Genomic DNA, 41,501 nt, shown 5'->3' with positions numbered 1-41,501 from the left:
ACCACGGGAATATATACGCAGGAAGTTATCGCAACCGTAAGAGAGAAAAGACGTCTGGATATATAGGGTCAAATCCAGCCAGTTGGATCAGGACTCTGACTTGTTGTGTTTTTAAAGATATGCCTGAAAAAGCTAACTGTATTGAGAAAGATCCTCTTTTGACTGTAGGTAACACCCGAAATGTACGGAGTTATTTCGAGTGAGTTATCTTTACATTTATATGTTATCTAACTTTTTTAAGAAGAATCATGAGAACTAAAGAAAGGCGGCGCACCCCTAATTAAGATTCGGACTACGCCGGACACACTCAAACCCGTTTACCACCAACAACGCCAATAAACTCCTGAATCTGCCTTTGCTTCCGGGCAGATAGCTTACAAACCTGCCTTAAAGACTTCATCAGCTCCGACTCTTCCGGCTCAGGCTGCCGGCTGGTGATAACCAGACAGCCATCCATCACCCGAACATCTACCTGAGTGCCAATCCCAAACCCAGCCATTGCCATCCATTTCCCTTTGAGATTCAGCGATGGGATCTTCTCATAATCTGGGAAGGTGCTCGCATAGCTCACTTTTATCCGGCGCGATGCATGGCTCGTCACTTCATTCGTTACTGCTTCTGCACTACAATCTCGCTCAGCCATAATAACTAGTCCTGTAGTTGTTGTGGTTAGCGGTGTGGATGTGTTCCCGCACATTCACATCGCGATTAAATAACCCTGTTAATATAACCAGTAACTAAAGTCATATCAGGCGTGAATTAATTCTAGTTCTAAAACTATTAAGCCGATCGCAAATTTAATGAAAAACATGAAAGGTTAAAATAACGATTTTTTCAGGTTTAAATATGTACTATTTCAGCGAGTCTTCTTCAACATTGCATTCAACCAGGATTCCGACCCCCGACCTGGCCGTAAATCTCCGGTCTTCCACATATCGATGATATTTAATTTATCATTCAATCCAGCAGTAATCTCTTGTAACCCAGCTTCATCCATATCAGTAAAAACTCTGCCGTCCTTTTCCCGCTCGCCATTCCCGTATTTAAACGACAAATACCACACGCCACCCGGTTTTAACGCTTTTGCCAGCGACGCCATAACTCCCGGCAACTCCTGCTCAGGAACATGCAGCAGGGAAGCGCAGCACCAAATCCCGTCATACCTCTCAACGGCGCTAACCTCCTGAAGCCGCATCAACTCCACAGGTTTCCCCGTTAACAATTTCGCCCGCTCAACCAGCTCCGCTGAAGTATCAAATGCCTCAACCTCAAAGCCTATTTCACTGAATGCTTTGGTATCGCGGCCAGAGCCACAGCCTGCATCCAGAATCCGCGCACCAGGTTGCAAATGAGCGAGAAAAGGCTGATACAACGCAGACATATCCACATCCACTGTATCCTCATAAAACCGCTGTGCGTTTTGCCGGTAGTAATCGTCATTCATCAGAAAATCCCGTCTCCTCGTACGGTGGGCTCCCACTCATGCAACAGCGTGTTTTTGGCCGTCTGCCAGCTTTGTTGCAGGAAATTATGCCTCAGCGTCGGCGTATTGCCTGTCTGCCGGATCAACGTTTCGCGCAGGGGCAAATGGCTGTTAATAAAATACTCGTTCCGATCATAAAGGCGTTCAAGCCATTTAATCTCAGGGACTTGGGCAAATTTTCCCTTAGCGCCACGATTACACTCCTGGCAGGCCAGCACCAGGTTCCAGACGCCGTCCAGGTTGCTGAGGCTGTCATTCAGGATAAAGGGCAGGAAGTGATCGACGTCAGCCATGCCTTCCTCTCCCGCTGCCACGCTGATTGGGCGGTAGCAGTAAAAGCAGTAGCCTTTCTGGTAGCCGTTCAGGCTGTTGCGGCAACTGGTGATCGTGATGCGCCGGTTGTTCCGCCGGCTGAAGAGCATCTTGCTCTCGCTATCGTATTCAACGGCGATCAGGTTACGCGATACGCCCATCGCCCAGGCCTCTTCCACCAGACGCCAGCGCGCATCGGTTTCCTGAATCAGGTTGGGGAACTGATCGTTTTCGGTAAGGTAGTAGTAATTGTCGGTCAGGCGAATGCCTTTTTCCGTTTTGCGCTCGTCCAGGAAAAAGCGCTTGCCGATCTCAGCCTGATTAACATTATGGAAAGCATCAATCACGTTGGCAAAGCCCCGTTTCACGGTAATGCCAGTCAGCTGTTCTTCGCTAATCTCACCGTTATTGAACTGCATGCAGGCGTCCAGAAACTGGCTTCGCTTGCTGGTGATTTGCTTTGGGGCCTGTTTCAGATGAGCACACAGATGGCGGGCAAAAGGGGCGGCCAGCGCCTCAAGGGTTATCAGGTCATTTCCCGGCTGCTTCAGGTCATACAGCGCATGGGCGAGGGCGAATTTATAGGAGGCGACATTCTTGCCGAAAAGGATCACCCCGCGCCAGTAGTGCTCGAGTTTGGGATCGGCCTGATAAAAACGCATGCAAGGTCCTGTTTTGTGAGGCTGCTCGTAAAAATCAACGTAACAGGATCACATAACAAAACTCGTCGGTTGTAAACCGAAAAGGCTCAAAGTCTGGCCAACTTTTATTGGCCATCACTATCACTGTAAAGCTATAGCCTCACTAAAATTTAGTCACCGGAACCTCGTATTATTTCGAAATCTGGCAATTCTGGATTGCAATCTTCTCTCGCCTCACAATCTCTGGCAGAGACGCTGGATAGCGTTTAGCCGCATCGCTAAGATAGCTTCGGAATTCTTCAAATGGACTTGATGAAAATGAAAATTTCTACCGCGCTTGTCATCATGCTGCTTCTTACAGGCTGTGAGCTGAACGATCCGCGGCCAAAGGTTTACCCGGCTCAGGTCTCGCTGATAAACAACAACGTTTGTATGTCAGTTCCTGCGGAAAAGGGGGAGTTTATCGTCTCGTTAAATATCGAGAGTCAGGAGAAAGAGAAGTCACTCCGTAAACACTTCACTGATGGCTCTCACCCTGTTTATATCTTGCCGGAACAATGTATCCCTCTCTATGGTTATCAGTTTGAGGCTGACCGCCCCTATGGCCTGTCCATACAGCTTGAAAAGAAAAGAGGACAGATTAACGGGGGGGCAGGCCGTACTTTTAGCGCCTCATTTATATTGGCAAAGGTAGAGGGTAACGCGCTAATATTGAGAGCAATTCAGTAATAAAAGGAAGTCAAGGTGCGTGTATTTTTATGTCATATGACGATGTATTGAGGCATGTAGACTCATTGCAGATTCGGCATTAATATTCATCAACATGGATAAAAGGAACCAGTAATGATGGAAAAGGATATCAAAGAAGGGACATTACGCCTCCTCACCCTGGGAGAGGTAGCTTTGGCGCGTGGGGTGTTTGGTCGTTCAATCATCTACCCCAAAGTCTGGATACACTGTGACAGCTATCTGCCACTTGGGCTTCAAGGGAAAAATGTAGGGATGTCGCCAAATGGTGAGATCTATTTCAGAAAAGAACAGTATTCCCCTGATTTTTCCTCGATGTCGGATTTTCGCAAACAACACTTCTTCATCCATGAAATGGCTCATGTCTGGCAGCATCAGAAGGGTATGTGGGTGAGAATGAGAGGGTTGTTTAGCTGGGCGGCCAATTATAGTTATAAACTGGATGTTAACCGGGGGATTAATAATTATTCTATGGAGCAGCAGGCGCAAATCATAGCTGACTACTTCATTCTGGAACGCTATGGCTATGAGCGTTGGCTTTCCGAAAGGAATTATACGATCTCCTATAATGGCCCCGCTGATAAAGATATAAAAGAAAAATACAGAGCCGTACTAAAATCTTTCTTCCAGCAGAGGTAAACGCCATGAAAAAATTAATAACAATCTTTTCAACCCTGTTGCTGGTTGGTTGCCCTGGAGCGGGTGATCGTTACTACCCACCGGAACATGCTGAAGTAGCAATCAGAAATAATGCCGTATGTGTTACGGTTTCGCCTGAAGGTGATGAAAAAGTTCAGAGCGTACTTATTCACAGAAATGAATCAAATCAACAGGTGAAAGATACGTATATTGATAAAAGTTATTTTCTTACCAAAGATGACTGTATCGGAACTAATGGCTATAAATTCTTAACCGGCGTTCCTTATACCGTATCAGTAAATTTAAACTCAAAGAAAAAAGCCGATAAGAAAATTTTCCCCTCAAGCCGTCTGTTTATCACCGAATTCTCCCTGGAAACAACCAGAGGGCAATTAAGCATTGAGAGGTAGGGGATAGCAACCAGGCGGCGACCCCAATTCATCGCCGTCCACGCAAATACCCCAGCTCCCGGACAGGCCAGCCGTTCTCCGGAAAAAGCCACAGCCTGATGCTGTATAAATGGATCAGCGGCGTGAAGATCTCTTCAGCCTCAGCTGCCAGAACTTCCATCTCCAGCAGCAATATATCCAGTTCATCCAGCAGGCCGGGATGCGGTGCTGCTTTCAGCGACTTCATCCGGCGTTTCAGAAACAGCGCCAGCTCGTGGAACATCTGCCCGTTATCGATGTGGTAGTTCCCCAGAACGTCCCGGTTGCGGGCGTAGTAGTCATAGCAGTTCACTCCCAGCCATACCTCTGTCACAAGGTTGCCCGACGGCAGCAGGTCAGGATGCGGATCGAGACGCATGCGCGGCAGAATGATGTTTACTCTCTCCAGCATACCGGTGATAAATTGCTGACGTGCCAGCAGGGAAGAGCCGTTGCGCTCCATCTCCTTCACAAAACGCAGCAGTTCGCGTAGCCCTGAACGTACCGCCCGTCGGGCCGTCCACGATGGCCGCTTGTTGCGGATCAACAGGGTAATCACCACGGCAAACAGTACGCCGGTCATTGAGGCGATAGCGTTATTAATCACTGCGGGCAGATCGGGCTTGAGGTCATGGCTCATGCCGATTAAGCCCGGGATCTGGATGGCGACGCTCAGGCCGATCATATTGGTGGCCGGATTCGCAATCACCAGCCCAAGCAGGATCAGCCCCGGCGTCAGGCAGATCATCAGGGCTTCAAAGGTGATGGCGCCAGGGATCAGCACCGCCACGTACAGCACGCTGATAACGACGGAAATCACCACGCCTTTAATAAACAGCTTCATTGAGTTGCCTGGTGTATCTGCGTTAGCGAAAAAGGAGCTGAGGATCGCCGCCATCATCGGCGCGGTGGCACCATTATTCATGGCACTCCCCATCCAGAACAGGCAGGCGCCAAATGTTGCCAGGAAAGAGGTCAACGCGGAGAGCAGGACGAGGCCGGTATCAATATGAGGGCTCGACCGTTCTTTGCGGGCGAGGCTGGTATCGCCGGAGAGATCGCTGACCAGGTCGCTGACGCTCTGGTAAGCCCCGGCGATGCGCACAACGTCAGCAAGGCGCTCAAGCAGCCCGGTCAGCAGCAGGCATTCTCCCGTTGGCAGTTCTCCCTGTTGCCAGGCATGTTTCAGCTCTGCCTGGCAGGCGGATAACGTGGCCTGGATGTCGGCGGTGTCCTTGATGTGTTCACCGTCGTTCAGCCACATTAAAAACTGCTGAAAGGCCTGAGCGACCGTCTCTGGAAAGTGGATCTGCAGCTGTGACATCTGGTGCAGACGCTGCTCAATGGCGGTCAGCGTGGGGATCAGGTACGACAGATGTTGATACTGCACGCTGACCAGGCGAATCAGCTTGCGCGCTGCGTTGCCCTCATAGACGCAGTGGGTGATCAGCACCTCGACCTGCTGCGGATATTGCGCCATGCGGATCAGGATCTCTTCCCGCTCCGGCGAGTTATCCTTCGTGATGCCGTTCAGCAGATCGCTGCACAGCTTGCGGCCGTTCTGATACCAGACGTTGACGCTCTGTTCCAGCAGGCTGCGCATCTTCACCGGGAATAACAGTCCGTGAATAAAGCTGCTGCAGGTCACGCCAAGTGTAATCTCCTCAATACGTGAAATCACTGTCCCGGTAATGGTCAGCGGCAGGGTTACGCCGGGAAAGCCCATAATTGCGGCGCTGTAGCCCGCCAGCATAAAGACATAGCTTTTCGGGGTACGATCGTGCAGCGAAAGATACAGGCAAACGCTGACCCACAGCGAAACACACAGGCTGAACAGCACCGGAGACTGCACGGTCTCGGGATAAATCAGAAAAACAAAGAGGCCACCCAGCAGAGTCCCCATCAGGCGAAAGACCGATTTGGAGAGGGTGGAAGCCGCGTAGAGTTGGGAAGAGACGTACACCGTGGTCAGTGCCCAGGCGGGTTTATCCAGATTGAGTTCAAGAGAAATATACAGAGCCAGAAAGGCGGCAAGGCAGGTCTTTACAGAAAAAAGAACGGCGTTTTTCGAAAACCACTGCATAACTGAATGGCTACCAGAGACGTGCGGAGTTGGCAGCATCCTGCCAGAATTAGCGGCCGGTTCATGGGGTTAACTACGTCAAATTGTTTCGTAATAAAAAAAGATATTCCCTGTCCGTTATTAATAGCAATATCAACTGTATAAACAATCTTAAGCAACGGTCTGCGCGGGTTCATTCAGGGGTATCAACCAGTTTGAACCCACTTGATTTATCAATGTTATTGACGTTACCCGTAACAATCTATCGATAAGGGTTGTCAATGATACAGATCAACTATGCGTTATTTAGTGGGCGAAAAACGGCGCTGAACCATAAAAAAGATTCGTAAAACAATCCCATGATTGTTTAAATCATCCTGACTGACCATTAAGGAGAGAGGGTGTGAAGAACAAATACAAAGCAGCACTGATCGTCACAGGCATACTGGCTGGCCCGGCGATGGCTGAGGACAAAGGCGTTTCTTTCTCCTATAAAGACTGGGAAGTGGCCTGTGACAACACGCTGACCTGCCGTGCCGCTGGCTATGATAAGGAGCAATGGCCTGAAGGGGCCGTTGTGCTCACCCGCCTTGCAGGTGCTGATACCCCGACGACTGTTGATGTCAGGGTCGATGAAACAGCGCAGCCTGTAAAAAAGCTGACGATGTGGCTCAATGATAAGTCTGTCGGGGATCTCACTGCTGCTGAAGACAGAGCCTGGCAATTATCTCAGACGCAAACACATGAGCTTATTCAGGCAGTTAAAGGCAAAGGTAAAGTCGAGTTCAGGGGAGGGCAGGCACCTTTTGTTCTTTCAAACCAGGGAGCCACGGCCGTGATGCTCAAAGCAGACGATGTACAGGGGCGAATCGGAACGCCGGGAGCGTGGGTCAAAACGGGAAATAAACCCGAAAGCAGCGTAAAGGACGCGATTCCCGCGCCCATTATTCAGGCTGCTAAAGTCAGTCACACCCAGCCCCGTGTTCTGGATAAAGCGGAAGTTGCTGCACTCAGACCCCGCCTGCTCGCCACGCAGAACGACGATATGGATTGCGAGCGTATGCAGTTTCCTGACGAACCCAGTGTTCATGGTCAGGTCGCCAAAGATGAGTTCATGTTAATTCCTCTCGATGATCAGCATTCGCTGATCTCCACGCTTTGCTGGCATGCCGCTTATAACCAGGGGCATGCTTACTGGGTAATCGACAAAGGCCTGGCAGGGAAGCCCGTGATAGTGACTAACCGTGGAACAAATTATCAGGAAGGCGTTATTTCGAATTATTTTTTGGGCAACAGTATGGGCAACATAGCGACGACAGAAGAGTGGGTATGGGATGGAAAAGCGTTCCGTAAAAGCCGCCTGGCGCTCTACCGGACTGTGAGTACAGAAGGTGGCTGGGAGATGCCGGAATGGGTGACAGAAGTGAAGCCTGCGCTTTAACGGTTCTCTTCTGGGATTGGCATGATGAGGTGAATCATGATTGTAAAAGTTAATGCAGCAAGACGCAGTGGGCTCTCATGTAATGTGCAGATATCGAGAGGCGAGCAACTCACTGCCCGTATCCTGGAAGAGTCTGAGTGGCTGACGGCCAGAGAGCTGTCAGAAAAAGCCAACTTCCAGAATTCGAATCCCAGCGCGGGTCCGAACCGCTGGAAGTCTGCCGGTAGCATCTTTGCGTTGCAGTTAAACGGGAAAGATAACTACCCGTTATATGCATTAGATGAAGGATTCCGGCCTGTTCCCGTCGTTAAACAGGTCATTTCACTGTTTGGTGAAAGGAAAACGCCGTGGGGGTTAGCCATCTGGTTTGGTTCTGCGAATAGCTGGCTGGGGGGCAGCAAACCAAAAGATATGCTGACCACTCAGCCGCAGCAGGTTCTGCAGGCAGCTCAGGCGGAGTTGGACGGCGGTTCTCATGGCTGAGCCAGACCAGCAATGAAGCGAGATTTGCTGAAGTGGTACCGGATCAGTTTTGAGTCGTATTTTCTGTTTGTGGGTCAGGCTCTGCAACGTTTCTGAACCCCCTGACGGGTTCTTCAGCTTGCAGTACAGGCTCTCTGGCAACAGATGTTGTAAGGGAGCTAACGGCAGGCCTGCCGCCAGGCGGAATCTAAATGGGATTCCATGCCGCATTCCTGCCCTTCAGTGCCCGAAAGGCCGTGGTCGATCACCGCTCGGGCCACCTGCTGTTTGTTGATGGTGGCATGCTGGCTGCGGTTTAAGCTGTTCCGGCAGCTCACGGCCGCCGGTTGTCATCCTCAGACTTCACTTCTGCCCATATATCTCTCCTTCGCCAGCGACAGCGAAATGGCAACATCCAGAACCGGTGACGGCGGCAGATAATTGGCCTCGCCCAGCGCCTGCATACTGGCGATCAGCGGATTATCGTGACCCAGCGCGTGGTCCGCCAGCAGCGATCCGGCAACGGTTTGCTTGGCGATCCCCGCCCCGTTGCAGCCGCTGGCAGTATAGATATTCTTGCCGAGTGCGCCCCAGACAGGCGCGCTATTCCTCGTCACGCTGATGGTGCCGGACCAGGTGCGGGTCAGCGGCACGTCGGTCAGTTGGGGGTAAATTTTGTTGAAGGTCTGCTGGTGTAGCCGGGTTGCCCGCCACGTCTGTTCTGCGGTGATCCTGCCGTTCAGCGCCGGAATAACATGCTGACGGATCAGGAAACGGCGATCCCGTGTGTAGCGGATTGTCGCTCCTGCTATCGCATTCACCGGCGTCAGTCCCCAACTGCTCATTTCAGGGAGTCTCTGACTCTGTTCGGCGGTTAATGGTGCGGTAAAACTGGCGAAGGTTGCCATGGCCGCCTGTCGGTTAGCCACCGGAGAAAGTGTTTTAGACAGGGCATTCGTCGCCAGCATCACCTGACCAGCCTTTACCGTGCCATAGGGGGTTATCACTCTGGCTGTCTTGCCGTACTCAATGTGCATCACCGGCGTGTAATCAAACAGAGTCACATTCTCTTGCAGGGAAGCTGCCAGACCGGCCACTAAACTGGCGGGATTAACCAGAGCGGCACCAGAGGTATAAATCCCTTTGGTATAGAAACGGCTCCCCAGTTTCTGGTACAGCCTCTCCCGGTCAAACAGGCGGTATGGCTCGTCCATTGCCTCAAGATTATTGATATATTCGCGCAGAATCCGATTGCTGGTGACATCAACCTGACAATGGAATTTCCCGGTATCCTCCCATTCACAGTCAATGCCGTGCAGGGCGGTCAGTGCAGCTAACTGGCGGCTTCCTTCCTGCAGCAGTGAACGATAGCTGTGGGCCTTTTTAAGCTCGGCGGTGGAGCTGCCTGTATTATGCGGCAGGCTGATAATAAAACCTGAATTCCTCGCCGAGGCGCTTTCTGCCGCGCAGGTGGCATCCAGCATAACAATCTTCAGGCTGGGATCGAGGCTGGCCAGCCTGCGGGCAAAGGAAAGCCCGGCAAAACCGGAGCCAATAATGACCCAGTCGGCATCGGTATTGCCAGCCAGTGAGGGGCGAAAAGCGGTGCAATGCTGGTCGTTCAGCCAGCCGTTCCTGTTCTGGTTGAAGGGCAGAGTTGCAAATTCCATTTTTTTATCATCCTTGTTAAATCATCTTTCCTTAAAAGCGTCCGCTCTGGCCGATTCTAAATATTTTGTCTCTGACAGGCCACAAAATAACCCCGAATTTGTCACGGACTCCACTTCCCTGTGGTGTCTCGCAGAATTAATAAGATCGACGCGATGGCCCCGCTGTCAGCCCCTCTCTGAACAAGGCCAGCCTGGCATCCAGCGCCTGAGTATAAAGCATCGTATCCACACCAACGGCGACAAAGTTAGCCCCCCATCGCAGGCATTTTTTTGCCATTTCAGGATCAACGGCAAGAAATCCAGCCGCTTTTCCCGCAGCCCGGATGCGGCGGATGCTCTGCTCAATAATACGCTGCACCTCCGGATGACCGGCATTGTCCGGATAGCCCAGCGAGGCAGAAAGATCGGCCGGGCCGATAAACACCCCGTCAATGCCGTCCACTTCCAGAATCTCATCCAGATTTTCCAGCGCGGTTTTGCTCTCTACTTGCACCAGCAGGCACAGCTCCTCATTAGCGCGCGCCATATAATTCTCCACCCGTCCCCAGCGGGCTGCTCTGGCGACGCTGGCTCCCACGCCGCGCTGTCCGAGCGGCGGATAGCGGGTGGCATCCACCACTTCTCTGGCCTGAGCAGCGGTATCCACCATCGGGATCAGCAGCGTGCGGGCGCCAATATCGAGGATCTGTTTGATCAGGCTGCGGCTCCCTTCCAGCGGACGGATCACCGGCTGGCTGGCATAGGGCGCTACGGCCTGCAGCTGGAGATAGAGATCCTGCACGGTATTCGGCGCATGTTCGCCGTCAATCAACAGCCAGTCATAACCGGAAGTAGCTGCAATCTCCGCCATATAGGAGGTGCTGCTGCTGAGCCACAGGCCAATCTGCGTTTCACCTTTGCGTAAACCGGTTTTAAAGGGGTTGGCTAAGACGTCATTCATAGGGATTCCTTTTTGCTTAACGATTCCTGGCTGCGGGCCGGTTGCGGGCTGGTCTGCAGGCTGAAGATGATCGCCGAGCCGACAATGGCGATTGCTGCCAGTGCCAGCAGACCGGCCGCGCCGCTGCTGAACTGAGCATCGGCATTAACGCGGATCAGCGGAGCGAGGAAGCCGCCAATCGCGCCAAACAGATTGATAAATCCAATTCCGGCGGCGAGGGCGGTGCCGGAAAGCAGCTGAGTCGGCATGGCCCAGAACACCGGCTGCACGGCAATCACACCAACGGCCGCAACGCACAGCGCGGCAATCGCCAGCACCGGACTGAGAAGGCCGGACAGCCCGACGGCGCACCCGGCAACCAGCAGCGTGACGGCGGCAATCTTGCGGCGTTCGCCGGTTTTATCGGAGTAGCGGGGGATGTACCAGGTGCCTGCCAGCGCAAAGATCCACGGAACGGCAGTGACCAGCGAGGCGGCAAAGCCGACTTTGGTGCCCATCAGCTCCGCAACCTGGGTCGGCAGGAAGAAGATCAGATCATACACGCCAATCTGGATGGTCATGTAGATCAGCGCCAGCTGCCAGACACGGCTGCTACGCAGGGCATCGCTGAAGCGTGAGGTGATTTTGGTTTGTTCCTCTGCGGCCAGCTCTTTGCTGAGTGCCTCTTTCTCTTCTGCATTCAGAAAGCGGGCGTTCTGCGGCGTGTCGTCCAGCCAGAAGAAGGTGAAGACACCGGCACCGACCGCCAGCCCCCCTTCAATGATAAACATCCAGTACCAGCCGGGATGACCGGCCACGCCGTGCATCTCCAGCAGCGCGCCGGAGAGCGGCGAGCCCAGCGTCAGGGCCAGCGGAGCACCCATATAGAACAGTCCCATGATGCCGGCCCGCTGACGCTGCGGGAACCACTGCGAAGTCAGGTAGATCATGCCGGGAAAGAAGCCCGCTTCGGCCGCGCCCAGCAGCGTTCTCACCAGCAGGAATTTTGCCTCTGTATCGGCATAAGCCATCGCGCTGGAGAGCAGCCCCCACAGCAGCGTGGTTACGCCGATCCATTTGCGGGCACCGAACTTGCGCATCAGCAGGTTGGCGGGGACGCCAAGCAGGGCATAAACCACAAAAAAGATCCCAGCGCCCAGCGCATAGGCTTCGTTGCTCAGGCCGGTGTCCATCTGATAAGTCTCTTTGGCGAAGCCGATATTGGAGCGATCCAGAAACGCCAGCACGTACAGCGCCAGCATAAAAGGGATCAGCCTGGCGCGGTTCTTCTTCACCACGCGATCGAGTGTAGTCATGGCAGTCAAAGCCTCGTTGTATGCCTTCAGGCGTCACGATCCGGCAGATCGCAACGCCCGTCTGGTCAGTGGCTGTAGGGCCGTTGCAGGTTGCAGTCGCGGTTCAGCTCCACGCCAAAGCCGGGCTCATCCAGCACCGATTTATGCAGGCGACCGTTCTCTGGTACCGGTTCATCCAGCAGGATCGGGTCGAACTGCGGGCGCAGCGAGGCGCAGTCCGGGCTGGTCATCAGGAACTCGCTGAACGGCGTGTTGGTGAAGGTGATCACCGCGTGATGGGAATAGACCGACGAGCCATGCGGCACAACCAGCTGTCCGCGAGCTTTGGCGATGGCGGCGATCTCGACCAGCGTGGTCAGGCCGCCGCACCAGCCAACGTCCGGCTGCATAATATCGATGCCGGTTTCCGACAGGGTCTGGAAGGATTGCAGCGTGCCGTGATGCTCGCCGCTGGTGATCATCATTCCGGGCGGGGCATTGCGTTTTAATTCACGATAGCCCTCAAATTGCTGCGGCGGCAGACACTCTTCCAGCCATTTCACGTTGTAAGGCGCACAGCCATGAGCCAGTTTAGTGGCAAAGTTAACGTCCTGGCTCATCCAGCAGTCCAGCATCAGCCAGAAGTCCGGGCCGCATTTTTCGCGGTAGTGCGCCACGCGCTCCACCTCTTTGCGGATACCGGCATCGCCATCGTGTGGCCCCCATTGCACCGCCATTTTTCCGCCGATAAAGCCCATCTCTTTCGCCAGGTCCGGACGCGCACCGGTGGCATAAAAACGGATTTCATCACGCACCGCGCCGCCCAGCAGTTTGTAAACCGGCAGCCCGACAACTTTGCCGAACAGATCCCACAGCGCCAGGTCGATGCAGGAAAGGGTGTTCATCACCAGCCCGCCAGATCCGGCGTAGTACATCGTGGCACCCAGCATCTGGTCGTGGATCAGTTTGATATCGCTGACGCACTTGCCCTCGATAAAGCGGTTGAGGTGTTTCTCGACAATAAAGCAGCCCATCTCTCCCGCCGTGGAGACGGCAAAGCCGGTCTGGCCGTTATCGGCTTCCACTTCCACCACCAGCGTGCCGAGCACGTTGATGCCAAACGACTGGCGGGACTGCTCATACTGTTTGTATTTGCTCATTGGCGTGGCGACATGGTCATCAATCCAGTGATGAGCGCCCTGATCGTGATAGTCACCGCCGCCGCTGCCTTTCTCCGCCGTTGCACCGCCGGTGAAGTAAGCACGCACGTGTTTTATTTTAGGTAGGGACATAGAGGTATTCCTTTCAGAGTGAGGAGGCTTTCAGATCGAACGGACTGTGCCAGCCAAGCAGGCGGGAGACATCTTTGGCACAACTGATGGTTTTGCCGGCAAAGAGTTCGCGATTGTCTTCGGTGATTTGCAGGCGGGTGCCGACGGCGGAAATGGCCGCGGTCAGCTCATTGCGGGCGTTAAAGACCGGCGCTGCCACGCAGCGGACATCGCTGTAGTCCTCGCCGTTGTCATAGCTCCAGCCCTGGCGACGGATTTTGTGTAACTCTTCACGCAATTTCTCCGGCGTGGCCAGCGTGGTGGGCGTGGCGGCTTCAAAACGCAGCTGCTGGATAATCTGCTCCTGCTGCACTTCGCTCTGCCAGGCCAGCAGGCACTTACCGATGCCGGAGCGATACAGCGACAGGCTTTTCCCCTCGTGCGAGCGCACGCTGATGGTGGAGGAGGACTCAACCTTGAGAATGTACCAGGCATTGTCATGATTAATGATGCCGAGGTGGCAGAGCAGGTTGGTCTCTTCCATCAATTGCGTCAGGCGATTTTTGGCGATATCGCGCAGGTCGAACTGGCTTAGGGCATGGCCAGCCAGCTCCACTAGTTTGGTCCACAGGCAATAATTGTCGCGGCTGTCGGTGGAAATAAGCCCCTGATTTTTCATTTCGCCCAGTAATAAATAGGCGGTGCTTTTCGGCAATCCTAAGGCCGCAATAATGTCGGCGGCGGGACTCGGGCCTTTACAGGCGAGAAAATTGAGAATATCCATCGCCCTGGTGAGCGCCGGAACCTTGGTTGTTTCCATTATGCTGGACTCCAGTCTTGTTCGCTGGAATGAGTGTTGTCGGACGGAGGGCTGTTTTATGTGACTGCTATCAAATAAAAAAGGCGAAGAGGAATTAGCGGAATTTTTCCGTGCAGAAGTGTGATCGCTGCCAGAGAATTTATTGCGGCGAGTACAACCGGTTGTACTAAATTGGGCTGCTCAGGGGAAGGCGGGCGGGAAAAAACAGGAAACTGACGCCCGATGCAGGCGTCAGTTTGAAGGTTGGTTGGCCTTTTAGAAGAGCTGGCGATAAAGCTCGGTAATATCGGCCAGCGAGGCGTCACGGGGATTGCCACCGGTGCAGACATCATCCAGCGCAGCCTGCGCCAGTGCCGGGATATCTTCCTCCTTCATCCCCACATCACGCAGCCGGGCAGGAATACCGACATCGGCCGAGAGTTTTTTCACTGCCTCAACGGCGGCGACTCTGACTTCGCTTAGCGTTTTACCACACACGCCCGGCACGCCCATCGCACGAGCGATATCGCGGTATTTCTCACCGGTATAATCTGCATTCCAGGCCATCACGTGTGGCAGGATAATGGCATTAGCCACGCCGTGCGGCACGTTATAAAAAGCCCCCAGCGGATGTGCCATACCGTGAACCAGGCCCAGGCCGACGTTAGAGAAGCCCATTCCGGCCACGTACTGGCCCAGCGCCATATCCTCAACGCCTTTTTTCTCTCCGGCCACGGAGGCACGCAGCGAGCGGTTGATAATCTGAATGGCTTTCAGGTGCAGCGCATCGGTAAGTTCCCACGCGCCTTTGGTGGTGAAGCCTTCTATGGCGTGGGTCAGCGCATCAATCCCGGTGGCGGCCTTCAGCGATGGCGGCATGCTGGCCATCATTTCCGCATCGATAATCGCCACAATCGGAATGTCATGGGGATCGACGCAAACGAATTTACGGCGGTTTTCCTCGTCGGTAATCACATAGTTGATGGTTACTTCCGCGGCGGTTCCCGCAGTGGTCGGGATTGCGATAATCGGTACGGCCGGATGGCGGGTATCGGCAACGCCTTCCAGACTGCGCACATCGGAGAATTCGGGGTTATTAATAATAATGCCGATGGCTTTTGCCGTGTCCTGCGGCGAGCCACCGCCAATGGCGATCAGATAATCAGCCTGCGAGGTTTTAAAGACATCAACGCCATTTTTCACCACGGCGATGGTTGGATTAGGCACCACTTCGTCGTAAATGACGTAGGGCAGTTGGTTTTTATCCAGCAGCGCCGTGACTTTTTCAATAACACCCGCTTTTATTAATGTTTTGTCTGTGACCAGTAACGCTTTTTTTAAATTCCTTTGGGAAACTTCATCAACTATTTTGGCAATGGATCCGGGGCCGAACCAGGATGTTTCATTCAGTATCATACGGTGCAGCATTTTATTCTCCTGTAGAGTGGCAGTGTTCTTGCTGATTTTTTTCGCACTGCAGGAAAATATGCGGATCAATTGGCCGGGCGATATTGATTAAGATCACCTATCATAGGCTTTTCTACTCTGTTCACTGACTGAAAAGGATTCAGCCATGTTCCGCCTTCCCCTGTCTGCCGCCCTGATGCTCTGCTCCGTCACCGCGTTTGCCGATGCCAGCTCCCCCAATCCCGAATGCGCCAACATCAAAAACTATGCTGCCGCAGGCGATAAGGCTTACAAGGCAAAACAGTATGATAAAGCGCGTGAAAGCTACACGCAGCAGGTGGGCTGGAGCGAAAGCTGCCAGTTGTCGGAGAGCGCCATCGCCACGGCATACAACAATGTGGCACTGACCTGGGTCCGTCAGGGGCAGTATCTGAAGGCAAAAGCGTGGCTGACGATTAATGAGAAGGACGCCAAATCCCGGTACAACCTCGGTCTGATTAAGGACAAGCTGACGGCACTGCCGCAGCCCACTGGCCCGGGAGGAGAATACTGGCTGTATGCCGGGAAAGGGATGTGGAACAGCTATGAGGTGAAGGCAGTGAAAGGGGAGAAATACAAAGTCGCCTTTGATGGCGTTTATGCCGGTGGCAACGCGATGATGTATGGCCCGAATATCGGCGGTCTTGAGGGGGTGGTGGCGATTAAAGATAATCAGGGCACTTATCAGCAGCCGGATATTGGCAATGAGCCGGGGTGTGCCGTCAGCATGAATTTCACCCCTGCCAGCCTGCAGACTTCAGTCAAAGGGGATTGTGGTTTTGGCTTTAACGTCCGGGCAGAAGGGGATTATGTCCGCGTGAAGTGATGGTATCACGCTGCTCTTTCGGAGCGATTCTGTCAGACGCTACGGCCCCCAATTTTTGGAGGCCGTTTTAACAAAGAACGTTTCTGTCAGTTTGCTCAGTTATGTGCGTACTTGCCGGACACCTTGCTGCCCGGTTCCCCCGTCAGCTCATCTTCATCGGTGATTTCCGGAACCGGCAGGCTGGTCGCCACGCCCCAGCAGTAGCAGACCAGCGAAACGATCACTGCCAGGGTCATATCTATTGGTGAGCCGATCGCATTGATGCCGCCAAAGGTGCCGAGGTAAGAGACAGCCAGGATTAGCAGGTAATAGGCCAGCAGCCACCAGGCGCACTTCAGGTCACGCGCTGAGTTTTCGTTTTTCTTACCGAATACCGCATAGCCAATCCACGCCAGCACCAGAATCGGGATCAGGATGATATTCACTGACCAGCCGCTCCAGTAAATCAGCAGGGTACTGGCAACGAACGCCAGCGGGCTGAGAATGGCCGCCACCGGCAGGCGGAACGGACGGGCCATCCCGGGCAGGTGGCGGCGGAAAGCGCCAAGGCTGATCGGGCCGGGCATGTAGGTGAAAACGGTAGCGGAAGTCACGGCGCCAATCAGCCCGCCCCACACCTGGAACCCGGAAGGCAGCGTCCAGGCAATCGACAGGATCAGCGACAGCCACAGTGCGCCACGCGGCACGCCGGATTTGGCATCCACTTCCCCGAAGATTTTGAACAGATGGCCGTTACGCGCCCAGGCAAACAGCACGCGACTGGCACCGGCCAGGTAGATGTTGCCCGTACCGGCGGGGGAAATCACCGCATCCACCAGGATCAGGTTAATCAGCCAGGTGATCCCCAGGCTGCGCGCCAGGTCGGCATACGGCGACTGGAAGACTTTCTTCAGGCCGTCCCAGCCGTTAGCCGACAACGCCTGAGAAGGCACCGCGCCCATAAAGGCATACTGCAGGGCAATGTAGATCACAAAACTGACGGCGATGGCGATGAAGATTGCCAGCGGCACGTTGCGCTGCGGGTTTTTGGCTTCGCTGGCGAAGTCGACCGCCTGTCGAAAGCCGAGATAAGCAAACACGATGCCTGCGCCGGTCAGCGAGGTGAAGATGCCGTGCGCGCCGCCCGGAGGGGGTGGTGGTACATCCAGGTTTGCGCCGCTGAAGTAGAGGAACAGCGTGACGATAGTCAGCAAGGGCACCACAAATTTAAAGGTGGTGACGATGGTATTCACCCGGCCAAAGAAGCTGACGCTCCAGTAGTTCAGCAGGAAGAAGCCCACCAGCAGCAGGATCTGCACCGCAAAGCCAAGCGTTGTCGGGCTGCCGTCGGGATTGCTGACCGCAGGCCACCAGTACTGGGCATACTGGCGCACGGCTTCTACTTCCACGCCTGCGGTACTGGTGTAGGCCAGCAGGGAGCTGACGCCAATCACAAACCCGACCACGTTGCCGTGTGAGAAGTTAGGGTAACGCACAAAGCCGCCAGCACGCGGAATGGCGGCCGACAGCTCAGCAAAGACCAGACCGATTAACAGCACGATAATTGCGCCGAGGATCCATGCCCAGCCCGTTTGTGCCCCGGCGTAGCCTGAACTGGTCAGCGCTGCGTACAGCCAGCCGGAACCGATCATCGAACCGATCCCCAGCAGGCTGAGATCGACCAGCCCTAATTTTTGTTTAAATGCACCCTTAGCCATAAGAACCTCATGTTGTGATATCGTGGCTTATTTATTGGTTAAGCCATTCTGATGTGGTGTTGCGGTAAAAAGGGGTAAAAGCATATTGCATGCCAGAAAAAATAACCGTCCGGCCGTAATTAAATATCCGGATCAGGAGGGTGAAATATAAGGAGGTTTGTGGCTTGACTAAGAGTTTATTCTGGAGGGTAAATAGTAATGAAGTTATTTATTGTTCGCCTGCAGTGCGGGGTGCACTCCGATGATCCATTATTTAATAAATATAATGGAAATTTACAAAATGATATAATTGCGTCGCCCGGTAATAAGAATTAATTATTGCCGGGCGTGATGGTTTTTTATTCAGACATGATGCTGGCAGCTAATTGTGCACTGTCAGGGGTATTACCAATCAATTCGGTCAACAGGTTATTCACGCCGTCGCTCATCGCGGTGAAATGAGTCTGGGAAGAACGGGTCACCACGATAAACACGCCAACGCTGTACTGCGGCACCATCGCCATATAGGTGATAAAGCCACCGCCACCACCGGTTTTCTGGATAATGCCGGGGCGTCCGCCCTGCGGAGCCATATAAACCCACCCCATGCCCAGCGCCGAGGCTTTGCCCGGGACGTCCATGCCATCCACTTTAGTCAGCTGGTTACGCTGATAAATCATGGTCTGGATCCGGTCAGCCTGCGGCGAGCGCGCATGAACATCCGAAGAGAGGAACTGCTGCATCCAGCGGCCCATGTCGTCCGGTGTGGAGTAGATACCGCCGCTGCCAATGGCTGCCAGCGTGTTCGTGCACGGGCTGGCACCTTTCTCGGCCACCATCAGCCGTGAGCACTGATCGGGTGAAGGAGTGAACGTGGTGTCCTTCATCCCCAGCGGGCGGGTAATCTCACGCTGCAGCAGGGTGGGATAGGGCACACCGGCAGCACGCGACAGGGCATCGCCAAGCAAATCGAAGCCCAGATTAGAATAGGCTGCCTGAGTGCCGGGCGCGGCTTTCAGGCGGGCGGTTTCAATCCAGTTCCAGCGCTGGTTCGCGGTCGGCCAGACAAACACCGGCCGGTGAGGTTTACCACCGGGTTGCTCACGGGGCAGGCCGCTGGTGTGGGTTGCCAGGTTGATCAGGCGAATGGTCTGTCCGGCATAGTCCGGCACGCTGCTGCCACGCGGAGCGTATTTGCTCAGGGGGTCATCCAGCCGCACCACACCTTCTTCAGACAGCTTCACCAGCAGCTCGCTGGTCATCAGCTTGGTCAGCGAGGCGATACGGATCACCGAATCCTTTTGCGGCCGGACGCGGCTGCCGGGGCGCACCGAGCCCTGGCTGGCAAACACGCGCTGATTGGCGTCAATCGCCACCATCGCCATACCGGTCGCTTTGGTGTTGTAGAAGATATTCTGGGCGTAGCGGTCAACAATCTGAGACGCCAGCAGGGGATCCGGGGTGGTCTGGGCCGCCATCCCGCCCAGCGGAAGGGCAGCAACAAACAGCGCCAGCAAACGGTGAACAAAGGGTTTCAACGTGCGTGTATCCATCAGATTGAACAGAAAAGTACCCGTATAGTAATCTGTTTTTAACTGGCGTAAAAAGACGTCATCTGACTTTTTTTGGCGCTAAAGCATGTCTTGCCACAGGCCCCGCTTCGCTTGAGGGGCGGAATCCCTTCCGCCTGACGATCACCAGGCCAGAGCGCGGCCTTCGTTCTGCTGCTGGTCGTCGACCTTGAACACGCTGATGGCCTGCGACAGCTGCACCGCCTGTTCCTGCAGTGACTGGGCTGCCGCTGCGGACTCATTCACCAGCGCGGCGTTCTGCTGGGTCACCTGGTCCATCTGGGTGATGGCCATGTTGATTTCATCAATGCCGGTACTCTGCTCGTTACTGGCAATAGAGATTTCACCCATGATAGCGGTCACGCTGTTAACGCTGGCGAGCACTTCATCCATGGTGGTTCCGGCAATGGCAACCTGCTTGCCGCCTTCATCCACTCTGGCGACAGAATCTTCAATCAGCTGGGCAATCTCTTTCGCCGCAGAGGCTGAACGTTGTGCCAGGCTGCGGACTTCAGAGGCCACCACGGCAAAGCCACGGCCCTGCTCACCGGCACGGGCGGCTTCAACCGCGGCGTTCAGCGCCAGAATATTCGTCTGGAAGGCGATGCCATCGATCACGCTGATGATATCAACAATCTTTTTCGACGAGCCGTTGATCATGTCCATCGTGCTGACAACCTGCTTCACGGCTGCGCCGCTCTGCACGGCCACCTTTGAAGCCTGAGCCGCCAGTTCGTTAGCCTGACGGGCGTTATCGGCATTCTGCTTCACGGTGGAGGTCATCTGTTCCATCGCCGCAGCGGTCTCTTCCAGCGAGCTGGCCTGCTGTTCGGTACGGGACGAAAGATCCATGTTACCGGCAGAAATTTCGCTGGAAGCATTGGTGATCAGATGCGTGCCTGAGCGAACTTCGGTAACGATACTCAGCAGGTTGTCGTTCATGTTCTTCAGCGCCTGCATCAGCTGGCCGGTTTCGTCCGATGAAGTGACGTGAATGGCCGTACGCAGATCGCCAGACGCAACGTTCTCGGCGATAGTCACCGCTTCACGAAGTGGGCGGACAATGGAGCGGGTCAGGAACAAGCCAAGCACAATGGCAGCCAGTACTGCGAGGAAGGAGAAGATCAGCGTGATCTGGATAGCGGTTGACCCATCAGAAAGCGCCTTCGCCCCTTCAGCCTGCATCTGCTGAGACTGGGAGTTAGCAAACTGAGCGACCAGATCCAGATAGGCCTTCTGCGAAGGCGTCATCTTTAACAGCGCAAATTCGGCGGCCGTATCAGCATTTCCCGATTTGATCAGCTCGATCAGCTGCGACTTGGCGTTCTCAAAAACCTGCGCCGCGTCTTTCACTGCCTGAATTTTCTTGATCCCCACCGGGGTGGTCTGAATTTTAGCGATTTCAGCAACGATCTTATCCGTTCTTTGCGTTGCTTCCGCCAGCTGGCCAAAACGCTTGACGTTTCTTTCCGGGCGGGTGGTGTCAATCACCATGCCGCGTAAATATTTAATCTGGTCATTAACGCCGTCGCGCGCGTCAAATGACAATCTGACTTTGATGTAGCGGTCGTTGATAATGCTGTTAACGGCCCTGTTAATATTCCCTGTTTTGATAATTGCCGTGATACTGACAATGATCATCAGCAGGATAACCAGACCAAAAGCTGCGCCGAGGCGCACGCCGACTCTCATATTCTTCACAGATGCCATCGTGTTTATTTCCTTGCCGGTAGATAGAAATTCACTCTGAATTCAAGGGTGAGTAATTTTTATGCCCTCAGAGGCTATTAAAATCGGCAATGGTCGAAAAAACTTGATGTATATCTCACTTTTTTACACGAATAATTGATTACTGTGCCGGATCCACCTTCAGGTTTACCAGGCCGATACCCAACTTGCGGGCGGCGAAACCGTCAATGGAACCGTCCGCCGTCTCTTCCGGGGTGGGGGCATGGATCTCGATGGTCCGTGCCTGACCTGGGTTGCTGAAATGCAGTTTAACCGTGCTGTCGGTGGTTCCGAGGTTGAACTGCCGGCTCACTTCACCCACTTTCACTGTGAACGGATGCTGGCTGTTACCGCCATACGCCCGCGCTGTCAGCGTCAGATCAAACTCTGCTGGCAGAGGTTCCAGATACTGGATACTGACTTCCGGCAGCAGATTGGCATCTGACCAGCGCCCGCCCCACGGCTCGATAAATGACAATCCGGTCACTTTCAGCACCTGTTTTGGCAGGCCGGGCAGGGCAAACAGAATACTGTCAGAAGTGTATTTCAGATCGTCATCGGCCACCCGCAACTGGGTGACGGTGCGTTGATACTGTTCGTCACTCTTATCGATTTGTTTGAAAGTCACATGGCCGGACGTTGCGCCGGGTTTAACCTGTTCAATGACCGGTGCCGAATTGAGCGTGCCGTTGGCGACGCAGAGATCGGTATTCAGTTCCAGCTTCTGGTCCCAGACATCGCCCATTTTGAAGCAGCGGTCAATCCATACAAATTTCTCATCCGGCGCAAAGCGTGAAAGCTGCTGTTTCAATGGCGCGGCAAGGTAAACATCAAACTTAGGCTCGATCTTATTCGGCGTCACCGACAGCAGCAGCGGCAGTTTGAAATGCACGCCGGAAAAACTGAAGGTATTTTTCGCCGTGTCGATCTTGTAGTCCGAGATCGCTTTCGGGAAGTTCCACAGCTTGATCACGTCCGGCTTCCACTCGTTCACTTTCTCTTTGATATTCAGATAGGTGGCAGCCATGGAGGTCGAGGAGAGACTGCTGCGGCCAAGGCCAATGAAGTTATCGCCGCCCATCGCATCCAACACGGTGGCTCCGTTATCCAGCGTGCTGCGCTTCACCGGGATCACTTTGCTGGTCACGTCATCGCCGCGCACCATAAAGAACAGGTCGCTGCGGTCATGCTGGTTCAGGTATTTCCAGGCGGTATTGTTCATCGCCAGATGATCGGAGCTGACCACGATAATAGTGTTGCGGAAGTAAGGCGTGGCCTGAATACGCTGGATCAACCGGGCGATATGCTCCTGACTGCAGGCCACTGCAGCAAAGGATTTGTTCGGTTTGCCTTCGAAAGGATACGCTTTGCGTTCGCAGCTGCGGGAGATAAAACCGTCCGGATGGTGGGTATCCACAGTCAGCGCAAACAGCGAAAACGGGCGGTTTTGCTTTGCCAGTTCCAGATACTTGTCAAACACCACATCCAGAAGCGTGTCGTCATACCAGCCCCAGTCGTTGCGGTAATTAGGGTCTTTCACCACGCTTTTCAGCTCGTTAAAGCCGTACAGATGATCGGACTCGAAGCCATGTGAGGAGAGAAACAGATCCTTCCCGGCAAAGCTCAGGCTGGCACCCTGGTAGAAGTAGTTCTGGTAGCCGGATGATTTCAAAATGTCGCCAAGGCAAACGTTCTGCGGATAGAAAGTTGACAACGAGCTGGAAGCATTGCCGTCAAAGGGCGCAAACAGGGGAATACCACACTGCGAAGCCACCATCCCGGCAATGGTATATTCGGTGCCGGGCAACTGCCCGGTATTGCTGAAATCGAGCGAGTTATCTTTGATTTTACTCAGTTCAGGCGCAAGGTCCGGGAAGGCTTTCTGATCGAAATAAGTGCGTTCCAGACTCTCGGCATAGATATAAACCAGGTTAGGTTTGTTCCCGCCAATCTGTCTGGTCGGGACTTTATAATGGCTGTAGAAATCGGTATTGCCTTTTCCCACCTGCGATTTGATCAGGCTGGCAACCTGCTGATAAGCGGGGGTGGTTTTGACCGAGGCTGCGGCCAGCACAACCGCCAGCAGACTGTAGAGGATACTGTAATGATGGTTTTTGCGCAGGCGTAAAATCCAGGCGAGGAAACCAAACAGCACCACCAGAGCAAGGATCAGGCCGATGCCTGGCAGGATATATTTCCCGACCCCGGCACCGCTCAGGCTGCTGGTGATGGTGTAAATAACCGCGTCGTTAATCCCTTCGCCGGTAAAATAATTACTCGCCAGCATTGAGGCGTTTAAAATAATGTAGACGCCGAGGAACAGCAAAATTGCTGAAAACCACAGTCTGTTTCTTCCCGCCTTCCATGTATAAAGCGCTACCGATGCGATGAAAAGTGTCAGTGAAAGCAATTCTGAAACCATTGGCTGTCTTTTATCCTCAAATGGCACATCCCTGGCCGATAGTGGCGATGTCAGTGGTCTGACGTGACGTCAGCAGGTCAATTTAGCGTAGCGAATTATCTCTGGCAATCCCGCGGCGGGACAGGTGTGGCGGGAGATTGAAGGGGATTATTACATTCCGTTTACGGTTTATTTAATTTAATGTTAAGGCCACATTGCCCGTCCTTACGTGTTCCTGTGGGGATAAACGGAAAGTGGGGATAAATTCGCGGAAATTAGCGCGAAACTGGCGGGGATGTTGGTTTCGCTGATTTGGATTGTTAAATTAAATTAACGCTTTCCTGGCGGCGTTCTGCCGGGATCTTGTTGCCGGAATTCAGATTTACATCACGTTATTCTCGTTCAGCTCTTCGTGCCAGAGCGTGTCCATCGCCTGTTCCAGCTTTTTAAACAGCCGGTAGCGCGGTTGGTGAAAAGCCTGGCGCTGCGGGTTGAGTTTGACGGCCTGCGCTACGCCTGCGGCAAGATTGGGCCAGGTGCCCACGCCAACGCCTGCGCAAATTGCGGCTCCCAGCGCGCCAGTTTCCTTGCATTCAGTTATCTGAATGGGAATGCCCAACACATCGGCAAACATCTGTGGCCAGATGCAGCTGCTGGCTGCACCGCCAGACAGCGTGGCGGCGGCAAAAGGTAACCCGGCAGCTCTCAGGCGATCGATATGCGCACGATGGGCGAAAGTAACCCCCTCGAACAGCGCAAACAGCATATCGGCGCGGGTGTGCCAGCCGCTCAACCCGTAGAAGCCTGCTTTGGCGGGTTCTTCTTTACGACCGGAGTAAAGGTAGGGATGGTAAAGCGGCAGATGGGTCTGCGGCACAACGTGGGCCACCAGGTCGCTGCTTTGCTCGGCTCCGGTGCCGCTGCGCCCGTCAGCAAATTCACGCACAAACCAGTCAAGATTGGTCGCTGAAGTGGCGCTGGCTTCGATAGCCATATATCGGTCGCGCTCGATCAGTGAATTCATAAAGACCGGGCGGAGATAGTCCGGGCTGGCCACCACCACCTGATTGATGCTCCAGGTTCCGGCCACTATTGATGCTTCGCCGACGGAAACCACGCCGGATCCTACCGCGCTGGCAACCACGTCGAAAATACCGGCCACCACAGGGATCCCGGCTGGCAAACCGGTTAAACGGGCGGCCTGTGGAGTCACGTAACCGGCCACCTCACTGGATTCATGCAGGGAAGGCAGAAGAGGGCGCGCGTCCTGCAGGTCGTACAGCGCCAGCAGCTCATCACTGTAGCCACGTACCGAGTGGTCGATTAAACCGGCTCCGGCCGCGTCGGAATAGTCCGCGCTGACTTCGCCGCTGAGAAAGTGGGCGATCACATCCTTGGCGCACAGCACATGGCCGATGCGCTGGTAACGCTGAGGATCGTGGCGCTTCAGCCAGCTCAGTAACACCGGCGTGGAGCTGGCCCACACTTTCTGCAGCGAGCGTGAATAGATTGCCGTAGCCCGTCCGGACTGTTCCAGTTCGTGCACCAGCTCAAGCGCGCGGCTGTCCACTGACTGAATGCCGATCAGCGGCTGCTGATGGCGATTTAGCGCGTACAGGCCATTGCCGTGACCGGCTGTCCCCACGGCAATCACCTGCGCATCCGGGAACTGAGCCAGACAGGCTTTAATCGCGGTGGTCACGCCCTGCCAGACTTCAGTCACCGGCCGCTCGGCATAGCCTGGCTGTGGCTGGTGGGTTTCTCCCGCGCAGCTGGCAACGGCGCGCACGGTGCCATCCAGATCGAACAGCACCGCCTTGATCATGGTGTTTCCGGCATCAATACCCAGTAGCTGGCTCATCAACTGCTTCCTTGTGCGTTATTCCGCCTGCTCGTACAGCGCCAGCGCCTGTTGCCCGCTGGCTCCCTGATGGATAATTGCCATCAGCGCTTTCACTACCCGTGCCGGGTTGTCGTGCTGATACACATTGCGGCCATACACCATGCCCGAAGCGCCCTGCGCCATCAGCGCCGCGCTTTTATTCAGCACCGCCCCCAGTTCGCCTTTGCCACCGCCGCGCACCAGCGTCGGGCAGCGGGCAGCTTCCACCACGCGGTAAAAGTCCTCCACGTTTTCGGTCGGGTCGACTTTGATGATGTCCGCTCCCAGCTCACGGGCCAGCCTGACCAGCGGCACCATTTTTTCCACCTCGCCCAGTGAACCATAAGCGGCACCCTGTCCGGCAGGGGCCATCACCAGCGGTTCGATCATCAGCGGCATCCCGTAACGTTCACAGGCATGGCGCAGGCGGCCAATGTTCTCAACGCACATGCGGAAAATGCCCGGCTCATCAGGGATCATGTAGAGGTTTACCACCACGGCTGCCGCATCCATCTGCAATGCAGCCAGGATCGGTTCATCGGGGTTGTGCAGTACGGCCCACATTTCACGGTGGCGTGCGGCGTTATAGGCATTACCCACATCAGTGCGTAACACCAGCGCGGGTTTGTGGCGTTGAGCCAGCTGTTGCAGCAGGTCAGCCTGGCCGTAGTTGACCTGAATGGCGTCCGGCTGGGCGGCGACCAGGTTGTGCATCACCTGACGGATATCTTCCAGTCCGGTTAAAAAATCTGGCTCGTTGGCGATACCATGGTCGATGGCAACGTCGAGACATTTTCCGTGATTAAACAGGCGGTTGAGTCTCACTTTCTGACTGGCTGACATGGCGGGATTCCTTGTTAACGGCCACCGGGGTAAGCCTGCCCAGCCCGTGCTGGCTGGCAAGGCGCGAGAGGGTTTCGGTCATATGTTGCTGTCGCCGTTCGGCAGGCCAGCCAAGTTCGTCAGCCAGCAGCCCGGCGATTTCATCAATCAGTAACGGGGTGAGCAGGCCGCCGATGGCCAGCGGCGTGCGGCGGACCAGCAGATCTTCCAGCAACTGTACCTGCTCATGGCGGATCAGGTAGCGCAGTTCATTCTGCGACCAGTCCGGGTTGGCGTGCAGGGCACGATCGGGCTGACTGCGCATAAAGCGCATCATCGGCTGAGCGCGGGTGCCATAGCGGGAAACCAGCTGTTCGACGCGGGTGGGGGAGAAGCTGTATTCGTGGCTGAGCGTTTTGATCCATTCGGGTTTACGCGCGGCGCTGGGGAAGTTACGGCCACCGCCAATCGGCAGATCCGTGGTGCTGACTTTTCGGCTTCGCCCCAGCAGCTTAAGCACCCGGTCAGCGGCTTGTTCGCCGAATTTGCGGAAGGTGGTCCATTTACCGCCTACCAGGCACAGCGTGGTGAAATCCCGCTCTGCGGTCGGCGGCAACAGCACCAGAGAGTGGTTGCGAGAGATTTTACCATTGCTTGCAGCTTCGCTGGCGGGCAGCGGGCGCACACCACAGAAGGTATACAGCACGTCTTCGTCACTGAGCGTCAGGTGGGGAAAGACAAATTTCAACGACTCCAGAATGTAGCGCTGCTCTTCTGCTTCACAAACCACGTTATCCGGGTCATCAACCCGGATGTCGGTTGAGCCAACCAGTACGTTGCCGAACCACGGAAACATAATGCAGACGCGGCCTTCCTGATTCTCGTAATAGATCATTTCGCCGTCGAGCATTTTCAACAGCTCCGGGCTTTTCAGGATCAGGTGCGATCCTTTGGTGCCGCCAATCAGCTTATGTTCTGGCCGCCGCGGGCTGAGCATGCCGTTAAGGCGATCGATCCACGCGCCGGTAGCGTTCACCACCACGTGGGCTTTCAGGCTGAACTCTTCGCCACTAATGGCATCGCGCAGGGTGAGGATCTCGCCGTCTCCGCTCTCCACGCTGACATAATTCAGCGCCAGAGCGGTCGGGTTGGCGCGCTCAGTATCATCAATCAGCTCAAAGCCCAGCCGTTCAGGTGCTGCAATCCATGCGTCGTAGTATGCTGCGCTGCATTTCACCCAGTCGGCCAGCCCGGGCCAGCGTTGTCTGGTCTGCTGCTGGTTGTGGAGCTGATGTCTGGGCATATTGCCATAGCGCCTGGACCAGGTGTCATACAGCGTCAGGCCGGTTTTGATCACCAGCGCACCGCGCCGTCCCGGTTTTTCCGACAGGCGTAAAAAGCGTTTCCCGGCGTTAATCAGACCGCCTGCCCAGCTGTCGACCGGCACCGTGGTGCGCAGAGGAGCTACGTAGTGGGGGGCGTTTTTCAGCAAGCGGTCGCGCTCCTGTACCGACTCTTTGACCAGCGCGAACTCGCCGGTTTCCAGGTAGCGCAGGCCACCATGGATCATGCGTGAAAGCGCGCCGCTGGCAGCCTGGCACCAGTCGCCTTTCTCCACCAACACCACCGGTATGCCCTGCAGAGCCAGTTCGCGGAAGGTGCTGATGCCATTGATCCCCCCGCCGACAATCAGCACTGGCGTGCGATCTGTCTGGCGAAGTCGGGCCACTTTTTCCTCGCGGTTTTCCGGTCTGATGTTCTCAGATGCCATGCTGTTCTCCTTTGCGCCTGCTCCTGTCAGGTATAGCCAGGCAAGCGGAGAAGGCCACTTTTCTGTTGCAAAACTGTTAACTAAAACGAGATCAGCAGAAGGGGAAGAGAAAAACATTGCGGAAAATCAATCGTCAGATGTCAGCTGCATGACTTAACGCAAATTCGGCACGTAATGCTAATAATCGTGTGTTAATGCTTCAAATGACACATTTACTTAATGATTTCGTCAAGAAAACCGCACGAAACGGTCATGCAAATGCACATTCTGTCACACTTCCCGCGCTACTATCTTCCACGCGAAATATATTGCAATTCTTCACAGGGATACAAAATGTTAACAAATATGCGCGTTTTATCCCGGGCCATTGGTCTGGGGTTGTTGGTGGGCAGTGCCTCTTTTGCTGCACACGCAGAAGTGACTTTACTGAAAGCCGATCCTCAGGCAGGCGACCCGCTCAGCCGCCTGACTTTTAAAGTGGGTGGTAGTATTCGTCCACAGTTCAACAACATGACCGGTGGCAGCGATAACGGCTCCTACAAACGTAATGGTTTCGATGGCGGTACCCGTTTCCGCTTTTCTGCTGACTACTATCTGTTTGATGACATCAGCTGGGTTAACTACTACGAACTGGGCGTGAACATTCCTGCCCTGTTCGACTGGGATAACCACTACGCCGATGGCGCGAACAACACCACCCGCCGCCAGCTGTATACCGGGCTGAAAAGTAAAACCTGGGGTCAGCTGACTTACGGTCAGCAAAACAGCACCTACTACGATGTGGTTGGCGCGAAAACGGATATCTGGGATTACGATATGCTGGCCCAGGCGCCGGGCAACGGCATCAACGGCGACTACGATGGGTCTTACCGATCACGTAAAATGCTGAAGTATAAAAATACCTTCGGTAATGCCGATGTGTATGCCTCTTACCTGTTCGAAGATAACGATTACCTGCCGGGTAACGGCCTGCGCTACAAGCGTAAAGGCGGCGGCTCTCTAGGTGTTGATTATCATCTGGCGAAGGATCTGACCTGGGGTACCGCCTGGAACTACACCCGTGCCGATATGCGTAATCCCGGCACTGATGATTCCAAAACCTGGAACCAGAATATCTACGGTACGGCTCTAAGCTGGAAGCCGGATCGGTGGACCTTCTCCTTCGGCGGCGGTTACTACCAGAACTTCCTGACCAGCAAGAAAAACAACGTGCATAACTACTTTGCCGGTGATGCATGGGGCATTGAGTACCTTGCCGGTTACACCATTCCGGTTGGGCAGTATGCGCTGAAGTCAGTGATGCCTTACTTTATGGGTGACCGCCTGGAGTACGTTAACGATCGCAATTACCAGCGCATCGATAACGGCGTGGGTGTGACCTTCCAGCTGGATTATGGCTTCCGTGTTGACTATGAGCACGTCTTCACTTCCAGCACCGACAACCTGGGTGATATGAACCTGGTGCGTCTGCGCTACGATTTCTGATGCTCTGTGTTCCCCGCTCAGGTGGGGAACGTATTTTTCGCCCGCCCATTCATAATAAAATGGACAGGAAAAGACCCCATGTACGACGGTTATACTGCAGGCGTTTTATAACAAATAACGCAGAGCTGTCTGACCGGGACGCAGGCTTTAACGGCAGAGAAGTTACGCTGTCAGTTTACTCAGGCAGAAGCGGTGGAAACCGGAGCAGGCATCAGTCGCAACTGTTTACCTGCCACGAAGAAGATGCTTCAATCACCGAAGTGGAGCTGGGGACAGCTCAATGAAAGGATCGCGGCTCAGGTTGAGCCGTATTGCCGGGATAACACGGGAGTGAAGTGACAGAGCATAACATTACCGACATTCTTGCCCCGGGGCTGCGCGTGGTGTTTTGCGGCATAAATCCGGGGAAATCCTCCGCCTATACTGGCTACCATTTTGCCCATCCGGGCAATCGTTTCTGGAAAACCATCTGGCAGGCCGGATTCACCGCTCAGCAGCTGAAACCCGAAGAAGAGATGAAACTGCTGGATACTCGTTGCGGCATCACCATGCTGGTGGAGCGTCCCACCAAAGAAGCGACCGAACTGTCGCGACTTGAGCTGCGTGATGGCGGTAAAGCGCTGCTGGATAAAATCCTGCACTATCAGCCTGATGCGCTGGCGGTGCTGGGCAAGCAGGCTTTTAAGCAGGCGTTCCACGTCAGCAAGGTGGAGTGGGGCAGGCAGCCGCAAACGATAGGTGAGACGGAGATCTGGGTTTTGCCCAATCCGAGCGGGCTAAATCGCGCCTTGCAGGATGAACTGGTTGCTGCCTATCAGGAGCTGGATACGGCGTTAGCTGCGCGTGGACTCTGATGCCGTGCAGAAATATGCAGAAGATTTTCATCGCTGTTGCAGGGAATTCAGAGGCAGGCCAGACTTCAGGTGAGTGAACAGGTTGATTTGAAACGTTGTGCGCTACACTGCGCGACGGGTGCTCTGGATCTGACGGTCCTGAGCGAATGCGTAAGGGTCATAACAGAGAAAGACTCCACGTGAATAAAAAAGCCCCTGCATGCAGGGGCTTTTCAGAGGGCGAAACCGGACGGGGTTAATCGTCCAGGAAGCTGCGCAGCACTTCAGAGCGGCTTGGATGACGCAGCTTACGCAGTGCCTTCGCTTCAATCTGACGAATACGCTCACGGGTAACGTCAAATTGCTTGCCGACTTCTTCCAGCGTGTGGTCGGTGTTCATATCGATACCGAAACGCATACGCAGCACTTTAGCTTCACGAGCAGTCAGGCCAGCCAGCACGTCGTGGGTCGCGGAACGCAGGCTTTCAGACGTTGCTGAATCCAGCGGCAGCTCCAGGGTGGTGTCTTCAATAAAATCACCCAGATGCGAATCTTCATCATCACCAATCGGCGTCTCCATGGAGATCGGCTCTTTGGCAATTTTCAGCACCTTACGGATCTTATCTTCCGGCATCAGCATGCGCTCGGCCAGCTCTTCCGGCGTCGGTTCACGGCCCATTTCCTGCAGCATCTGGCGGGAAATACGGTTGAGTTTGTTGATGGTCTCAATCATATGCACCGGAATACGGATGGTGCGCGCCTGGTCAGCGATGGAGCGGGTGATAGCCTGACGGATCCACCAGGTCGCATAAGTCGAGAACTTATAACCCCGGCGATATTCAAACTTATCAACGGCTTTCATCAGACCAATGTTGCCTTCCTGAATCAGGTCGAGGAACTGCAGGCCACGGTTGGTGTATTTCTTGGCGATAGAAATAACCAGACGTAAGTTAGCTTCAACCATCTCTTTCTTCGCACGGCGTGCTTTCGCTTCACCAATCGACATACGACGGTTGATGTCTTTCACCTGCTCGATGGTCAGGCCGGTCTCTTCTTCAATCTGCGACAGCTTCATCAGGCCGCGCTGCACGTCTTCAGTCACGTCTTTCAGCTTTTCTGACCATGGCTTGTTCATTGCCAGTGCTGCTTTGAACCAGGTTTCGCTGGTTTCGTTACCGGTGAACAGAGTAATAAAGTTCTTTTTCGGCATCTTACAAATTTCAACACACAGTTTCATGATGATGCGTTCCTGGGTACGGACGCGATCCATCATGGTACGCATGTTGTTCACCAGGAAGTCGAACTGCTTCGGCACCAGGCGGAACTGTTTAAACACGTCGGACAGATTCTGGATTTCAGTAACGGCATCAGCGTGACTACGGCCTTTGGCCTTGATCACCATACGGGCTTTTTCGTACTGCACGCGCAGATCGTTAAACTTCTCGCGGGCCAGTTCCGGATCGATGCTGTTGTCGTCATCAGAGCTGTCGTCGTCGGACTCTTCATCTTCGTCTTCGTCGTCACGCTCTTCTTCAGAAAGTTCAGATCCTACGTGCGTGGCAGTAGGGGCGATCTCTTCTTCAGCGTTAGGATCGACAAATCCGGTGATCATGTCGGACAGGCGCGCTTCGCCCGCTTCAACGCGATCGTATTGCTCGAGTAAATAGGTGATGGCTTCAGGGTATTCAGCGACGGAACACTGCACCTGGTTGATGCCGTCTTCGATACGTTTGGCGATGTCGATTTCACCTTCACGTGTCAGCAGTTCGACGGTACCCATTTCGCGCATGTACATGCGCACCGGGTCAGTAGTACGTCCGATTTCAGATTCAACGCTGGATAACACCTGAGCAGCCGCTTCGGCAGCGTCTTCATCCGTGTCGCTGCTGTTCTCGTTCAGCATCAGATCATCGGCATCAGGCGCTTCTTCCACCACCTGGATACCCATGTCGTTGATCATCTGGATGATGTCTTCGATCTGATCGGAGTCGACGATATCTTCCGGCAGATGGTCATTGACCTCGGCATAGGTCAGATAGCCTTGCTCCTTACCACGGGTGACAAGCAGCTTCAGCTGTGACTGCGGGTTTTGCTCCATAAGACGGTATCCACACTTCTGTTAAATGAGATTGGTGTCGGTCGGCTAAGCCTAAGCAGCCAACAATAACAGTGAGGGCGTTGCTTTATTGCCGCTGCCCATCGTGGCGGCTGCCAGGCTTAACCTGGCGGAAGTTCGGCACTTAAGCCGCTTGAATTCGAATATTACTGTTTCTTTAACGCCTGGCTGAGCGTCCAGAACTCACGGCGCTCTTCCGCGTTGAGAACATGGGTGCGATCGCGCGCAATCAGCTCTTCCAGACGGCGTTCCAGCGCAGCGTCGTACATGCTGGCCAGAGAATCTTTAAACATGGTTTCCACTTCATCTTCCACGATCATGTGGTTCCATGTGGCCAGAGTTTCAAGGCTCTGGCTAAATTTTGTTCCGCGATATAACTCTAGTAGCTGTCCTGTGGTCAGGCCAGGGTGAGCCACGCAAGTGCTCACTAACTCCACAAAAAGCGGGAAGCCTGCGAGGTCAGAATGCTCCAGTCCATCCAGTGACGGCACCATCATCGCCAGCGCCGGGTTCTGAATCAGCAACCCAATGAGTATACGCATGGTTGTACGTTTTAGCTGCGGCTGCTGGGGCGGTTTCGCATTCTCCCCCTGCTTTGGCAGCAGCTTTTCTAACTGGCTGTCGTCAAGGATCCCCAGCTTGTTGCCCAGCTCCTGACGTAAATAGATGCGCAGCGTTTCGCCCGGCACCTGGCTTATTAACGGTATCGCCAGCGTGCTGAGCTGTGCGCGGCCATCCGGTGAGCGCAAATCTACCTGCGGCATTAGCGAGTCAAACAGGAAAGCGGAGAGCGGCATCGCCTGCTCCATCCGGGCTTCAAAAGCCTCTTTCCCCTCTTTGCGCACCAGCGTATCCGGGTCTTCACCGTCAGGCAGAAACATAAAGCGTAGCTGACGACCGTCATTCATGTAAGGTAATGCGGTTTCCAGCGCTCGCCAGGCTGCTTCGCGGCCCGCTCTGTCGCCGTCATAGCAACAAATAACGTTATCGGTCGTGCGGAAAAGAAGTTGAATATGCTCCGGCGTGGTGGAGGTTCCCAGCGAGGCAACGGCATAATCGATGCCAAATTGCGCCAGCGCCACCACATCCATATAGCCTTCGACCACTAACAGCTTCGCCGGTTCAGGATGCTTCTTTTGTGCTTCATAAAGGCCATACAGCTGGCGGCCTTTATGAAAAATATCGGTTTCCGGCGAGTTCAGGTATTTCGGCAGCGCATCACCCAGTACACGCCCACCAAATCCAATGACTCGTCCACGCTTGTCGTGGATCGGGAACATTACCCGTTCGCGAAAGCGGTCGTAGCTACGGCCCTGATCGTTTGTGACCAGCATCCCGGCATCAATCAACGACTGGCGATCGTCCTGATTGCGACCAAATCGCTTCAGGGCGTTGTCCCAGCCTGTGGGCGCAAAGCCAATGGAAAAGTGCTGAATGACTTCATCGCTCAGGCCGCGCTTGTTGAGATACTCACGGGCAGCCGTTGCCTGATTCTGGGAAAGCGCCTGCTGATAAAACTCACTCAGGCCGGTCATCAGTTGATACAGACTCTGACGCTGATGACGCTCCAGCTGGCTGGGGCCGGTTCCGCTTTCATACGGAACTTCCAGTCCATACGCAGTCGCCAGCTCTTCAATACTTTCAACGAATTCCAGACGATCATAATTCATCAGGAAATCAATGGCATTGCCATGTGCGCCACAGCCGAAGCAGTGGTAAAACTGTTTTTCACCGTTGACGGTGAAAGAGGGGGTTTTTTCATTATGGAAGGGACAACACGCGTGGTAGTTCTTTCCCTGCTTTTTCAGCTTTACGCGGGCATCAATAAGATCCACGATGTCCGTGCGCGCCAGCAAGTCATTGATAAATACACGTGGAATTCGTCCAGCCATAAGCCCCGGTTTATCAGCTCATAAACGAGAACAAGCCGCGCATTCCTTTCGGAAAGCACGGCCTTCTTAACTACTACTTGTCTGTGAAGCGACTAAAAACGATTAGTACAGACGAGTGCGGCGTGCGTTTTCGCGAGCCAGTTTCTTCGCGTGGCGTTTAACTGCAGACGCTTTAGCGCGCTTACGTTCGGTAGTCGGTTTTTCATAAAACTCACGACGACGAACTTCAGCCAGAACGCCTGCTTTCTCGCAAGAACGCTTGAAGCGACGCAGTGCTACGTCAAATGGCTCGTTTTCACGTACTTTAATTACCGGCATGTAACTCTCACCTCGATAAATTCGGTTTTGTTGCTGACGTCAGTGCCAGCTTGTTTCAAAATGGTGCGGAATTTTACTCCAACACAGGCTGCGTTGTAAAGCACCATAGCAAAATGTCACCAACAGATGCGCCTGTGCGGCTGCCGGTTTTTTCAGGCGAAGGATTATACACCAACTGACCTGTGCGCTGTGAAAATATTTTTCCCTTATGCCTCAGAGAGTCACGGTGGAACGACGGAAAATTGCCGCCCGGTGCAGGCCTTCATGCTACACTGCGCGCCGCAAGAATGAGGTGAAACTGTCATGCGTGTACTCGGAATAGAAACTTCCTGCGATGAGACCGGTATCGCGATTTACGACGATCAAACCGGCTTACTCGCCAACCAACTTTACAGCCAGGTCAAACTGCACGCCGATTACGGCGGTGTGGTGCCGGAACTGGCTTCTCGCGATCACGTGCGCAAAACCGTGCCGCTGATTCAGGCTGCACTGAAAGAAGCCGGTCTGAAGGCGCAGGATATTGACGCGGTAGCCTATACGGCAGGCCCGGGCCTGGTCGGGGCGCTGTTGGTCGGTGCTACCATTGGCCGTTCCCTGGCTTTTGCCTGGGATGTTCCGGCGATCCCGGTTCATCATATGGAAGGGCATCTGCTGGCGCCAATGCTGGAAGATAACCCGCCGGGGTTTCCGTTCGTCGCCCTGCTGGTCTCTGGTGGTCACACCCAACTGATCAGCGTCACCGGCGTCGGGGAATATATTCTGCTGGGTGAATCGATTGATGATGCCGCTGGTGAGGCCTTCGATAAAACGGCCAAGCTGCTTGGTCTGGATTATCCCGGTGGCCCAATGCTGTCGAAAATGGCGCAGCAGGGCGTCGAAAAGCGCTTTATTTTTCCGCGTCCGATGACCGACCGTCCGGGACTGGATTTCAGCTTCTCCGGGCTGAAGACCTTTGCGGCTAACACCATCCGTGAAAACAGCGATGACGAACAAACCCGTGCTGATATTGCACGGGCATTTGAAGATGCGGTGGTGGATACGCTGGCAATCAAATGTAAGCGTGCGCTGGAGCAAACCGGCTTTAAGCGGCTGGTGATTGCCGGTGGCGTCAGCGCCAACCGTACTCTGCGGACGAAAATGGCGGAGGTAATGAAGGCGCGCGGCGGTGAAGTCTTCTATGCCCGTCCTGAATTCTGCACCGACAATGGCGCGATGATTGCCTATGCCGGAATGGTGCGGATGAAGGGGGGAACGCGGGGAGAGCTGAGCGTCACCGTCCGGCCTCGCTGGCCGCTGGCGGAATTACCGGCAATTTCCTGAACGCTTCTTTTTTAAGGGCGGAAACCACCGCCCTGTTAAGCTGGACAGTACGATTTATTGCAACGAAACCATTCTTCTCTTTATTAAAATTCATCATTATTGAGGGGGAGAGTGTAGGCATGTCCATTTGACAACTCAAACCCAACAACAATGCAGCTAAGCATGCCTCTCGTTTTCACCCACATTCCGCATTCGCGTTGCCACACATGTGACATTTCATGGATGAACAAATGCTGAAGATTTGCGGGCTCTTTGGAAAAATCCTGTTTGTACCAGTCTCTGAAATACAGCTCGCCATTTGGTGTTATGGCAACATTTCTGCTTTGCAGCCCAAATGGCAGATAACTTCCGTGGTGTATTCATACTTTGTTGAATGAAATAGAATTCTTAAATACTTCTCTGGCTAATCTGGTTTCGCCAGGCGTCAGTAGCCGAAGGCTACCTTCTTCTTTCTGTTGCATATTTAAGTCCTTTTATTGAGCATCCGTATGCCAGAAAAAATAGTGATTATTCAGCGATCGCTTTCTGGACCCTTCTTTTTTTTCTTCCAGATCTTCGATTCCTGCCCGCGCCAGAGGCGCTGAATATTGTCGTGATGGCGCAGCAGCACCAGGCATGACAGCATGGCGACCGGGAAAGTGAATTGAGGTTTGAACCACCACACGTAGAAAGGTGCAATCAGTGCGCTGATAATCGCGCCTAAAGATGAGTAGCCGCTCAGCAGCACGGTCAGCAGCCAGGTACCGGTCATCAGCCCGGTCAAATCCCAGCCGATTGGGGCAATGGCACCGAATGCTGTTGCCACGCCTTTGCCACCTTTGAAGTGGAAGAATACCGGATAAATGTGGCCGACACAGGCGGCGATAGCGACCAGGCCAAGATAAAACGGGCTGACACCATAATGGTAAGCCAGCCACACCGGCAGCATACCTTTCAGAATATCGAAAACCAGAACGGCGATTGCCGGGACTTTGCCACCGATTCTCAGCACGTTGGTCGCGCCGGGATTCCCGGAACCATTCTGGCGGGGATCGGGTAGTCTGAACAGTCGGCACACCAGAATCGCGCTGGAAATGGAGCCGCACAGATACGCGAAAACAATCATACCAAGCGCGAATACACTCATAACATCGTTCCGTCTTGTAGGGTTGGTTTTGTTCTCATCATCCGTGGATAATACGCATAAACCGCCGGAAGTGGTATCCGGCAACCACAAAAACAGAGACTGCCATCATGGATATCGTATTTATTGAACAACTCTCCGTCATCACCACGATTGGTGTCTATGACTGGGAACAAACCATTCAGCAGAAGCTGGTGTTCGATGTCGAAATGGCCTGGGACAATCGCAAAGCGGCGGCCAGCGACGATGTAAATGACTGCCTGAGCTATGCCGATGTGTCTGAGGCCATCATTAACCACGTTGCGGGCGGAAAATTTGCCCTGGTAGAGCGCGTGGCGGAAGAAGTGGCCACGTTATTGCTGACACGATTTAACTCCCCCAGGGTGCGGATTAAGCTCAGCAAGCCCGGTGCAGTAGCCCAGGCGGTACAGGTTGGCGTAGTGATAGAACGCGGGACTAATCCGAAATAAAGCCAGAGTGATTGCCATCACGGTGAAACCAAACGACATTATGGTCTGTCTTAAGGTTGGCCTAACCCAGGGCTGACACAATTTTGGCGGTAGCTAAGAGCGACCGCCTTTTTAATGTTTTTTAAACGGATAGGGGAAATTTGATGGCAGACATTCATCATCTATGGGTGGCAGCAATACTGGGCATTGTTGAAGGATTAACAGAGTTTCTGCCTGTCTCCTCCACCGGACACATGATTATTGTCGGTCATCTGTTGGGGTTTGAAGGGGACAAGGCAGACACCTTTGAGGTCGTCATTCAGCTTGGTTCCATCCTGGCCGTCGTAGTGATGTTCTGGCGTCGTTTGTTTGGGCTGATTGGCATTCACTTCGGTAAAGTCCGACACGAGGGAACGGGGAAAGGACATCTGACGCTGTTTCATATCCTGCTGGGTATGGTTCCTGCAGTGGTTATCGGTCTGATCTTCCACGATAAGATTAAATCGCTGTTTAACCCGGTCAACGTGATGTACGCGCTGGTTGTGGGCGGTGTACTGCTGCTGGCGGCGGAATTCCTGAAGCCGAAGAAGTCCAGGGCCGAGGGCATTGATGATATGACTTATCGTCAGGCTTTCGTGATTGGCTGCTTCCAGTGTCTGGCGCTGTGGCCGGGCTTCTCCCGTTCCGGTGCCACCATTTCTGGCGGTATGCTGATGGGGGTGAGTCGCTATGCGGCTGCCGAATTCTCTTTTGTTCTGGCTGTACCCATGATGCTGGGCGCGACCGTGCTGGATTTGTACAAGAGCATGGGCTTCCTGACCATGGCGGACTTCCCGATGTTTGCCGTGGGGTTTGTCACCGCATTTATCGTGGCGCTGATCGCCATTAAAGTGTTCCTGAAGCTGATTCAGAGCATTTCGTTTGTGCCGTTTGCCATCTATCGCTTTATCGTGGCAATTGCGGTCTATATCATCTTTGTTTAGAGCCTGAACGAAACCGGGCGCGCTGACGCCCGGCTTGCTCTTTATGCTAACTCGTTGTCTTCCTTCCACTGATTCAGCGCGGCAATTCGCCTTCTGGTTAACTCTTCCCGCACTTCAGCACCCTTGAAACCGGCGGCAACCACCTCTTTCGTCGGCACATTCTGCGCCACCGCAAAAGCATCCTGCAGATATTTACCCTGTGGATAAGGGTTGTTCTCAAAACCGGTACGCCCACGCGCGTCTGCTTCGCTGGTCAGGGCGATTTGCTCCACCCGGTGCGGCTTGCGCCAGGCATCAACGCGGTCGAACAGGGCAATCAGCGTTTCAGGGCTCTGACGCCCGATGGTATGCACCAGATCGTGGAATTCTGTCACCAGCAGCGCTAAATCGCGCAGGGCGTTGGGGACGCGCAGCCGCTGACACAGGTTTTCGACCAGCGGGACGCCTGCCGGGCCATGACCATGATGGCTGGGCCATTTTTCCGGTGGCGTCAGCGCTTTGCCCACGTCATGGAAAAGAGTGGCAAAGCGGATGGCCACCTCGTCACTGATTTGAGCGGCAATCGCCAGCGTCATCAGGGTGTGGACGCCGGTGTCGATTTCCGGATGCCACTTCGCCGGGGCCGGAACGCCGTAGAGGTTATCCAGTTCCGGGAACAGCACGGCCAGCGCACCACAATCCCGCAGGATCTGGAAGTAGGCCTGAGGACTTTGGGTCTCAAGCGCTTTTTCCGTCTCTTTCCACACTCTTTCTGGCGTCAGCGTATTCAGCTCTCCGCTTTCTGCCATCCGTCGCATTAATGCCAGAGTCTCTTCCGCTACGGTGAAATCCAGGTGAGCGAAGCGCGCAGCAAATCGCGCCACACGCAGAACGCGAAGCGGATCTTCATTAAAAGCGGGAGAAACATGGCGCAGCAGACGCTGTTCAATATCGGCACGCCCGCCATAGGGGTCATGGTAGCTGCCGTCCCGATCCTGGGCTATCGCATTGATGGTCAGGTCGCGTCGCTGTAAATCCTGTTCCAGAGTGACGTCAGGTGCGGAATAGCACACAAAGCCGGTGTAGCCGCTGCCGCTTTTCCGCTCGGTGCGGGCCAGCGCGTACTCTTCATGGGATTTGGGATGCAGAAACACAGGGAAGTCCCGGCCAACCTGTTCGTAGCCCTGGTTCAGCATCTCTTCGGGTGAGGCACCGACCACTACCCAATCTTTGTCTTTGACCGGCAGGTTTAGCAGTGCATCGCGTACCGCGCCACCGACAAGGTAAGTCTTCACTAACTACACTCCAGGCTGATTCATTACATGCATCATACGTGAAGTGTAGAACGCGGTCAGCACCGTTGCAGAGGGCAGAGGATCAGTTCATCCAGCGGTCTTTCTTTTTACGGCTCGGGATCATATGCGGCAGCAGCAGGCCCAGCAGCAGGCCAACACCTGCCACGCCGCCACCGTACATAAACCACTGCATGATGATGGTTCGCTGCTTGTCATCCAGCTGAACGTTCGCGGCACTGACTTTCTTCTGTGCGACAATCAGCTCGTTTTTCAGCTTCTGATTCTCTTCTTTCAGGCCATTGATTACGCCATCGCTGCCTGCCACTTTTTTCTGCATCTCAGCGGTACGCTGGTTCCAGCTGCCGTCGATATTGGCCAGCTTGTCGGTCAGATCTTTCACCTGCTGTTCCAGCTGAGGGACGCGGGTGCGCAGGCTTGGCTGTTCGCTCAGCTGTGCCTGTGGGATCCAGGTGGTGCGGCCATTGGCGTCGCGGATTTGAGCATAGTGCGTACTGTCGTCAGTTTGCAGTAACGCCACTTCCTCGCCGGCATTCAGGGTGCCGACCAGGCGGTAACTGTCGCTTGGGCCGCTGCGGACCCAGGTGGAAAGTTCGTCGGAGATATAGCGTTTTTCTTCGGCATGAACGGATGCTGCTACGCTGAAAGTCAGTAAAGTGAGGCCAATAAGCTGAGTTTTTTTCATTCGATATCTTTTTTACGTGAGTCCTGGAAAAAAGTAATGGCACAGTCTGGAGCTGGCTCGCACAAAGCTAAATGAGAACTTTCCTGGTCTCGGGCTGGTGCGAAACACCACGCAAAGCGATAAGAAAGCCGAGACAGCCACGGCGATTCTGCATTACTCTTCACGCAATAACGTCATTTACCGTGCCGGTAATCAACTGATTAAGAAAATATGACCATCGAAATCGAAGTAAAGTTCATTGTGACGCCAGAAGGTGCCGAAAAACTGCCCGCCACGCTTGCAGCCTGGCCAAACCAGCATACAGCGCCGGTCGAGCTGACTAACATCTATTTTGAGACGGCTGAGGGCCAGTTGCGCAGCTGGGATATGGGTTTGCGTATTCGCGGCTATGGCGACAGTTATGAAATGACGCTGAAAGCAGCAGGGCAGACCGTTGGCGGCCTGCATCAGCGTCCTGAATACAATGTGCCCGTCGCGGAACCGGTGCTGAATATCAGCAAGCTGCCTGCCGAGATCTGGCCGGAAGGGTGCGATCTGGCCGCTCTGCAGCAGCAGCTAAAACCGTTATTCAGCACCCATTTCGTGCGTGAGAAGTGGGTGGTTACTTACCTGAACAGCGAGATTGAAGTTGCTTTTGATCGCGGCGAAGTCACTGCCGGTGAACTGAGCGAAGCGCTGTGTGAGATTGAGCTGGAGCTGAAAAGTGGCAGCCG

The 41,501-nt window shown here is 54.3% G+C and carries 35 protein-coding genes (1 of these 35 running past the window's edge); 12 read left to right on the top strand and 23 right to left on the bottom strand.

The features are described from left to right. Positions 1–307: 307 nt before the first annotated feature. From symE to AC3Y5R_RS10135, 3 genes are all read right to left on the bottom strand, one after another. Positions 308–643 carry an endoribonuclease SymE gene (gene symE, locus AC3Y5R_RS10145; RefSeq protein ID WP_489921228.1) on the bottom strand — a complete coding sequence of 112 codons (336 nt, stop codon included), beginning with the start codon at positions 641–643 and terminating at the stop codon, positions 308–310. Positions 644–856: 213 nt separating this feature from the next. Continuing rightward, on the bottom strand, positions 857–1,444 hold the full coding sequence (locus tag AC3Y5R_RS10140; protein ID WP_489921227.1) for a class I SAM-dependent methyltransferase: 588 nt from the start codon (positions 1,442–1,444) through the stop codon (positions 857–859). Further along, positions 1,444–2,457, bottom strand: coding sequence for an HNH endonuclease family protein (locus AC3Y5R_RS10135; protein WP_489921226.1), 1,014 nt, complete (start codon positions 2,455–2,457; stop codon positions 1,444–1,446). Before AC3Y5R_RS10135 ends, AC3Y5R_RS10140 begins: the two co-directional genes overlap by 1 nt. A 297-nt stretch (positions 2,458–2,754) precedes the next feature. Here AC3Y5R_RS10135 and AC3Y5R_RS10130 point away from each other — a divergent pair, with 297 nt between their 5' ends. The 3 genes from AC3Y5R_RS10130 (at position 2,755) to AC3Y5R_RS10120 (ending at position 4,232) form a co-directional block, all read left to right on the top strand. Next, positions 2,755–3,165, top strand: a complete 411-nt coding sequence (locus AC3Y5R_RS10130) for a putative T6SS immunity periplasmic lipoprotein (RefSeq protein ID WP_489921225.1) — start codon at positions 2,755–2,757, stop codon at positions 3,163–3,165. A gap of 114 nt (positions 3,166–3,279) precedes the next feature. Next, positions 3,280–3,822: a type IV secretion protein Rhs gene (locus tag AC3Y5R_RS10125; RefSeq protein WP_489921224.1), complete on the top strand. Its 543-nt coding sequence runs from the start codon at positions 3,280–3,282 to the stop codon at positions 3,820–3,822. Positions 3,823–3,827: 5 nt separating this feature from the next. Then, positions 3,828–4,232: a putative T6SS immunity periplasmic lipoprotein gene (locus tag AC3Y5R_RS10120; RefSeq protein ID WP_489921223.1), complete on the top strand. Its 405-nt coding sequence runs from the start codon at positions 3,828–3,830 to the stop codon at positions 4,230–4,232. Between the two features lie 28 nt (positions 4,233–4,260). Here the strand turns inward: AC3Y5R_RS10120 and AC3Y5R_RS10115 are convergent, their stop codons facing one another. Next, positions 4,261–6,333: an FUSC family protein gene (locus AC3Y5R_RS10115; protein WP_489921222.1), complete on the bottom strand. Its 2,073-nt coding sequence runs from the start codon at positions 6,331–6,333 to the stop codon at positions 4,261–4,263. 382 nt (positions 6,334–6,715) lie between these two features. Here AC3Y5R_RS10115 and AC3Y5R_RS10110 point away from each other — a divergent pair, with 382 nt between their 5' ends. Further along, a complete protein-coding gene (locus AC3Y5R_RS10110; protein WP_489921221.1) occupies positions 6,716–7,753 on the top strand; it encodes a DUF1176 domain-containing protein in 1,038 nt (345 codons plus the stop codon). A gap of 36 nt (positions 7,754–7,789) precedes the next feature. Then, positions 7,790–8,236 (top strand): hypothetical protein, encoded by a 447-nt coding sequence (locus AC3Y5R_RS10105; RefSeq protein WP_489921220.1) that lies wholly within the window; start codon positions 7,790–7,792, stop codon positions 8,234–8,236. A gap of 335 nt (positions 8,237–8,571) precedes the next feature. Here the strand turns inward: AC3Y5R_RS10105 and AC3Y5R_RS10100 are convergent, their stop codons facing one another. From AC3Y5R_RS10100 to fucO, 6 genes are all read right to left on the bottom strand, one after another. Then, positions 8,572–9,885 (bottom strand): NAD(P)/FAD-dependent oxidoreductase, encoded by a 1,314-nt coding sequence (locus AC3Y5R_RS10100; protein WP_489921219.1) that lies wholly within the window; start codon positions 9,883–9,885, stop codon positions 8,572–8,574. A gap of 136 nt (positions 9,886–10,021) precedes the next feature. Then, entirely contained in the window at positions 10,022–10,825 is an 804-nt protein-coding gene (gene yfaU / locus AC3Y5R_RS10095; RefSeq protein WP_489921218.1) for a 2-keto-3-deoxy-L-rhamnonate aldolase, read from the bottom strand. After that, positions 10,822–12,120, bottom strand: coding sequence for an MFS transporter (locus AC3Y5R_RS10090; RefSeq protein ID WP_489921217.1), 1,299 nt, complete (start codon positions 12,118–12,120; stop codon positions 10,822–10,824). The genes yfaU and AC3Y5R_RS10090 overlap by 4 nt, the downstream gene beginning before the upstream one ends. A gap of 65 nt (positions 12,121–12,185) precedes the next feature. Continuing rightward, positions 12,186–13,391, bottom strand: a complete 1,206-nt coding sequence (gene rhmD, locus AC3Y5R_RS10085; protein ID WP_489921216.1) for an L-rhamnonate dehydratase — start codon at positions 13,389–13,391, stop codon at positions 12,186–12,188. Positions 13,392–13,404: 13 nt separating this feature from the next. Continuing rightward, positions 13,405–14,193, bottom strand: coding sequence for an IclR family transcriptional regulator (locus tag AC3Y5R_RS10080; RefSeq protein ID WP_489921236.1), 789 nt, complete (start codon positions 14,191–14,193; stop codon positions 13,405–13,407). Positions 14,194–14,445: 252 nt separating this feature from the next. Continuing rightward, positions 14,446–15,597: a lactaldehyde reductase gene (gene fucO / locus AC3Y5R_RS10075; protein ID WP_489921215.1), complete on the bottom strand. Its 1,152-nt coding sequence runs from the start codon at positions 15,595–15,597 to the stop codon at positions 14,446–14,448. A gap of 145 nt (positions 15,598–15,742) precedes the next feature. Here fucO and AC3Y5R_RS10070 point away from each other — a divergent pair, with 145 nt between their 5' ends. Next, positions 15,743–16,441 (top strand): tetratricopeptide repeat protein, encoded by a 699-nt coding sequence (locus tag AC3Y5R_RS10070; protein WP_489921214.1) that lies wholly within the window; start codon positions 15,743–15,745, stop codon positions 16,439–16,441. Between the two features lie 95 nt (positions 16,442–16,536). On the opposite strand, the gene AC3Y5R_RS10065 is transcribed toward AC3Y5R_RS10070, so the two are convergent. From AC3Y5R_RS10065 to AC3Y5R_RS10035, 7 genes are all read right to left on the bottom strand, one after another. Further along, positions 16,537–18,138 carry an APC family permease gene (locus tag AC3Y5R_RS10065; protein WP_489921213.1) on the bottom strand — a complete coding sequence of 534 codons (1,602 nt, stop codon included), beginning with the start codon at positions 18,136–18,138 and terminating at the stop codon, positions 16,537–16,539. A 338-nt stretch (positions 18,139–18,476) separates the two neighbouring features. Beyond that, positions 18,477–19,670: a D-alanyl-D-alanine-carboxypeptidase/endopeptidase AmpH gene (ampH, locus tag AC3Y5R_RS10060; RefSeq protein ID WP_489921212.1), complete on the bottom strand. Its 1,194-nt coding sequence runs from the start codon at positions 19,668–19,670 to the stop codon at positions 18,477–18,479. Between the two features lie 141 nt (positions 19,671–19,811). Next, positions 19,812–21,398, bottom strand: a complete 1,587-nt coding sequence (locus AC3Y5R_RS10055) for a methyl-accepting chemotaxis protein (RefSeq protein WP_489921211.1) — start codon at positions 21,396–21,398, stop codon at positions 19,812–19,814. A gap of 139 nt (positions 21,399–21,537) precedes the next feature. Then, entirely contained in the window at positions 21,538–23,838 is a 2,301-nt protein-coding gene (gene opgB / locus AC3Y5R_RS10050; protein ID WP_489921210.1) for a phosphatidylglycerol--membrane-oligosaccharide glycerophosphotransferase, read from the bottom strand. A gap of 361 nt (positions 23,839–24,199) precedes the next feature. After that, positions 24,200–25,678, bottom strand: a complete 1,479-nt coding sequence (locus AC3Y5R_RS10045) for an FGGY-family carbohydrate kinase (RefSeq protein ID WP_489921209.1) — start codon at positions 25,676–25,678, stop codon at positions 24,200–24,202. 18 nt (positions 25,679–25,696) lie between these two features. Continuing rightward, entirely contained in the window at positions 25,697–26,542 is an 846-nt protein-coding gene (locus tag AC3Y5R_RS10040) for a class I fructose-bisphosphate aldolase (protein ID WP_489921208.1), read from the bottom strand. Further along, on the bottom strand, positions 26,502–28,292 hold the full coding sequence (locus AC3Y5R_RS10035; RefSeq protein ID WP_489921207.1) for a glycerol-3-phosphate dehydrogenase/oxidase: 1,791 nt from the start codon (positions 28,290–28,292) through the stop codon (positions 26,502–26,504). Before AC3Y5R_RS10035 ends, AC3Y5R_RS10040 begins: the two co-directional genes overlap by 41 nt. Positions 28,293–28,637: 345 nt before the next feature. On the opposite strand from AC3Y5R_RS10035, the gene AC3Y5R_RS10030 reads away from it, so the two are divergent. Both AC3Y5R_RS10030 and mug read left to right on the top strand, forming a co-directional pair. Continuing rightward, complete coding sequence (locus AC3Y5R_RS10030; RefSeq protein WP_489921235.1) at positions 28,638–29,777, top strand: porin; 1,140 nt, start codon at positions 28,638–28,640, stop codon at positions 29,775–29,777. A gap of 335 nt (positions 29,778–30,112) precedes the next feature. Next, on the top strand, positions 30,113–30,631 hold the full coding sequence (gene mug / locus AC3Y5R_RS10025) for a G/U mismatch-specific DNA glycosylase (protein WP_489921206.1): 519 nt from the start codon (positions 30,113–30,115) through the stop codon (positions 30,629–30,631). Positions 30,632–30,866: 235 nt separating this feature from the next. On the opposite strand, the gene rpoD is transcribed toward mug, so the two are convergent. The 3 genes from rpoD to rpsU form a co-directional block, all read right to left on the bottom strand. Then, positions 30,867–32,708, bottom strand: coding sequence for an RNA polymerase sigma factor RpoD (rpoD, locus tag AC3Y5R_RS10020; RefSeq protein ID WP_489921205.1), 1,842 nt, complete (start codon positions 32,706–32,708; stop codon positions 30,867–30,869). 164 nt (positions 32,709–32,872) lie between these two features. Next, the gene (dnaG, locus tag AC3Y5R_RS10015) at positions 32,873–34,618 is read right to left on the bottom strand and encodes a DNA primase (protein WP_489921204.1); all 1,746 of its coding nucleotides are present in this window, start codon (positions 34,616–34,618) and stop codon (positions 32,873–32,875) included. A 102-nt stretch (positions 34,619–34,720) separates the two neighbouring features. Beyond that, positions 34,721–34,936 carry a 30S ribosomal protein S21 gene (gene rpsU, locus AC3Y5R_RS10010; protein ID WP_001144069.1) on the bottom strand — a complete coding sequence of 72 codons (216 nt, stop codon included), beginning with the start codon at positions 34,934–34,936 and terminating at the stop codon, positions 34,721–34,723. 303 nt (positions 34,937–35,239) lie between these two features. On the opposite strand from rpsU, the gene tsaD reads away from it, so the two are divergent. Continuing rightward, on the top strand, positions 35,240–36,256 hold the full coding sequence (gene tsaD / locus AC3Y5R_RS10005) for a tRNA (adenosine(37)-N6)-threonylcarbamoyltransferase complex transferase subunit TsaD (RefSeq protein WP_489921203.1): 1,017 nt from the start codon (positions 35,240–35,242) through the stop codon (positions 36,254–36,256). A gap of 511 nt (positions 36,257–36,767) precedes the next feature. On the opposite strand, the gene plsY is transcribed toward tsaD, so the two are convergent. Then, a complete protein-coding gene (plsY, locus tag AC3Y5R_RS10000) occupies positions 36,768–37,382 on the bottom strand; it encodes a glycerol-3-phosphate 1-O-acyltransferase PlsY (RefSeq protein WP_158782178.1) in 615 nt (204 codons plus the stop codon). A 107-nt stretch (positions 37,383–37,489) separates the two neighbouring features. On the opposite strand from plsY, the gene folB reads away from it, so the two are divergent. Next, positions 37,490–37,849 carry a bifunctional dihydroneopterin aldolase/7,8-dihydroneopterin epimerase gene (folB, locus tag AC3Y5R_RS09995; protein ID WP_489921202.1) on the top strand — a complete coding sequence of 120 codons (360 nt, stop codon included), beginning with the start codon at positions 37,490–37,492 and terminating at the stop codon, positions 37,847–37,849. A 143-nt stretch (positions 37,850–37,992) separates the two neighbouring features. Beyond that, a complete protein-coding gene (gene bacA / locus AC3Y5R_RS09990; protein ID WP_489921201.1) occupies positions 37,993–38,811 on the top strand; it encodes an undecaprenyl-diphosphate phosphatase in 819 nt (272 codons plus the stop codon). Between the two features lie 41 nt (positions 38,812–38,852). On the opposite strand, the gene AC3Y5R_RS09985 is transcribed toward bacA, so the two are convergent. Next, positions 38,853–40,085 carry a multifunctional CCA addition/repair protein gene (locus tag AC3Y5R_RS09985; RefSeq protein ID WP_489921200.1) on the bottom strand — a complete coding sequence of 411 codons (1,233 nt, stop codon included), beginning with the start codon at positions 40,083–40,085 and terminating at the stop codon, positions 38,853–38,855. An 82-nt stretch (positions 40,086–40,167) separates the two neighbouring features. Further along, complete coding sequence (locus AC3Y5R_RS09980; protein WP_489921199.1) at positions 40,168–40,788, bottom strand: TIGR04211 family SH3 domain-containing protein; 621 nt, start codon at positions 40,786–40,788, stop codon at positions 40,168–40,170. 210 nt (positions 40,789–40,998) lie between these two features. Here AC3Y5R_RS09980 and AC3Y5R_RS09975 point away from each other — a divergent pair, with 210 nt between their 5' ends. Further along, positions 40,999–41,501, top strand: partial view of a CYTH domain-containing protein gene (locus AC3Y5R_RS09975; RefSeq protein WP_489921198.1) — the 5' portion only. The gene runs 802 nt beyond the window's last position; the window shows 503 of its 1,305 coding nt (coding positions 1–503); the start codon lies at positions 40,999–41,001; its stop codon lies off the right edge, out of view.

The sequence above is a fragment of the Erwinia sp. 009765445 genome, assembly GCF_058137865.1.
This window is presented reverse-complemented; position numbering and strand designations above follow the sequence as displayed.

Bases quoted from the DNA above. Each gene is read 5' to 3' on its own strand.
- symE (WP_489921228.1), bottom strand. From the start codon at position 643: ATGGCTGAGCGAGATTGTAGTGCAGAAGCAGTAACGAATGAAGTGACG.
- AC3Y5R_RS10140 (WP_489921227.1), bottom strand. From the start codon at position 1,444: ATGAATGACGATTACTACCGGCAAAACGCACAGCGGTTTTATGAGGAT.
- AC3Y5R_RS10135 (WP_489921226.1), bottom strand. From the start codon at position 2,457: ATGCGTTTTTATCAGGCCGATCCCAAACTCGAGCACTACTGGCGCGGG.
- AC3Y5R_RS10130 (WP_489921225.1), top strand. From the start codon at position 2,755: ATGAAAATTTCTACCGCGCTTGTCATCATGCTGCTTCTTACAGGCTGT.
- AC3Y5R_RS10125 (WP_489921224.1), top strand. From the start codon at position 3,280: ATGATGGAAAAGGATATCAAAGAAGGGACATTACGCCTCCTCACCCTG.
- AC3Y5R_RS10120 (WP_489921223.1), top strand. From the start codon at position 3,828: ATGAAAAAATTAATAACAATCTTTTCAACCCTGTTGCTGGTTGGTTGC.
- AC3Y5R_RS10115 (WP_489921222.1), bottom strand. From the start codon at position 6,333: ATGCAGTGGTTTTCGAAAAACGCCGTTCTTTTTTCTGTAAAGACCTGC.
- AC3Y5R_RS10105 (WP_489921220.1), top strand. From the start codon at position 7,790: ATGATTGTAAAAGTTAATGCAGCAAGACGCAGTGGGCTCTCATGTAAT.
- AC3Y5R_RS10100 (WP_489921219.1), bottom strand. From the start codon at position 9,885: ATGGAATTTGCAACTCTGCCCTTCAACCAGAACAGGAACGGCTGGCTG.
- yfaU (WP_489921218.1), bottom strand. From the start codon at position 10,825: ATGAATGACGTCTTAGCCAACCCCTTTAAAACCGGTTTACGCAAAGGT.
- AC3Y5R_RS10090 (WP_489921217.1), bottom strand. From the start codon at position 12,120: ATGACTACACTCGATCGCGTGGTGAAGAAGAACCGCGCCAGGCTGATC.
- rhmD (WP_489921216.1), bottom strand. From the start codon at position 13,391: ATGTCCCTACCTAAAATAAAACACGTGCGTGCTTACTTCACCGGCGGT.
- fucO (WP_489921215.1), bottom strand. From the start codon at position 15,597: ATGCTGCACCGTATGATACTGAATGAAACATCCTGGTTCGGCCCCGGA.
- AC3Y5R_RS10070 (WP_489921214.1), top strand. From the start codon at position 15,743: ATGTTCCGCCTTCCCCTGTCTGCCGCCCTGATGCTCTGCTCCGTCACC.
- AC3Y5R_RS10065 (WP_489921213.1), bottom strand. From the start codon at position 18,138: ATGGCTAAGGGTGCATTTAAACAAAAATTAGGGCTGGTCGATCTCAGC.
- ampH (WP_489921212.1), bottom strand. From the start codon at position 19,670: ATGGATACACGCACGTTGAAACCCTTTGTTCACCGTTTGCTGGCGCTG.
- AC3Y5R_RS10055 (WP_489921211.1), bottom strand. From the start codon at position 21,398: ATGGCATCTGTGAAGAATATGAGAGTCGGCGTGCGCCTCGGCGCAGCT.
- opgB (WP_489921210.1), bottom strand. From the start codon at position 23,838: ATGGTTTCAGAATTGCTTTCACTGACACTTTTCATCGCATCGGTAGCG.
- AC3Y5R_RS10045 (WP_489921209.1), bottom strand. From the start codon at position 25,678: ATGAGCCAGCTACTGGGTATTGATGCCGGAAACACCATGATCAAGGCG.
- AC3Y5R_RS10040 (WP_489921208.1), bottom strand. From the start codon at position 26,542: ATGTCAGCCAGTCAGAAAGTGAGACTCAACCGCCTGTTTAATCACGGA.
- AC3Y5R_RS10035 (WP_489921207.1), bottom strand. From the start codon at position 28,292: ATGGCATCTGAGAACATCAGACCGGAAAACCGCGAGGAAAAAGTGGCC.
- AC3Y5R_RS10030 (WP_489921235.1), top strand. From the start codon at position 28,638: ATGCGCGTTTTATCCCGGGCCATTGGTCTGGGGTTGTTGGTGGGCAGT.
- rpoD (WP_489921205.1), bottom strand. From the start codon at position 32,708: ATGGAGCAAAACCCGCAGTCACAGCTGAAGCTGCTTGTCACCCGTGGT.
- dnaG (WP_489921204.1), bottom strand. From the start codon at position 34,618: ATGGCTGGACGAATTCCACGTGTATTTATCAATGACTTGCTGGCGCGC.
- rpsU (WP_001144069.1), bottom strand. From the start codon at position 34,936: ATGCCGGTAATTAAAGTACGTGAAAACGAGCCATTTGACGTAGCACTG.
- tsaD (WP_489921203.1), top strand. From the start codon at position 35,240: ATGCGTGTACTCGGAATAGAAACTTCCTGCGATGAGACCGGTATCGCG.
- plsY (WP_158782178.1), bottom strand. From the start codon at position 37,382: ATGAGTGTATTCGCGCTTGGTATGATTGTTTTCGCGTATCTGTGCGGC.
- folB (WP_489921202.1), top strand. From the start codon at position 37,490: ATGGATATCGTATTTATTGAACAACTCTCCGTCATCACCACGATTGGT.
- bacA (WP_489921201.1), top strand. From the start codon at position 37,993: ATGGCAGACATTCATCATCTATGGGTGGCAGCAATACTGGGCATTGTT.
- AC3Y5R_RS09980 (WP_489921199.1), bottom strand. From the start codon at position 40,788: ATGAAAAAAACTCAGCTTATTGGCCTCACTTTACTGACTTTCAGCGTA.